Origin of the sequence: Streptomyces sp. NPDC088910, from assembly GCF_044749865.1 — a bacterium.
Lineage (GTDB): Bacteria > Actinomycetota > Actinomycetes > Streptomycetales > Streptomycetaceae > Actinacidiphila.
Window position 1 is genome coordinate 284967 of the sequence record NZ_JBIVIV010000008.1, and the last position, 56700, is coordinate 341666.

The following is a 56700-nucleotide window of genomic DNA, read 5'->3' on the forward strand; positions in this document are numbered from 1 at the left end:
CGCGTCCGGATCGGCGGCGTACGCGGTCAGTTCGGTGGCGTGGTCCAGGACCGCCTGGAGATGGTCCAGCGTGTGGTAACGCCGCTGCGGTTCGGCCCAGCGGCCGAGCAGATCGGCGCCGTACGGCGCGGGGTCGGGGGCGGGCGCGTCGTCCGCTGTCGGCTCCTGGCAGCGGCGCAGCAGGTCGCACCACTCGGCGAGCAGGGCGTCGTAGCGGGGGTGAGGGGCGGCGGGCGTGAAGGACATGCCGGTAATTGTGCGCTACACGTCTCGCGCGGGAGTGACGCATGTGGCACCCTTGCTCATATGTCTAGACCAATCTTCGAGGTGATCGCCCTCGGCGCGGACGATGCCGTAGCGGCCCGGGACGGCGGCGCGGACCGCCTCGAACTGGTCACCGACATGGCCGCGGACGGGCTCACCCCCTCCCGCGCCACCTTCGGGGCGATCAGGGCGGCCGTCGACATCCCGCTGCGCGTCATGCTGCGGCTGTCCGACGGATTCAGCGCCGGTGACGCGCGCGACCTCGACGCCCTGTGCGCCGCCGCGCAGTCCCTGCGGTCCGAGGGCGCCGACGAGTTCGTCCTCGGCTTCCTCGACGACGGCGGGCGCGCCGACCTCGACGCCGTGCACGCGCTGGTCGACGTCATCGACGGCTGCCGCTGGACCTTCCACCGGGCCATCGACCGCGCCGCCGACCGCGACGCGCTCCGCCTCCAGCTCGCCGGGCTGCCGGGCCTCGACACGTACCTCACCGCGGGCGCCGCGGACGGCGTGCCCGCCGGGCTCCCGGTGCTCTGCGATGAGGCCGCGCGCACCGGCGAGCCGGGGTACGAACCCCAGCTCCTCGTCGGCGGCGGCCTGCTCCTGGAGCATGTGCCGCACCTGCGCGGCGCCGGGCTCGACGGCTTCCACGTCGGCGGCGCCGTGCGCCCCGCGGGCTGGGCCTCCCCGGTCGACGTCCGCGCCGTCGCCCGCTGGCGCGCCGCCCTGGACACCCCGGTCCCGGTCTCCTGAGGCCGGGCGGCACGGCCGTCGCGCCGCCCCGGACGGTCCCGCCGGGCCGGGGCGCGTACCGGCGGTTGTCGTACCCCCGCGCCACAATGGAGCCATGAGCGTCATGGACCTGGGCGAGCTGCGGCTTCTCCGGCGTGCCCGCGACCGTATGGACCGCGAGTACGCCCAGCCGCTCGACGTCCCGGCCCTGGCCCGGACCGCGCTGATGTCGACCGGCCACTTCAGCCGCCAGTTCCGCGCGGCGTACGGCGAGACCCCGTACTCCTACCTCATGACCCGCCGCATCGAGCGCGCCACCGCCCTCCTGCGGCGCGGCGACGTCAGCGTCACCGACGCCTGCTTCGCCGTCGGCTGCACCAGCCTCGGCTCCTTCTCCGCCCGCTTCACCCAGATCGTCGGCGAGACCCCCAGCGCCTACCGCGCCCGCGACCACAGCGACTTGGAGGTCGTCCCCGGCTGCCAGGTCATGCTGGTGACCCGCCCCCGCAAGACGGGCGGCGCCGCCGCGCGCTCGCCGCTCTGATGCCGCGCCCGTCGCCTCCGATATCGGCCGCACAGCCCCTAGCATCGGCCGTATGACCGTTTCCATCAGTGCCGTGCACGTCTTCGTCGACGACCCCGACGCCGCCCTCGTCTTCTACCGGGACACCCTCGGTCTCACCGTGCGCAATGAGGTCGAGCACGACGGCTTCCGGTGGATCACGCTGACGACCAAGAGCCAGCCGGAGATCCAGATCGTGCTGTCGCAGCCGCACGCGGGGCGGTCGAAGGAGGACGGGGACACGCTGGCGGCGCTGCTGGCCAAGGGGGAACTGCGGCCGCTGCACTTCCGCAGCGACGACCTCGACGCGACGTTCGAGGCCGTCGCGGGGGCGGCGGGGGCCGAGGTGCTCCAGGAGCCCGCCAGCCAGCCGTGGGGGGTACGGGACGGCGCCGTACGGGATCCGGCGGGCAACTTCTTCCGCATCGAGCAGGCGTAGCGCGCAGCGGCGCGCCCGCCAGACGAGACCTTGCGGACGCGGCCTAGGCCGGGGCCAGGGCCTCGGGGAGCGGCGCGGTGTGCAGCACCGCGAGGCCGGAGACGGCGCGGGTGAGGCAGACGTACAGGCGTCGCAGGCCGGTGCGGACGTCGGGCTCGGCGGCCACGATGTCCGCGGGCTCGTCGAGCACGACGTAGTCGTACTCCAGGCCCTTGGCCAGGGACGCGGGCACCAGCGTGACGCGGGCCTCGGCGGAGGTCTCCTCACCGGGCGAGACGTACTGGATTCCGGCGGCCTCAAGTGCCGTGGCCAGTACGGGAATCCGCGGGTCGGCGGCGATCAGGCCGACGGACCCCTCGTGCCGGAGCGCCGTGTCGCAGGCCGCGAGCACGGCCGCGTCCAGCGCGCCGGCGGCGACGGCCCGTACCGACATCGTGCCGGCCGCCTCACGGACGGACGTGGCGGGCGCGAGGCCCGGCGCGATCTGCGGCAGCAGCCGCGTGGCGTACGCGATCACCTCACGCGGCACACGGAAACCGGCCGTCAACTCCTCGACGCGGGCGTCCGGTTTGCCGAGATGGCCCAGCGCCTCGGCCCACGAGCCGGTGGCCCAGGGCGTGGTGCCCTGCGCGAGGTCGCCGAGCACGGTCGCGGACCCGGTCGAGCAGCGCCGCCCCACCGCGCGGTACTGCATCGGCGACAGGTCCTGCGCCTCGTCCAGCACCACATGCCCGAGCGACGACGTCCGCTGCACGAGGTCGTACGCCTCGTCGATCAACACCGCGTCGGCGGCTGACCACTTGGCCGACGCGAGCCCCCGCGCGGGCTTCGCCCACAGGATCGTCCGCTGCTCCTCGGCGTCCAGCACCCCGTCCGCCGCCTCGGCCAGGAACTCCGGGTCCGACAGCAGCCGCAGCACCGTCTTGGCCGGATCGACCGCGGGCCAGCACGCCTTGACGGCCGCCTTTACGGCGGGAGTTCGCGCCACCGCGTCCTGCACGCGGTCGTCCGGCGCCTCGCCCGAGCGCTCCATCTGTACGAGGACGACGTGCGCGATCCGCTGCGGCAGCGCGTCGTGCGCGGCGCCGTACCGGATGTCGCGGGCCGCCAACTCCTTGACGATCTCCTCCAGTTCGTACGCCGGGACCCGCCAGCGCCGCGAGCCGCGCACCACCATCACCGGCTCGGTGGGCATCCGGATGCCGGACCGCACCGCCCGTCGCAGCACCTCCGCCATCCGCGCGTCGCCCTTGACCGTGGCCGCCGCCGCCGAGTCGGTGCCGCGCACCTCGACATGGGCCACCAGGTCGTCCACGGTGGCCTGCTTGACCTGCAACTCGCCCAGCGCGGGCAGCACTTGCTCGATGTACTGGAGGAAGGACCGGTTCGGCCCGATCACCAGCGTGCCGGTCCGCGCCAGCCGCTCGCGGTGCGCGTAGAGCAGATACGCGACCCGGTGCAGGCCGACAGCGGTCTTCCCGGTGCCGGGCGCGCCCTGCACGCAGACGCTGCCGGTGATGTCGGCGCGGACGATCTCGTCCTGCTCGGGCTGGATGGTGGCGACGATGTCGCGCATGGGGCCGACGCGGGGCCGTTCGATCTCGCTCTGGAGCAGCTTGCTCGACGTCCCCGGATCCGCCGCGCCCTCCGGCGGGTCGGTGAGGTACTCGTCCTCGTACGCGGTCAGGTCCCCGCCGGTGTAGCCGAACCTGCGGCGCAGCCGTACGTCCATCGGCTTGCGGCGCGACGCCTGGTAGAAGGGCTGCGAGACCGGCGCGCGCCAGTCGATCACCATCGGGTCGCCGTCCGCGTCGTGCACATGGCGGCGGCCGATGTAGAACTGCTCGCCGGTCGCGCCCTCGGCCAGTTCCGTGCCGGGCGCGTGCAGGTAGTCCAGGCGGCCGAAGAAGAGCGGGGTGTCGGCGAGGTCGGAGAGCGCCTTGATGCGGTCGTCGATCTCGGCGGCGAGGATCTTGGCGTTGACCCAGTTTCCCGTCACGTCCGCGATGTCGAGCGACTCCACGTCGTGCCGCATGGCGCGCAGCGCGGTACGGGACGAGGCGAGGTGGGAGCGTTCCCTGCCGAGCGGGTCGGGGGAGTGGTCGGTGCGGTCCTGCGGGCTGGGGCTGCTGCCCTGGGTCGGGACGTGCGAGGGCACGGCTTTGCCTCCGGCTGATACGAGTGCGTACGCGAGGGGTCGTCGGCGAGGCGACGAGCCGACCGGTTTCCGTCCGGCCGGCGGCACTCCCGTGGGGAGGCGGCAAGACCGGCGATCATACGCGTCCGCGCGGGGAGCCGCGAATGAATTTCACCCCCCGTTCGACCTGCGGTCGGGCGGGGCGGGGACGCGGTGCGGGCGCGGCCTGGGCGAGGTGCGGGCGGGGCTTTGGCGGGGTGCGGCGGCGCGGCGGCGCGGGGGATCGGGGGCCCGGGGGAGCCGCAGGTCGTAGGGCCTCAGGGGTGACCCTGATACCCGGGTCAGGGTCCGGTGTCAGACCAGAGTCGGACACGGAGCGTGCGAGTTAAGCCCTGAGCCCGACGTAGGCCGTATGCCTGATTTCGTACGGTGGATTCATGACCACCACCACCGTTGCCCCAGGTCCCACCGTCCACGGCGGCACCGCTCTCGGTGCCCGCCCCGATCACCCCCGCCACCTGCTGGGAAGCACGCTGCGCGCGGTCCGTGTCTTCGCCGTCACGGCCGTCGAAGTGGTGCTGCTCGGCAACGAGGGCAAGCGCCACTGAGCGGCGGCCCCGCGCCGCGTTGACGATCACCGGCGGGCAGGTCCACTACTGTCGCCGCGGTGACCGCTCCCGCGCTCGGCCCGGCGCCCCCCGCCGACCGTCCCGCCGACCCTCGCCGTTCCCGTAGCGCCCGCTGTCCCGGCACCACCGCGCTGGCGCTCGCCGCGCTCGCGCTCTCCCTCGCCCTCTTCGCTGCCTGGTGGCTCCGCCGCCCGGTCCCGATGGCCGACCTTCAGGTCTACCGCGCCGAAGGCGCCGCCGTACTGGGCGGCCGGGACCTGTACGGATTCCGCGTCACACGCTGGCGGCTGCCCGCCACGTACCCGCCCTTCGCGGCCCTGCTCTTCACCCCGGTCGCCCGGCTCCCGCTGTCGGCCGCCCGCGCGGCCTGCGTCGCCGCCAATCTGGCCCTGCTGGCCGCCCTCGTCCGCCTCTCCCTGCGGCTGGCCGCGGACACCGGGACCACCGCCGCCGACGCCGTACGGTCCCGGCGGTACGCGGCGCCCGTCCTGCTCGGCACCGCGGGCGCGCTCTGGCTCGAACCCGTCTTCCAGACGGTGGTCTTCGGGCAGATCAACCTCGCCGTCGCCGTCCTCGTCCTGTGGGACCTCACCCGCCCCGAGGGCGCGCGCGGCAAGGGGTTCGCGCTGGGCCTCGCGGCGGGCGTCAAGATCACGCCCGCGCTGCTGGCCGTGCACCTCGCGCTCACCGGCCGCCGCCGGGAGGCGGCCCGCGCCGCCGCCGGATTCGCCGCGAGCGCGGCGCTCGGGCTCGCCGTCCTGCCCGGCGCCTCGCTGGACTTCTGGACCGCCCGGCTCTACGAGACCGACCGGGTCGGCGAGGTCTGGATCGTCGACAACCAGTCCCTCCAGGGTCTGCTCGCCCGCGTCCTGCACACCCCGGCCCCCGGCCTGCTCTGGGCCGCGTCCGCCCTGGTCACCGCCGCCGCGGGAATCGCCGTCGCCGCCCGCGCCCACCGCGGCGGCCGGCCCGCGCTCGGCCTGCTCTGCGCGGCCGTCACCGCGCTGCTGGTCTCGCCGGTGAGCTGGTCCCACCACTGGGTCTGGTGCGTGCCCCTCCTGGCGTTCCTGGCCACGCGCCTGTCCGCCGAAGGCCCAGGCCCAGGCCCGGACAGCGGCCCCGGCCCCGGCTCCCGTACGGCACGGTCGCGCGGCCCGCGCGCCGCCGACCTGCTCGCGCGCGGCCCGCGCGCCGCCGACCTGCTCGGCCGCCGCGCCGCGCTCCTCGGGTGCGCCGCCGTCTTCTACGGCCGCAGCATGTGGCTCGTACCGCACCAGGGCGACCGCGACCTGCACTTCTCCTGGTGGGAGCAGCCCCTCGCCGCCCCCTACCCCCTGCTCGGCCTCGCCCTGCTGGCCGGCACCGCCCTGAGTACCCGCCCACGCCGACCTGAGTACGACGCCGGATCCGGCCCGGCCGTCCGGTCCGTTGAATGGATGACATGACCAACAGCCGCCCGTACGTCCCGCAGGACCCGTACGGCCCGCCGCAGCCGCACGAGTGGCAGCACGGCGCGGGCGCCCGTCCGCAGGTCCGGCAGAGCCCCGCCTACGGCCCCGCCCCCGTCATGCCTCCCTTCGTGCCCCGCTTCAGGCCGCCGGACCACGACAGCCACGCCTACGTCGCCCCGCTGATCGCCACCGTCCTCGGCGGCCCGGTCATCGCCTTCTGCGGCCTGATCGCGATGTTCTCCCCGATGGCGACGGACTCCTGCACGCCGAACGGCTGCCAGGCGCTGACCACCATGCTCCTGGCCGCCCCCGCCGTCCTCCTGCTCGCCGTCGTCGCGCTCGTCGTGTCCTGGGCCCTCCCCTGGCGCCTGCGCCACCGCACGACCCGCGCCGTCGCCTCCCTCGCCGCCCCGCTCCTCGCCGTCACCACCCTCCTGATCTACTTCCACCTCCCCGCCGCCGGCTGAGCCCCGTCGTCATGACGCCGGGCCCGCACGGCAGCGGTCGCAGTCGCCTCCGCGGACTTCCGCCCGCCGCCTGGATCTACGGCGGCGGCCACCGGACTCCGCTTGCCGCCAAGCGGTTCCGATGCCGCGCGAGTCTGAGCCGCGCGATGCCGAGCCCGATCAGGTACACGGCGAAGAAAGCCAGCCATACGCCCGCGCCGACGAGGACGTGACGCACGGTGTATCCGGGAAAGAAGAGGACGACCGCTATGACGACGAGCAGCACCAGGATGTTCTTCCGCACCCGTCGGCCGTAGCGCAGGCACGCGTCGACGACCATCCGCGAATGGATCAGGCGCACGTCACACGCCGCCGACTTCGCGGGCCGCAGTCCGCGTCCCTCGACCATCCCCGGCAGCGGACCGCCCCCGGCCCGGTCGGGATACCGGGCCGCGGTCCGCGCGGCCAGATCCCCCGACTCCGGGCTCCGCCGGAAGGTCATCAGCGGCTGGTTCATCGAACGGCTGCCGGGCGCCGGGCCCGCGTACCGGTAGCCGAACTGCTCGGCCACATAGGCGTAGGCGGCGAGTTTCCTCAGGCCCGGAGAGGTGAGCCGCACCTCGTACTGGTCGCGTCCGGTGGCGACGGCGTCCCTCAGCGCGGTGAGCGCAGTCCCGTGTGGCATGAAGCGCTGCTCACCGCCCTCTCCCCGGTCGTCGGACGCCGTGCCCGCGTATACGGAGATCCCCTTCGTGGCCTTGGAGATCGGAAACGGCCAGGAGATCGGAAACGGTCTAGGCCGTCTCGCCTTCCAGGAGGCCGTCGGCGTCGATGATGCGATAGGCGTAGCCCTGTTCGGCGAGGAAGCGCTGGCGGTGGGCGGCGAAGTCCTGGTCGATGGTGTCGCGGGCGACGACGGAGTAGAAGCGGGCCTCGTGGCCGTCGGCCTTGGGGCGCAGGACGCGGCCGAGGCGCTGGGCCTCCTCCTGGCGGGAGCCGAAGGTGCCGGAGACCTGGATGGCGACGGTGGCCTCGGGGAGGTCGATGGAGAAGTTGGCGACCTTGGAGACGACCAGGACGGAGATCTCGCCGTTGCGGAAGGCGCCGAAGAGCTTCTCGCGCTGGGCGTTGGTGGTCTCGCCCTTGATGACGGGGGCGTTGAGGTGCTCGCCCAACTCGTCGAGCTGGTCGATGTACTGGCCGATGACGAGGGTCTGCTGCCCCTTGTGCTGGGCGACCAGGGCCTCGGTGACGCGCCGCTTGGTGGCGGTCGTGGCGCAGTAGCGGTACTTCTCCTCGGGCTCGGCGGTCGCGTAGGCGAGCCGCTCGGAGTCGGTGAGGTTGACGCGGACCTCGACGCAGTCGGCGGGCGCGATGTAGCCCTGCGCCTCGATCTCCTTCCAGGGCGCGTCGAACCGCTTCGGGCCGATGAGGGAGAAGACGTCGGACTCGCGGCCGTCCTCGCGCACCAGCGTCGCGGTCAGGCCGAGCCGCCGCCGCGCCTGGAGGTCGGCGGTGAACTTGAAGACCGGCGCGGGCAGCAGGTGCACCTCGTCGTAGAGGATCAGGCCCCAGTCGCGGGAGTCGAACAGCTCCAGGTGCGCGTAGACGCCCTTCCGCTTGGTCGTCAGCACCTGGTACGTGGCGATGGTGACCGGCCGGATCTCCTTGCGGGTGCCGCTGTACTCGCCGATCTCCTCCTCGGTCAGCGACGTCCGCTTGATCAGCTCGCTCTTCCACTGCCGCGCCGAGACGGTGTTCGTCACCAGGATCAGCGTGGTCGCCTTGGCCTCGGCCATCGCGCCCGCGCCGACCAGCGTCTTGCCCGCGCCGCAGGGCAGCACGACGACACCGGAGCCGCCGTGCCAGAAGTTCTCCACGGCCTGCCGCTGGTACGGCCGCAGCGCCCAGCCGGTCTCGTCCAGCTCGATCGGGTGCGCCTCGCCGTCCACGTAACCGGCGAAGTCCTCGGCGGGCCAGCCGAGCTTGAGCAGCACCTGCTTGATCTGGCCGCGCTCGGAGGGGTGCACCAGCACCGTGTCCGGGTCGATCCGGGCGCCCACCAGCGGCTGGATCTTCTTCGAGCGCAGGATCTCCTCGAGGACCGGGCGGTCGGTGCTGGTCAGCACCAGGCCGTGGGTGGGGTGCTTGCTCAGCCGCAGCCGCCCGTAGCGGTCCATCGTCTCGGCCACGTCGACCAGCAGCGCGTGCGGCACCGGATAGCGCGAGTACTCGACCAGCGCGTCCACCACCTGCTCGGCGTCGTGGCCCGCCGCCCGCGCGTTCCACAGGCCGAGCGGGGTCAGCCGGTAGGTGTGGATGTGCTCGGGGGCGCGCTCCAGCTCCGCGAAGGGCGCGATGGCGCGGCGGCAGGCGTCCGCCTGCTCGTGATCGACCTCCAGGAGGAGCGTTTTGTCGCTCTGCACGATGAGACAGGACACGCATTACCTCCGCTGACGGGACCGAACAGAGAATTGTACTGCGAATGGCGGTCAAGACCGCGTGTCGCGGTTCACCCCGATGGCGGCCAACCCTGCGCGCAACCGTTCGCCATCCGAGCGAAGCTGCGCCGATCGCGTACGTGGCGACCGGCGCGTCGCACCCGACCTGCTGTTATCTGCCCGCTATGGACAACCCACTGTCTCCTCCCCCCGCGCTTCCCCCCGCAGACCCGCGTGAGCGGGGGAAGCTGCGGGCCGTAGCGGCCTCCACAGCCGTCGTCGGCGCCGCGGTCATGGCCGCGGCCGGGCTGCTGCTCCCCGGTTCGGCGGCCGGCGCGGCCCCGAGCCCGGCGGACGGGCCCTCGTACAGCGATACGGGATGGTCGTCCGCCCCCGACACCGGGTGGCCGTCGCCCGGCGAGAGCACGTCGTGCCCGCCGACGACCCCGCCGTACTCGTCACCGCCCACGACGCCTCCGACCTCGCCTCCCACGTCCCCGCCCACCACGCCGCCGACGACGGGCTGGACGACGCCTCCGACGACCCCGCCGACCACGCCGCCCACCTCGCCTCCGACCACGCCCCCCACGACCCCGCCCACGACGGGCTGGACGACGCCGCCCACCTCGCCTCCGACCACGCCTCCCACAACGCCCCCGACCTCCCCGCCGACCACGCCCCCCACCTCACCTCCGACGACACCCCCTACGACGCCCCCCACCACGCCGCCGACGACGGGCTGGACGACGCCCCCGACCTCCCCGCCCACGTCACCTCCGACCTCCCCGCCCACGTCACCTCCGACCTCGCCCCCCGGACACCTCCCGCACACCGGTGCGGAGACCGAGTGGCTGGCCGTCGCGGCGGCCGGAGCGCTGGGAGCGGGCGGGCTGCTCGTCGCGGCGACGCGCCGCAGGGGCCGCCACGGCTGAAGTCCCCTGCCGCCCAAGGAGATCGGCCGTCCGAGTCGTCGTGTGCGGACGGCGTACGGCGGCCGGTCGCGGGTATGCGCCGCCATGACGGTGCCTATCCGAGGGGGGCAAGGGTTCATGGCGGTGAGGATGGCGCTGTTCCGCACGGCGCCGAAGGAACCGAAGGACGGGCCGAAGGCGAAGGCGCCGAAGGCCACGGCGGACCCGGCCACCACGGCGAAGTCCGCGGCCAAGCCCGCACGCACCCCCGTACGCAAGGCGGCGCAGCCGCGTACCAGCGCCCAGGCCAGGACCCGTCAGAAGGCACCGGCGAAAGCACCCGCGAAGACGGCAGCGACGGCGCGGACGACGGCTCGGGACACGGCGCCCGCCCGGACCTGGCCCTGGACGAAGGCCGCGCCCCCGGCCGCCGAGGCCGGTCCGAAGGCGACCCCGCAGCCCGAGCCGAGGCCCACGCTGAAGTCCAGGTTCGGGCCGAAGCCCAAGGCCGCGCCCGTCGTCGAGCCCGAGCCGGTCGAGGAGCCGTACGTCCCCCTGCTGCAACGCCGTTCGTGGGGCGCGACGCTCGCCCGCGTGGTGGTGCTCGCGGCGGCGATCGTCGGGATGGTGGCCTTCGCGGTGGCGCTGGCGAAGGTCACGCTGGTGCCGTCACCGGCGTCCGTCTCGCTGATCCACTCCAATCTGCATCCGGGCCACTCAATCAGGGCCTACCTCAACGGGCCGAGCACGCGCGACGCGGTGAAGCAGATCGGCGGGAACATCCTGCTCGGCGTGCCCTTCGGAATCCTGCTGCCGATGCTGTTCCCGAAGGCGCGCGGCCTGCTCAGGGTGGGCGTGCTGACCGGTCTGGTGATGCTGACGGTGGAGACCACCCAGGGCGTCATCATCGTGGGCCGGTCCTTCGACATCGACGACGTCATCCTCAACACCGCGGGCGCCCTCATCGGCTACCTGCTGCTGGGCCTGCGCCTCGGCCGCGCCCTCTACCCGCGCCGCCACCACTGGTGGCAGCGCAGGCGCCCGGACAGCGGACCGCGCCAGGACGGGCGCCGCGACGTCCGGGGGGGCCTACGGCAGGAAGGGATCGCGCGGCAGGAAGGGACCGCGCGGCCGGAAGGGACCGTGCGGGCGCGCGTCAGGCCGGGTCGTCGGCCAGCTCCGAAACGCCCGTGACCCGGTGCAGCGCGAAGGTGCGCACCTCGTCCACGGTGTGGTCGTACGCCGTCACATAGCCGCCCTCGACCCGTACCGGCGCGATCACCCGCTGACTCGCCGCGCCGTCCGCGTTGACGTAGCCGATCCACAGCGACTCGCCGCTCAGCACCGCCGCCTGCATGGTGGCGAGCGTGTCGGCCGCTGGCGTACGGGGCAGGCCGCCGTCCGCGCTCCCGGCGGCGGTCGAGGACACCGCGGAGTCCGGCGAGCGGCGCACGGCGGTCGAGGCGCGGTCGCCCGCGCGGACCGCCTTCACCGCGGCCCCCAGCAGCGCCCCCGCGGGCACCGGCGGCCCGTCCGTGACGGGCGTGGGCGGCGTACGCGGCGGGGTGCGGCGGGCGTCGGCGCGGGTGATCAGCACATCGCCGTCCGCGGACTCGGCGGCCGGCGCCAGGCCCATCGCGCGCAATTTGTCGAGCAGCACGGCCGGTTCGGACTGGGCCGCGAGCACCGTCGGCGCCAGGCGGCGCAGCCCGAGGCCCGACGCGCGCCGGTCGGCGAGCAGTTCGGTCAGCAGCGCGTCGTCGTCGCAGCGCAGATACGCCGACGCGGCCCCCACCCGCAGCGTGCCGTGCCTGCGCGCCACGTCGTCGATCAGGTAACTCAGCGGCTGCGGCACCGGCGTGCGCGAGTGCGAGGTCAGGAAGTCCTGGAGCTCCGCCGCCGTGCGCCCGGCGTCCAGGGCGCGCCGTACCGACTCCGGGGTGAAGCGGTAGACCGTCGCGCCGCCCTTGGACTCGATGTCGGCCAGCACCCCGAGCGTCTCGGCGAGCGGCGCCATCAGCGGCCCCGGCGCGACCGCCGTCAGGTCGGCCTGGAGCAGTACGTGGTCCAGCGGCTCGGGCAGCAGCGGCGCGAGCAGCCCGGCCGCGGCACCGGCCGCCGCTGCGGACTCCGCCGCCGTGCGGGTCCCCGCGCCGCCCAGCAGCGGCCTGGCGTGCGCGGCGAGCGCCCCGCGCCCGGTCAGGCCCAGATTCTCGGCGTCCTGGAGCGTCCAGCGCAGCAGGTCGGCGCGGAGCGCGTCCGCGCCGGGCCGCAAGGGCCGTTCCCAGCGCAGCCGGGCCAGCAATTCGTCGGGGGCCGCCGCTGAGCCCGGCGGCAGATCGGCGAGGACGCGCAGCGCGCGGCGGCGCACCCGGGGCGCGAGCGACCGGTCGAGGTCCGGGCCGAGCGCCGACAGCGCGCGGCCCTTGGCGTCCTTGCTGCCGACCACGCCCGGCGTCCGCGTCGCCGTCAGCCAGGCGCTGGCCAGCGTCGCCCACCGCTCCTGCGCGGGCAGCAGCAGCCACTCGTCGGCCGCGGGCGTCGGCGCGTACGCCTCGTCCAGCTCGCCGTCCGTCGCGATCAGCCCGGCCGCGTAGGCCAGCTCCAGCCAGAAGGCGGCCTGCGCCTCGGTCAGGTCGAGCGCGGTCGCGGTCCGCTTGAGGTCGCGGACGCTGATGCCGCCCGCGCGCAGGACCGAAGGACCGCCGGTCTGCCACTCCTTCAGCAGCTCGCCGACCGTGCTGACGGCCGTGAACGCCTGCCCCGCCGCCGTCATGTCCACGGTCCGCTCGGTACGCGGCACCGGCGCGACGGCGGGCGGCAGCGGCTCCGGCGTACGGTGCGCCCGGCCGCCGCGCAGGCTCAGCGCGGCCTCGCGCGGCAGCAGCACATTGTGCTGGCCCGCGGGCAGCAGCAGGCCGCGGGCCAGCAGCCACTGCACGGGCGTCACCGCGTCCGCGGCCCGCACCGGCACGGTCGCGTCCCGTACCTCGCCGTACGGCGGCCCCCACACCAGCCGGTCGAGCACCTTGCGCGCGTCCCCGTCCGGCGCGGTGTCCAGCAGCGCCGCCGTGCGGTCGCGGTCCGCGAAGAGTCCGGCCAGCGCGGTGACCGCGCTCATCGGGTCGTGCGTCGGATCGAGCCCGGCGTCCGCCAGGATCTCCTGGAGCCGGGAGGGCGACATGCCCGAGGTCGCCTCGCTCACCGAGGGCCCGAGGCCGGTCGCGGACGGCACGGTGGCGGCGGGCGCCAGCACGTCCCGCGCGGTGCGCACCAGCCGCAGCCGGTCGTCGGGACCCCACAGCAGCGCCCGCGCCCGCAGGACGTCCACGGCGCGCGGCAGCGCGGCGGTCACCGCGGCCACCAGCTCCGCGTCCAGCGGCTCCGCGTGGCCGGTGCCCTCGGGGCCGCCCGTCATCAGCGTGAGCAGCGTCCCGTACGAGCACGGGTCCCGCGTCACCGACAGGGCCTCGGCGACCTGCTGCGTGAAGCGGTCCAGGTGCTCCAGCGCGCGGACCACCGACGTACGGGTGGAGGCGCGGGTCGCGAGCTGCGTCAGGTCGTTCGGTACGGGGCTCAGCAGGTCCGGCCGGGCGCGCAGCAGCCGCCCCAGCGCCTCGTCGTCACGTGCGCGCAGGTCCTCCGCGAGCGTGCGCGGGACAGATCCTTGCCCTCCGGTCGTCATCCGTTCCACATTAGCCCCCCTCGTCGCGGCGGCCATGGATGGCGGCCGCGGATGAGGACAGCGGTGACGGCGGGCGGGTACGGTCGGTGCAGGGTCGGACACGGGCGCGGACAAAGGGGCTTGGCGGTGGGTGTCGAGAGCGACCAGATGGTGTTCGACTACCTCAGCCGGATCGGCGACCTCGCGCAGACCGCGCTGCCCGCCTCCCAGCGCATGCGGCTGGTCGCGCAGCTCCGCACCGACATCGACCGGGAGCGCAAGGACAGCGACAACCCGGCGACCGTCCGCCGCATCCTGGGCCGGATCGGCAGCCCGGACGCCGTCGTGGAGGCCGCGGCAGGCGGCTCCGGCGACGCCTCGTCCGGCGCCGCCGCCCCCGAGGTCCCGGCCCCGCCCTCGTCCCCGTCCGCGCCCGCCGGGGGCCCCTACGGCCCGTACGGCGTGCCGTCGATGCGGAAGACGGCGGGCAGGGACGGTACGGAGAAGGCCGACGGCGGCAAGGGCGGCGGCGGCGGGGGCGCGGGGAAGAAGGACGACTGGTGGGACCGGGACGAGCGCCGCGACGGTCACCTCAGGGCCGGTGACGAACTCACGGGCCTGCCCGGTATGACCGGCGGCGTCTTCATCCCCTTCGACGACGAGGATCTGGATGACGACGGTGACACCCGGGCCAGGGTCAGGCCCGGGGCGCCGCGTGCGCCGGTCGAGGAAGAGGCCGAGGAGGAGGCCGAGTACGAGGAGGAGGTCGCCGCCCGTCCGCGCCGCCGCTGGCTGCCGCGCCGCCGCGCCGCCCGTACCGTCACCTGGGGCAGCCCGCTGCTCCTGCTCGCCGCCGCCCTTCTCGTCGCGGGCGCCGTCATCGGCTCCTGGATTCCCCTCGGCCTCGGCTGGCTCGCCGGTTATCTCTCCCGCCAACTCACCCGCCGCCAGGCCAAATTCGGCATCCTCGGGATTCCCGGGGCCGCCGCCCTCGGGCTCGTCGTCTGGGTCTGGGGGCGCGACACCGGCAAATGGGGCGATCCCATCGCCCAGGGGCAGATGGGCCACGCCTTCCAGGACGCCTATCCCTTCGCGGTCCGCGTCGCCGCCGTTGGCTCCGCCCTCTACCTGATCCTCCGCGCCCGCCGCCGCGCCTAGGGCTCCGCCCCGGTACGCCCCCCTCGCGAAGGCGGGTCCTCCCCGGGGCGCGGCCCCGATCGGCCCCTTTGCGCCGGGCGGCGGCCCGATCTTTCAGGGGCGCGGCCCCAGGCGGTCCCTTTCCGCTGGGCGGCGGGCCGATCTTTTAGGGGCGCGGGGAACTGCGCGCTCAGCCACGATGCTCCCGCAGGTCACCACCGGCCCCAGAGGGGCAATTCGATGGAGTCCCGACCACCGGCCGGTGGGGGCTGGTCGCGCAGTTCCTCCCCCAGCTACCGCTGGGAGGTGCCCCCAGCGCCCCTTCGGGGCACGAACCCGCCGTGCGGACAGCGCGCCGCCGCGACGGCTGGTCGCGCAGTTCCCCGCGCCCCCTACGGGGACGAAAATCGGGTTGACCCGGCAGGGGAGAATGGAGGGCGTGACCAGCGACCTCAGCCCCGTACCGCCCCGGCCCACCCTCACGGTGGGCTTCGACCTCGACATGACCCTCATCGACTCCCGCCCGGGGATCAAGGCCGTGTACGACCGGCTCTCGGCGGAAACCGGCGTGTGGATCGACTCGGAGCTGGCGGTCACGCGGCTGGGCCCGCCGCTGGACGACGAGCTGGCGAACTGGTTCCCCGCGGAGCGCGTGGCCGAGATCGGCGATCTGTACCGGGCGCTGTATCCGGACCACGCCATCGCGCCGACGCCCGCGATGCGCGGTGCGGCGGAGGCGGTCGCGGCGGTGCGGGCGGGCGGCGGGCGGCCCGTGGTGGTGACGGCGAAGTACGGGCCCAACGCGGAACTGCACCTGGCGCACGTCGGGATCGAGGCCGAGGTGCGCGGCTGGCTGTGGGCGGAGCAGAAGGCGCAGGCGCTGATCGAGTACGGCGCGAGCGTGTACGTCGGCGACCACGTCGGGGACGTGCGCGGCGCGCGGAAGGCGGGCGCGCTGTCGGTGGCGGTGGCCACGGGCCCGTGCGACGCGACGGAACTGCGGGCGGCCGGAGCCGATGTCGTCCTGGACGATCTCACCGAATTTCCGGCCTGGTTCGCGGCCCACACGTCCGCGGCTGCCTGAGCGCACCGGGGACGGCGCAAGCCGCCGCCGGCTTCGGCGGGAGAGCCCGGCGGCCGGTTCAGGAACCGGCCGCGCCCCGCTCCCGTGAGGTCTGCCGCTGCGCGAGGGCGGACCGCAGCAGCCCGCACAGCGCCACCGCCATACCCACGCCCATCAGCATGGACACGAAATACGCGGGCGTCGGCAGCGTATGCGTGCCCAGCAACAGCGGCGCGACGGTGACGAGAGTGCCGACCGCGCCCACGAGGAAGACGATCGCGCCGACACGGACCAGGAGGTCACCGGCGCCCATGGTTTGTTTGCTCACCGGACAAGGGTAGATCCGTTCAGGGGGCGGTCGAACGGCCGGGGAACGGGACCTTGGCGTCTTGTCACACAGCACCAGGCCATTAGCCTTGGTGCCAGCGGGTCTCCGATGGACCCGCTGAAGTCTTATTCAGAGTCGTTTCGAGCAATGAGGACGAGGTCGGACGTGCCTACCGGCAAAGTCAAGTGGTTCAACAGCGAGAAGGGCTTCGGCTTTCTCTCCCGCGATGACGGCGGCGACGTCTTCGTGCACTCGTCGGTGCTGCCTGACGGAGTCGCTGCGCTCAAGCCCGGCCAGCGCGTGGAATTCGGCGTCGTCGCAGGACAGCGCGGTGATCAGGCGCTTTCGGTGACACTTCTGGATCCCGCTCCTTCGGTGGCGGCGGCACAGCGCCGTAAACCCGATGAGCTGCTGCCGATCGTCCAGGACCTCACCACGCTGCTCGAAGACGTCGCGCGTTCCCTCCAGCGCGGCCGGTATCCCGACAAGGCGCACGGACACAAGATCGCTTCCGTACTGCGCGTTGTCGCCGATCAGCTCGACGTATGAGTCCGCTATGACGTAGGGAAGTCGACCGTTTTTAGCGCCGCTTTGCCGGAAGCCCGCCTTCCGGTAAAGCGGCGAAGTGCCGAAGTACGCAAGTGCCGAAGTGCGCAAGTGCGCAACGGGCACGGTGAATTCCGGCCACCCGACGAAAATCTCGGTCAGAATGCGAGCGCGTCGGGGGCGAGCGGCGGCACCAGTCCCTCGGCGGCGGCCCGCGTCAACAGTCCGCGTACGGCGGCGTATCCGTCCTCGCCGAGATCGGCGGTGAACTCGTTGACGTACAGCCCGATGTGCTGGTCCGCGACCGCCGGGTCCATCTCCTGCGAGTTCTCCAGCACGTAGTCGCGCGACGGCTCCGGGTCGTCCCACGCCATCCGCACCGACGTACGGGCCGACTCGGCGAGCGCGTGCAGCCGCTCCTTGCCGAGCGAGCGCTTGGCGATGATCGCGCCCAGCGGGATCGGCAGCCCGGTCGTCGCCTCCCAGTGCTCACCCATGTCCGCGAGCTTGTGCAGGCCGTAGTTCCGGTACGTGAAGCGCGCCTCGTGGATCACCAGACCGGCGTCCACCCGGCCGTCCCGTACCGCGGGCATGATCTCGTGGAACGGCAGCACCACGATCGCCCCGACCCCGCCCGGCACCTCGGTCGCCGCCCAGAGCCGGAACAGCAGATACGCCGTCGACCGCTCGCTGGGCACCGCGACCGTCTTGCCCGCCAGGTCCGCGCCAGGCTCCCGGGTCAGCACCAGCGGCCCGCAGCCGCGCCCCAGCGCCCCGCCGCACGGCAGCAGCGCGTACTCGTCCAGCACCCACGGCAGCACCGCGTACGACACCTTCAGCACGTCGAACTCGCCGCGCTCGGCCATCCCGTTGGTGATGTCGATGTCCGCGAAGGTCACGTCGAGCGGCGGCGCCTGCGGCACCAGGCCGTGCGCCCACGCGTGGAAGACGAAGGTGTCGTTGGGACAGGGGGAGTACGCGATCCGCAGCGCGGCGTCGTGCGGCGCCCCGGCCGGGCCCGTGTTCGCGGTGTCAGTCGTCATGTGTGGCTTCAACCTCCAAGGCGGCCGGGAGCTTCCCGAACGCCACCGTCAGGGCCGCCAGCGCGTCGCCGATCCGCCACGCCGCGCGGTCACGGGGGCCGACGGCGTTCGACACCGCGCGGATCTCCAGCATCGGCACGTCGTGCGCCGCGGCGGCCTCCGCCACCCCGAAGCCCTCCATCGCCTCCGCGACGGCGCCCGGGTGACGGCCGCTCAGCTCCGCGGCCCGCTCCCCGCTGCCGGTGACCGTGCTCACGGTCAGCAGCGGGCCGTACGCCGCGCCCAGCGCCCGCGCCACGCCCCGGCTCAGCCGCGCGGGCGGCCGGTGCTCAGAGGTGCCGAAACCCAGCTCCACGACCGGTACGAAGCCCTCGTCGGTCTGCGCGCCCAGGTCCGCCGCCACGACCGTCTCCGCGACCGTCACATGGCCCACGGGCGCGACCGGCGCGAAACCGCCCGCGATCCCGGCGCAGACCACCAGGCCGTACGGAGCGCCCGCCGCCTCGGCCAGCGCCAGCGCGGTCGCGGTGCCCGCCGCCGCTGCCGCCGGACCCACACCGGCGGCGATCACGTCCGCCGTCACGGCGGTGGGCGGTGGCGCCGCGCTCAGCCCGGCCTCGACGGCCGCGCGTTCGGCGTCCACCGCGGTCACGACGAGGAGCCTGCCGTAAGGCGCGGGCGCGGGACCGGGTTCCGGGCCGGGCGCGGGACCGGCGGCGCGGTCGGGTGTCACTTGCCGCGGACGAGCTTGATCTTCCAGATGCCGTACGTCTTGCGGCCCGTCAGGTCGCCGGACTCCACGATGTTCAAGGTGACTTCCTTGACCTGCGTGGACTGGCCGGTCTGCTGGTCCTGCACGGTGAACAGGGTGCCGCTGTCGAGCGTCCAGTACGTCTGGTTCTTGAGCAGTTCCTGCGTGACGAGCTGGGTGCCGTTGGCGAGCAGCCAGCCCTTCTTCGCCAGCTTCGGGTCGACGCCGATGCGTACCTGGTCGCCCAGGCCGACCGTGAGGTGGTGCTTGGGGGCGGCCGTCAGACACGCCTCGAAGATCGCCTGGGGGAGCAGCTTGCCGTGGGCGTAGCACTTGTCCACGGCTTCCGCGGTCACGGACCGGGTGCCCACGGTCACGGTTGCCAGGGGGGTCGGCTTGTCGCAGGCGGTCAGGGCGACGAGCCCGAGGGAGACGGCACCGATGGTGGTGGCAGCGCGGCGAATGCTCATGGCAGGAGGCTACCGGGCTGTTGCCCCCAGGCTGCGCGGGGGTGGGACGTGTCCCGCGACGGCCCGGCGATCACCGCCGCCGTACACCCGTACCGGTTACGGCCGGACCCCCGCCGCGTACGCCAGGGCCCCTACCGCGTACGGCCGGTGTCCTTACGCCACCCGTGCCGACGCCGTGTTGCCGCCGCGCCGCGCCGAGCCGAACAGGCCGCGTACCGACACCACGAACGCCACCAGCACCAGACAGGCCGCGACCGACATGCCGAGCTGGCCGTTGAGCGGGAGCACTATGCCCAGGCCGCCGCCGACCACCCAGGAGAGCTGGAGGGCGGTCTCGGAGCGGGCGAAGGCGGAGGTGCGCACCAACTCCGGCACGTCGCGCTGGATCAGCGCGTCCAGGGACAGCTTCGCCAGGGCCTGCGAGATGCCCGCGACGGCCGCCGCGGCGGCGACGGTGACCAGCCCGTACCAGGTGGCCGCGGCGATCGTCGCCGTCAGCGAGCAGATCAGGACGCTGCCGATGATGATCTCGGGGCCGCGCGCCTTCAGCCACGCGCCGAGCGCCGTGCCCAGCGCGTTGCCCGCGCCGGCGGAGACGACCACGACGCCCAGGGAGGTCGCCGCGGTGAGGCCGCCCAGCGGATGCTCGCGCAGCATGAACGCCAGGAACATCGTCAGGAAGCCGGACAGCGAGCGCAGCCCCGCGTTGCCCTGGAGGGCGTGCAGCACCGAGGAGCCGACGCCCAGCAGGCTCGGCCGCTTGCCCGGAATCCCCGACGGCTCCGGCGGCGCCTCCTCGTCGGCCGACAGCCGGACCTTGCCCTCGCCGCGCGAGGAGTCGACCTTCGAGGGCAGCGACATCGACAGCAGCGCGCCGACGATGAAGATCACGAAGGCGCCGTAGAGCGGCCACTGCGGGCCGAAGGCGTGCAGCCCCGCGCCGACCGGCGCGGCGATGGCCGTCGCGAGCAGACCCGCCAGCGTCACCCGTGAATTGGCCTTCACGAGTGTCGTTCTGTCCGGCAGAAGCCGTGGCACCACCGCGCTTCGCACCACGCCGTACGCCTTCGACGCCACCAGGACGCCCAGCGCCATCGGATACAGGCCGAGGCCCGCGGTGCTGATCACCCCGGCCATCGTCCAGGCCAGCACGCCGCGCGCCATCATCGCCATCGCTATGGCCGCCCGGCGGCCGTGCTGGAGCCGGTCGAGCAGCGGACCGATCACCGGGGCCAGGAGCGCGAACGGCGCCATCGTCACGAGCAGGTAGAGCGCGACCCGGCCGCGGGCCTGTCCGGTCGGGACCGAGAAGAACACCGAACTCGCGAGCGCGATCGTGATCAACATGTCGCCCGCCGAGTTCACGGCGTGCAGCTCGATCAGCTTCGCCAGCCCCGACTCGCCCGCGCCGCCCGCGTGTGTCGTACGCCTGATACGACGGCGCAAGGCACCGCCGGACCGCCCCACGCCGTTAGCGAGGGCGCGTCCGGCCCTGCGCACGGGCCCTGGGCCCGCAGTCACCGTTCGTGCCACGACAGCAATCCTGCCCCAATCGGAAGACCACGCACCCCCTCCTTTGCGCACGTGGTGCGCACAGGTAGCGTGCGATCGCGCAGAATGGGTGACAACAGGTGCGCCCGAAGACGCTCGGGCAGGGCCACGAAGGCAGAAAACCAAGGCGTCGAAGCGGTCCGCAGGTCCGCTCCGCCCCGGTTTTCCGCGTCGGGTCCGTCGCGTCGCGGCGCACACGTGAGACGGCGTAGAGAGAGAAACGATTTCTGTGAGTGCTGCGATGCGAAGCCGTACCCCTGACCGCCTGTGCGCCGAGGCGGTCGATGTCGCGCTGGCTGTGACGGAGGAGGCGGCGGGGCCGCAGTCCGTCGGCGAGCACCTCGGCGTCGTCGCCGAGGGGGACCGCGTCGTCACCCACTACTTCGCCTGTAAAGAGCCCGCCTACCGCGGCTGGCGCTGGGCCACCACCCTCACGCGGGCCTCCCGCGCCAAGGTCGTGACCATCGACGAGACGGTGCTGCTGCCGGGCGACGACGCGATTCTCGCGCCCGAATGGGTGCCGTGGAGCGAGCGGCTGCGGCCGGGCGACATGGGCCCCGGCGACCTGCTGCCCACCGAGGCCGACGACCTGCGCCTGGAGCCGGGGTGGACCGGCGAGGACGACGAGCGCTTCCCGGGCTTCCCCGACGGGTCGGCCGACGCCCCGGACGGCTCCGCGGGTCCCGAGAGCGCCGCGGACTCCTCCGACGCCGACTTCGTGGTGCCCACGCCCGCGACGATCACCGCGGTCGCCGCCGAGATCGGCATGGGACGGCCGCGGGTGCTCTCCCGCTACGGTCTGCACGCCGCCGCCGACCGCTGGGAGGAGCAGTTCGGCGCCAAGACGCCCATGGCCCAGGCCGCGCCCGCCAACTGCGTGAGCTGCGGCTTCCTCGTCGCGATCAAGGGCTCCCTCAGCCAGGCGTTCGGGATCTGCGCCAACGAGTTCTCGCCCGCCGACGGCCGCCTGGTCTCCCTGTCCTACGGCTGCGGCGGCCACTCCGAGGCCGCCGTGATGCCCAAGACCCCCACCCCGCCGCCGATGGTCCTGGACGACATGGAGGAGACCGAGCAGGTCTCCCTGCACCCCGGCCGCGTGTCCCCGGCGGACGACGACGCCGCCGCGGCGGACGGGCCGCGCGGCTCGTAGCCGCGGTACCCCCGGCCGGTGGGCCGGGGGCGGCGGTGAACCCCGTGCGGGCGACCGCGCCGCGCGGGCGCGGCGCCATTGGCGGTACGGTCGCCCCGACAGGGGCCCGGCCGCGGGCCGCAGCAACAACCGGAGGGCCACGTGAGCCGCGCAGGGACCCGACCGACGGTCGTCACGGAAGCCACCAGCGACCCCTTCGGCACCGCCGCGCTCCGCGCGGGCGTGACCACCGCCTGGTCCGCGTCGGCCGCCCGCTTCCGTGAGGACGCGAACGCCGAGGAGGACCTGGCCCTCGGCGGCTACCGCGACCGCCTCGTCGTGGAACTGGCCCAGAACGCCGCCGACGCGGCGGTACGGGCCGGCGTCCCCGGCCGCCTGCGGCTGACCCTCCACGGGGCCGGTGAGGGCGATGACGACCCCGCCCTGCTGGCCGCCGCCAACACCGGCGCGCCGCTCGACGCCGCCGCCGTCGAGTCGCTGTCCACGCTCCGCGCCTCCGCCAAGCGCGACGACGGCCCGGCCGCCGTCGGCCGCTTCGGCGTCGGCTTCGCGGCGGTGCTGGCCGTCAGCGACGAACCGGCCGTGGTGGGCCGCACCGGCGGCGTCCGCTGGTCGCTGGCCGAGGCCCGCGCGCTGGCCGCCGAAGTCCCCGGCCTGACCGATGAGTTGCGACGCCGCGACGGCCATGTCCCGCTGCTGCGCCTGCCGTTCCCCGCGGAGGGCCGCGCGCCCGACACGTACGACACCGTCGTGCTGCTGCCGCTGCGCGACGGCGCCGCGGGCGACCTCGCGGCCCGGCTGCTGGCGGCCGTGGACGACGCGCTGCTGCTCGCGCTGCCGGGCCTGTCCGAGGTCGTGGTGGAAACCCCGGACGGGGTACGGACCCTGACCCGCCGTCAGACCGACGACGGCGACGTGGTCATCGAGGACAGCGACCGCGACGGCGCCGCCCGCTGGCGGGTGTCGTCCGCCTCCGGCGCCCTCACCCCCGACCTGCTGGCCGACCGCCCCGTCGAGGAACGGCTGCGCCCCGTCTGGTCGGTGACCTGGGCGGTCCCCGTGGACGAGGAGGGCGCCCCGGCCGCGCCCCGCACCGCGCCCGTCGTCCACGCGCCCACGCCCACCGACGAACCGCACGGCCTGCCCGCGCTGCTGCTCGCCTCCTTCCCGCTCGACCCGACCCGCCGCCACGCCGCCCTCGGCCCGCTCACCGACTTCCTGCTGGCCCGCGCCGCCGAGTCGTACGTGGCGCTGCTGGCCGGCTGGCGGCCGGTCGGCACTGGCGTGGTCGACCTGGTGCCGGGACCGCTGGGCAAGGGCGAACTCGACGCCGAGCTGCGCCGCAGAATCCTCGCCGAGCTGCCCCGTACCGCCTTCCTGCCGCGCGCCGCCGAGCCGCGCCCCGACGACGGCCCCGACGGCCCCGAGGCGGCGGAGAAGGCCGCGGACGACGGCTCTTGGGACGGCGGCGGCCCGCTGGCCGGTGAGGCGCCCGCGCTGCGCCCGGTCGAGGCCGAGGTCGTGGAGGGCGCCACCGCGCAGGCCGTACGCGTCCTGGCCGAGGTGCTGCCGACGCTGGTCCCCTCCACGCTCGAACGGCGGCCCGCGCTGCGCCAGTTGGGCGTCGCCCGGCTGACCCTCGCCGACGCCGTGGACCGCCTCGCGGGCACCGAACGCCCCGCGGGCTGGTGGTGGCGCCTGTACGACGCGCTGGCCGGAACCGACGCCGACGTCCTCAGCGGCCTCCCGGTGCCGCTCGCCGACGGCCGTACGGTCGTCGGCCCGCGCCAGGTGCTGCTGCCGGTGCCGGGGGAGGGGGACGACGGCGACACGGGCGCGGTGGACCCCGCCGCGCTGGCCCGCCTCGGCCTGCGCGTCGCCCACGCCGACGCCGTGCACCCGCTGCTCGAAAAGCTCGGCGCGTCCCCCGCCACCCCGCGCGCCGTCCTGACCACCCCTCAGGTCAGGGCCGCCGTGGCCGCCTCGCTGGACGACGAGGGCGCCGCCTGGGACGACGAGAACGCCCTGGACACCGAGGAGTTGGCCGACACCGTCCTCGCTCTGGCCCGCGCCGCGGGGCTCGCGCCCGGCGAGGAGCCGTGGCTCGCCGCCCTCGCGCTGCCCGACGAGGAGGGCGAACTCGCCCCGGCCGGCGAGCTGGTCTTCCCCGGCAGCGCCCTGGAATCCGTCCTGCGCGAGGGTGAACTGGCCGCCGTGGACGCCGAGTTGGCCGAGCGCTGGGGCGAACAGCCGCTCGCCGCGGTCGGGGTGCTCGCCACCTTCGCGCTGGTCCGCGCCGCCGACGTCGTCCTCGACCCCGACGACCTCGAACCGCGCGACAGCGACTGGGCCGAGCCCGACGACATCGGCCTGCTCGACGCCGTCGACGTGTGGTGCGAGGACGTCCTGGACCGCCTCCCCGAGACCGACGTGCCGCCGGTCGCCACCGAGGTGATCGGCGTCCGCGACCTCGACCTGGTGGACGACGACGCCTGGCCGCAGGCGCTGGCGCTGCTCTCCCGCCCCCCGCTGCGCGACGCGATCACCGCGCCCGTACGCGTCCTGCTCCCCGACGGCACCACCGACTCCGTACGCCCCTACGCCGCCTGGTGGCTCCGCGACCACCCCGTGCTCGACGGCCGCCGCCCGGTCGGCCTGCGCGCGGCGGGCGGCGACCCGCTGCTGGCCGGGCTCTACGACGAGGCCGCCACCGGCACGGCCGTGGACGAGCAGGTGCTGCGGGCGCTGGGCGTCCGCACCTCCGTACGCGCGCTGCTGGACGAACCGGGCGGGGCCGCCGAACTCCTCGCGCGGCTGGCCGACCCCGAGCGGCGGGTCGCCCCCGCCCAGCTCCACCACCTCTACGCGGCGCTGGCCGAACTCGACCCCGAGCAGGTCACGCTCCCCGACGACCTGCGGGCCGTCGTGGACGGCGTGCCCCGCGTGGTCGACGCCGCCGACGCGTTGGTCGCCGACGCCCCCGACCTGCTGCCGCTCGCCGCGGGCCGCGCCCTGCTGCCCGTGCCGCCGCGGCTGGCCGCGGACCTCGCCGACCTCTTCCAGGTCCGCCGCCTCAGCGACGCCGTCGAGGCCCGTGTCGTCTCCGAGGGCGAGATCCACGACGTGCTGCCCGCCGTCCACGACCTGCTCCCCGGCGCCCCCGCCACGTACATCGAGCACGAGGAACTGCTCGTCACCGGGGACGTCGAACTCTCCTGGCGCTACATCGACGGCACCCTGCACGCCTCCACGGTCGAGGGCGTGGCCGCGGGCCTGGCGTGGGCCACGGCCCACTGGCACCGCCGCTTCGAACTGGCCGCGCTCCTCGAAGACCCCACCCGTACCGAGGAGTTGGCCATGAACCGCTGGTTCGACTGACGGACCCTCAGGCGTGGGGGCTCACGCCGTGTCGCGCCTGCGCACCCACCCCCACACCACTTCGAGCACCAGTCCGCCCGCCACCGCGATACCGACGGCCGTCCACGGCATCTGCGCGCCCACCAGCTTCAGCGCGAAGAAGGACTGGAGCCACGGGACGACCAGCACGATCAGGAAGCCGACGCCCATCGCCAGCACCAGCGCGATCCGCCACCAGGTGTAGGGCCTGGCCACGATCGCCAGCACCCACACCTCCAGCAGGAACAGCGTGAGCGTGGCCGCGCTGGTCTCGGCGTCCAGCGCCCCGCTGCCGGAGTAGTGGTGCCGGGCCAGCAGGTACGACAGCATCGCCGCGAGCCCGCAGATGATCCCCGCGGGGGTCGAGTACCGCATGACCCGCCGGACGAAATGCGGCTTGGCCCGCTCCTTGTTGGGTGCGAGCGCCAGGAAGAAGGCGGGCACGCCGATGGTGAGCGTGGACAGCAGCGTGAGGTGCCGCGGCAGGAAGGGGTACGGCACCTGCCAGCACACCACGAGCACCGCGAGCAGCACGGAGTAGACCGTCTTGGTGAGGAACAGCGTGGCGACCCGGGTGATGTTGCCGATCACCCGCCGGCCCTCGGCGACCACCGAAGGCAGCGTCGCGAAGCTGTTGTTGAGCAGCACGATCTGCGCGACCGCGCGGGTGGCCTCGGAACCCGACCCCATGGACACGCCGATGTCGGCGTCCTTGAGGGCGAGTACGTCGTTGACGCCGTCGCCGGTCATCGCCACGTTGTGCCCGCGGGACTGGAGGGCGCCGACCATGTCCCGCTTCTGCTGCGGCGTGACCCGCCCGAAGACGGCGCCGTCCTCCAGCACTTGCGCCATCTCGTCCTGGTCGGTGGGCAGTTGGCGGGCGTCCACCGGGGCGTCCGCGCCCGGCAGCCCGAGCTTGCCGGCGACCGCGCCGACCGACACCGCGTTGTCGCCGGAGATGACCTTGGTCTGCACATTCTGCTCGGCGAAGTACCGCAGCGTGTCCCCGGCGTCGGGCCGCAGCCGCTGTTCGAGGACGACCAGCGCGTACGGGGTGACGGTCTCGGCCACCCGCGGGTCGTCGAGCGGGCGGTCGGTGCGGGCCAGCAGCAGCACCCGCAGGCCCTCGTTGTTGAGCTGGTCGATCTCGGCGAGCGAGCCGTGCCCGGTGGGCAGCAGCACGTCGGGCGCGCCGAGCAGCCACGTACTGCTGGTGCCGTCGGGCTCGTTGAAGGCGGCGCCGCTGTACTTGCGGGCCGAGCTGAAGGGCAGCGCCTCGGTGCAGCGCCAACCGCCGTCCGCGGCGGTGTCCTTGGCGGCGCTGTCGTCCCGGTCGCCGACTTGGTCGCTGTCCTGGGCGCTGTCCTGGTCGCTGTCCTCGGAGCCTGCCTTGGAGCCGTCCTTCGAAGCGCTGCCGCCCGGCCGGGGGTAGGCGTCGATGATGGCCTGGAGGCTGGCGTTGGGGCGCGGGTCGGAGGCGCCGAGCGCGGACAGGACGCGGGCGACGTAGTCGCGGTCAGCGCCGTCCAGCGGGCGCAGGTCCGAGACGTCCATGCCGCCCTCGGTGAGGGTGCCGGTCTTGTCCAGGCAGACGATGTCCACCCGTGCCAGGCCCTCGATCGCGGGCAGTTCCTGGACCAGGCACTGCTTGCGGCCCAGCCGGATCACGCCGATCGCGAAGGCCACCGAGGTCAGCAGCACCAGGCCCTCCGGCACCATCGGCACGATGCCGCCGACCGTACGGCGGACGGCCTCGCTGCCGTCGTGGCTCTCCACCGTGAACTGGCTGATGATCAGGCCGACCGCGGTCGGCACCATCATCCACATCACGTACTTGAGGATCTGGCTGATGCCGTTGCGCAGCTCGGAGTTGACCAGCGTGAAGCGGGACGCCTCGTCGGCGAGCTGCGCCGCGTACGCCTCCCGGCCGACCTTGGTGGCGGTGAAGGCACCGCCGCCCGCCACCACGAAGCTGCCCGACATCGCCTGGTCCCCGGCGTGCTTGAGCACGGGGTCGGCCTCACCGGTCAGCAGCGACTCGTCGATCTCCAGGCCGTCGGCCTCCTCGATGACGCCGTCCACGACGACCTTGTCACCGGGGCCCAACTCGATGAGGTCGCCGAGGACGATCTCCGAGGTGTGGATCTCGGCCGACGCACCGTCACGGCGCACCGAGGGCTTGGACTCGCCGATCACGGCGAGGCTGTCCAGGGTCCGCTTGGCGCGCAGCTCCTGGATGATGCCGATCGCGGTGTTGGCGACGATCACGAAACCGAAGAGGCCGTCCTGGATCGGACCGACCACCAAAATGATCAGAAAAAGGAAGCCGATGATCGCGTTGAACCGGGTGAAGACATTCGCCCGGACGATCTCGGAAGTTGAGCGGGAGGAGCGTACCGGTACGTCATTGACCTCGCCGCGCGCGACGCGTTCCGCGACCTCGCCGCCGGTCAGTCCCGGTTTCCGGGTGACGACCTCCGTGTCCGTGCGTTCCGTCATGGGTCCGACGGTACGTGGCGCCCGGCGCTTCTACCCGGCGGAGGTCCCTTCCTGACCGCGCGCCGCGGCGGCGCGACGGATCGCGGCCCGCCGCGCGGTGACGTATTTCAGGCCGATCAGCCCGAGCCCCGCACCCGCCAGACAGGTCCAGATCAGCCACGTATGGCCGTGATCCGCGTACCAGCCGTAGAAGGGGAGCTGCACGACGAACAGCACGGCCCAGATGATCGTGCCGACTGTGACAGTGGCCACATCGTTGGCCTCCAGCGGCTCTGGGGCCTCGCGCAGGGGGGTCCGGTTGCTGCTCATGCGCCCATCGTAAGGGGGCCGGTCGCGGTGCCCGCGAGGTGGTGGCGGCCGTGCGGTTCAAGGATCTACGCGCGCAGATGGCGTTTGACAAGTTGTTTATTCATACTGAAGCAGCCACGCGCTGGCCGAATTTGTTCGTATGATCATCCAAGCTGAGCACCTTGAGGACCCGTATGCCGCCCGCCGCCCCCGGCCTTGACCGCTATTTCCGGATCTCCGAGCGCGGGTCCAGCATCCCGAGGGAGATTCGCGGCGGTCTCGCCACGTTCTTCGCGATGGCGTACATCATCGTGCTCAACCCGATCATCCTCGGCTCCGCCGTGGACAAGTACGGCCACCACCTGGTCGGCGGCCAGCTCGTCACCGCGACCGTGATCACCGCCGCCTTCACCACCCTGCTGATGGGCGTGGTCGGCAATGTGCCGATCGCGCTCGCCGCCGGGCTCGGTGTGAACACCGTCGTCGCCCTCCAGCTCGCGCCCAAGATGAGCTGGCCGGACGCGATGGGCATGGTCGTGCTCGCCGGTTTCGCGATCATGATCATGGTCGCCACCGGGCTGCGGGAGCGTGTGATGAGCGCGGTGCCGCTCGGCCTGCGCAAGGGCATCGCGATCGGCATCGGCCTGTTCATCATGCTGATCGGCCTGGTCGACTCCGGCTTCGTCACCCGTATCCCGGACGCCGCTCACACCACCGTGCCGCTCCAGCTCGGCTCCGACGGCCACCTCAACGGCTGGCCCGTGCTGATCTTCATCCTCGGCACGCTGCTCACCCTGGCGCTGATCATCCGCAAGGTCGCGGGCGCGATCCTGATCTCCATCGTCGCCATGACGGTCCTCGCGGTGATCGTGGACGCCGTCGCCGACATCCCCGCGGCCAACTGGGGCCTCACCGTTCCCAAGTGGCCCGGCAACCCGGTCGCCAGCCCCGACTTCGGCCTCGTCGGCAAGGTCAGCCTCTTCGGCGGCTTCCACCAGGTCGGCATCCTGACCGGCGTGCTCTTCGTCTTCACCGTGCTGCTGTCCTGCTTCTTCGACGCGATGGGCACCATCCTCGGCGTCAGCGACGAGGCGGATCTGCTCGACGAGAAGGGCGACCTGCCCGGCATCAACAAGGTGCTGATGATCGACGGCATCGCCACCGCCGTCGGCGGCGCCTCCTCCTCGTCCGCCAACACCTGCTTCGTGGAGTCCACGGCGGGCGTCGGCGAGGGCGCCAGGACCGGTCTCGCCAGCATCGTGACCGGCCTGATGTTCGTGCTCGCGCTGTTCTTCACACCGCTGGCCACCATGGTCCCCGCCCAGGCGGCCACGCCCGCCCTGGTCGCGGTCGGCTTCCTGATCCTGGCGGGCTCGGTCCGGGAGATCGACTGGAGCGACTTCACCATCGCGGTGCCGGCGTTCCTGACCATGGTGATGATGCCGTTCACGTACTCGATCACCAACGGCATCGGCATCGGCTTCCTGAGCTTCTGCCTGCTGCGGCTGGCCGCCGGCCGCTGGCGCGAGGTGCCGGTCGCGCTCTACGCCGTGGCCGCGGTCTTCGCCTTCTACTACCTGATGCCCGCGCTCGGCCTGCTCTGAGCCGGTGCCTGAGGGGTGGGGGCGGGTCCGCTCAGCGGCCCGTCCTGCCCGTAGAACCGCTCCGTCTCGTCGACGGCCGTCTTGAACCGTTCGTCGAAGTCGTCACGGATGAGCGCCTGGACCACATAGTCCTGGGCGCTCATTCCGCGTTTGGCGGCATGGTCGCGGATCCGGTCCCACAGGTCTGCGTCTATGCGGAGGCTGAGCACTCTCGATGCCATACGCCCAAAGGTCCCCGGACGGGGGGCCGCCGCGGGGGACTTTCGGCGGCCATCTCACCCGTATGGGTGAGATAAGGGCACATGAGGGTTGAGTGGGGTCCCGCTTGGCCAAGTTTTACTTAGATTAGCTAATGAGCTAACCTAATGAACGTGACCGAACTGTCCGAGGACGACCGCGCCGCGGTGAATTCGCTGCGCTCCGCCGTGATGCGCCTGTCCCGCCGACTGCGCCACCAGCGTGTCGACGAGACGCTCAGCCCGACCGAGATGGCGGTGCTGGGCACCCTGGCCCGCTGCGGGTCCGCCACCCCTGGCGAACTGGCCCGCAGGGAACACGTGCAGCCGCCGTCGATGACCCGCATCGTGGCGATGCTCGAGGCCAAGGGGCTGGTCCGCCGGGAACCGCACCCCGACGACCGGCGCCAGGTCGTGGTGAGCCAGACCGAGCAGGCCGAGGCGATCCTCGCCGACGCCCGCGATACGCGGAACGCCTGGCTGGCCCGGCTCACCGAGGGGCTGACCGACGAGGAGCGCGCGGTGCTCCGCGAGGCGGCTCCCGTCCTGGAGAAGCTCGCTCACCTGTGACCGGTAGGACGTCGTACGAGGCGCGTGAACCGTATGACCGCATGACCAGCACGAAGCGTGTGACCTGCACGAACCGTATGACCGTATGACCTGCACGAACCGTATGACCAGCACGACCAGCACGACCAGCACGACCCGCACGACCGTATGCACCGCACGAGCTGTATGACCCGTACGACACCTGTGCCGCGCGAGCCATCGGACAGCATGACCGACCACCTGTTGAAGGGGAGGCGAGACCCGATTGAGTTCGGCAGCCGGACCAGGCACCGCAACCGAACCTGACCGACCCGCGGACGGCAGGACGAGCACCTTCAGCTCGCTCAAGGTCCGCAACTACCGGCTTTTCGCGACCGGCGCCGTGGTGTCCAACACCGGCACCTGGATGTCGCGGATCGCCCAGGACTGGCTGGTGCTCAGCATCACCGGCTCGTCCTTCGCGGTGGGCATCACCACCGCGCTGCAATTCCTGCCGATGCTGCTCTTCGGCCTCTGGGGCGGCGTCATCGCCGACCGCTACCCCAAGCGGCAGATCCTGATCCTCACCCAGGCCGTACTCGGCCTCCTGGGACTCCTGCTGGCCGCCCTCACCCTCAGCGGTGTCGTCCAGGTCTGGCACGTCTACACGATCGCCTTCCTGCTCGGCATGGTCACCGTGATCGACAACCCCGCGCGGCAGACCTTCGTCATGGAGATGGTCGGCCCGAGCCATGTGCGCAACGCGGTCTCGCTCAACTCCGCGAACTTCCAGTCCGCGCGCCTGATCGGCCCCGCCGTCGCCGGTGTGATGATCACGGCCGTCGGCAGCGGCTGGGCCTTCCTCTTCAACGGCCTGTCCTTCATGGCCCCGCTCGTCGGCCTGCTGCTGATGCGCACCTCCGAGCTGCACCGGGTCGACCGCGTGCCCCGCGGCAAGGGCCAGCTCCGCGAGGGCCTGCGCTACGTGGCGGGCAAGCCGGACCTCATCTGGCCGATCGTCCTGGTCGGCTTCATCGGCACCTTCGGCTTCAACTTCCCGATCTGGCTCTCCGCCTTCGTCAACCAGGTCTTCCACAGCGGCGCCAGCACCTACGGCCTGCTCAACACCCTGATGGCGGCCGGTTCCCTGCTCGGCGCGCTGCTCGCCGCCCGCCGCACCCGTACCCGGCTGCGCATGCTGGTCGCCGCGGCCTGCGTCTTCGGGCTGCTGGAGGCCGCCGCGGCCGTGGCGCCCGCCTTCTGGATCTTCGCCGTCCTGCTGGTCCCGATCGGCATCTTCGGCCTGACCTTCAACACAACGGCCAACGCCACCGTCCAGCTCGCCACCGAACCCGTCATGCGCGGCCGGGTGATGAGCCTGTACATGATGGTCTTCGTCGGCGGCACCCCGATCGGCGGTCCGGTGATGGGCTGGGTGACCGACACCTACGGCGCCCGCGTCGGCTTCCTGTCCGGCGGCCTGATCTCCGCGGCGGCCGCGGTGGCCGTCGCCGTCGTCCTGGCGCGGATCGGGGGCCTCCGGCCCCGTCTGAACCTGCGCCGCGGCAGGACCAAGGGCCGGCCCCTGCTCTCCTTCGTGCCCCGCGAGCCGGTCACCGGCGACGTGGACGCCGAGGACGCGCCGGAGGCGGCGGGGGAGGGCGCTCCGGCGCCCGGCCCGGACGCGAAGACGCCGGCGCCTCAGGGCCAGGCGCGGGCCACGTCCCAGGCGCGGGACCGGTCCCAGGCCCAGGCGCGGCCTCAGACCCAGCCTCAGGACGACGAGTCGGCGCCCCGGCTCACCCCGGCCGTATGAGCCCGCGCGGGCTCACGGGACTGGTGCGGGCGGCGGCCCCCGCCGGGTCGGTTCCGGCACGGCCGGTTCCGTCCCGGTCGGTTCGGGCACGCCTGTTTATGGCATGCCTCGCTCCGGCCCGGCGGGTTCCGGGCCGCCCGGTCACGGCTCGCTGGGCCACGGCTCGCCCGGTCCCGGTACGGCCGGTGCCGTGAGGCTCTTCGTCGCGCTGCTGCCGCCACCGTCCGTCGCCGACGAACTGGCCGACGCGGTCGGCCCGTTGAGGCGTCTGCCCGACGCCTCGGCGCTGCGCTGGACCGCCCGGGAGAGCTGGCACTTCACCCTCGCCTTCCTCGGCGAGGTGGCCGACCCCGTCAGACCCGAGCTGGCGGAACGCCTCGGCCGGGCCGCCGCCCGTCACGAACCCTGCGCACTGCGGCTGTCCGGCGGCGGCCGGTTCGGCGACCGCGCGCTGTGGGCGGGCGCCGACGGCGACCTGACCGGTCTCGCCGCGCTGGCCGGCTCCGTACGGGCCGCGGCCCGGCGGGCGGGCGCGCCACCCGACGCGGAGCACGCCTTCCGGCCCCACCTCACCCTGGCCCGCACCCAGCGCGGCCACGCGGTGAGCCTGCGGCCCTTCGCCGACGCCCTCGCCGCCCTCCACGGGGCGGCCTGGAACGCCGACACCCTCCACCTGGTCAGCAGCGCCCTGCCGCGCTCCGGGGCCCCCGGCGAGCAGCCCCGCTACACGACGGAGGAGTCCTGGCCGCTGGGGCGCCCGGCGGCCCACCGGCCGGAGGGGTGACCGGGGCCGGTTAACCTCGGGGTGTGGACCCCAAGACCCGTACTCGTGTGATGACCGCCGCCTTCGTCCTGATGCTCGTGGTGGTGGTCGTCGCCGCCGCGCTGGGCTGACCCGCGGCGGCACCCCGGACTGTCCGTCCACACCACCCGGCTGCGCGGGCCGCCCGGCCGTCTGGCCGTCCGGGCCGGATCACGGCTCGGCGGGCACGGCCGCCGCGGCTGTTCCGCCCGCCGCGCCCGCCGTACCCGCCGTGTTCCTCAGGGCTCCGCCGTGTTCCTCTGGGCTCCTCCGGGTTCCCTCGGTGCCGGGACCTACCAGGCGAAGGCTTCCGGGGACGGCCCAGGACCGGGGAAGATCTCGTCGAGCGCCGCCAGGAACTCCTCCGACAGCTCCAGCTCCAGCGCGCGCAGCGCCGAGTCGAGCTGGTCCTGGGTGCGCGGGCCGACGATCGGACCGGTCACACCCGGACGGGTGAGGAGCCAGGCGAGACCGACGTCACCGGGCTGGAGGCCGTGCTTGTCGCACAGGTCCTCGTACGCCTGGACCTGGTCGCGCAGCTTGCCGTCCTGGAGCGCCTTCGCGGTGTGCCCGCTGGTGGAACGCGCGCCGCCGCCCTCGCGCTGCTTGCGCAGCGCGCCGCCGAGCAGACCGCCGTTCAGCGGCGACCAGGGGATCACGCCGAGGCCGTAGTGCCGCGCCGCCGGGATGACCTCCATCTCCGCCCGCCGCTCCGCCAGGTTGTACAGGCACTGCTCGGTGATCAGACCGAGCGAACCGCGCCGCGCCGCCGCCTCGTTGGCCTGCGCGATGTGCCAGCCCGCGAAGTTGCTCGACCCGGCGTAGAGGATCTTGCCCTGCTGGATCAGGACGTCGATCGCCTGCCAGATCTCCTCCCACGGAGTGTCCCGGTCGACGTGGTGGAACTGGTAGACGTCGATGTAGTCGGTGTTCAGCCGCTTGAGGCTGGCCTCGACGGCGCGCCGGATGTTGAGCGCGCTGAGCTTGTCGTGGTTCGGCCAGGGCTCGTCGGCGGTGCCCATGTAGCCGTTCACCTTGGTGGCCAGCACCGTCTTGTCGCGGCGGTCGCCGCCCTTGGCGAACCAGGTGCCGATGATCTTCTCGGTGCGGCCCTTGTTCTCACCCCAGCCGTAGACGTTGGCGGTGTCAAAGTAGTTGACGCCCGCCGCGAGGGCCGCGTCCATGATCGAGTGGCTGTCCGCCTCATCCGTCTCCGGGCCGAAGTTCATCGTGCCGAGAACCAGACGGCTGACCTTGAGGCCGGTACGTCCGAGCTGTGTGTACTCCATGGCGTTCAGCCAAGCTCTTGGAGTGCGCTCGAATCAAGGGGCAATCCGGGGGGCACCCGCGGCGTCGTCCGCCGTTCGGCCCGCGGTCCTGGCGCCGTTCGGCTCAGTACTCGTTGTAGGGCGCCCCGATGTCCCACGCCTGGTACATCGCGTCCGCGAAAGCCGCCGCCAATTTGTGCTCGCCCGCCGCGTTGGGATGGGTGCCGTCATAGGTGTGGAGCAGGATGTCGTACCCCTCGGGGCGGGAGGCCAGCAGCAGCGGCGAGGCGGGCGAGTCGTGCTCGGCGACCGCCTTCGCCATGCGGGTGTTCAGCTCCGCGCACTGGTCCGCGAAGCCCGGATCCAGATCGGCCCTGGTGTTGGGGATGACCGGCAGCAGCACCATCCGCAGCGCGGGGCCCGCCACGCGGGCCGCCGCGATGAACCGCTCCACATTGCGCGCGGTCTGCTCGGCGTCGGTGTAGAAGCCGAGGTCGATCAGGCCGAGCGATATCAGCAGCACGTCCGGGCGGTGCTCCCGTACGACGTCGCCGATCATCGGCACCATGTGGTGCCAGCCCTCGCCCCAGCCCGCCAGATGCCGCCTGGCCCGCTCCGGGAACAACGGGTCGGCGTAGTCGGAGGAGACGGCCGCGCCGGCCGCCGTGTCGTACAGCGTGGTGCGCGGCCCCACCACCGTGAACGGCTCGCCCAGCTCGTTCAGGTGCTGCCACATGCGGTAGCGCCACGTGTAGTCGCCCGCGGCGCCCACGGTCATGGAGTCGCCGACGAATAGGTAACGCATGCCGGGCATCATCCCCGACCGCCCGCCGACCAGGGACACTGGGGTGCATGCGTGCGTATCTCCTGACGGCCGCCGCGTGCGCCGCCGTGGCCCTGGCCTGCGGCACCGCCGTACCCGCCGTCGCCGACAGCGGCCTCTCGGTCGCCTTCTCCCTCAGCGACCCGCGGATCACCGAGTCCAGCGGCCTGGCCGCCAGCCGCCTCCACCCCGGCGTGTACTGGACGCACAACGACAGCGACGACGGCCCGTACGTCTACGCCGTCGACTCGGCCACCGGCAAGACCGTGGCCAGGGTGACCATGCGCGGCATCCACGCGCGGGACGTGGAGGCGATCTCCCTGGGCCCCGACGGCGACCTCTACGTGGGCGACATCGGCGACAACCTGGGCGGCACCTGGCCCGAGGTCTGGATCTACCGCTTCCCCGAGCCGAAGCAGCTCGGCGACCGCACCGTCGACGTCACCCGCTACACCGTCCGTTACGACGCGGGACCCCGTAACGCCGAGGCCCTGATGGTGCATCCGAAGACGGGCCGGGTGTACATCGCCAGCAAGAATCAGGACGGCGGGGCGCTTTACGCCGGTCCGGCCGAGCTCAGCGCGGGCGGCGTCAACACCTTCCACCGCATAGCCGACGTCCCCTGGGTGACCGACGGCGCCTTCTCGCCCGACGGCACCCGCCTGGTGCTGCGCGGCTACCTCGGGGCGACCGGCTACCGCTGGGCCGACGGGGCCCCGCACAAGATCGGCAGCCTCGACGTCCCCATGCAACGGCAGGGCGAGTCCGTCACCTTCACCACCGACGGCCGGAATCTGATGTTCGGCAGCGAGGGCAAGAACAGCGACGTGTGGCGCGCGCCGCTCAGCGGCGACGAGCTGCCCGACAGCGTGGCCGCCTCGGCGAGCGCGTCGGCGGACGACCACAAGGGCGCCCAGACCTCTTCCGCGGCCTCTCCCGGGGCCTCACCGGGCACGGCCAAGGACACCGGCACCACGAGCACCGGCAGCAGGGTCGTGGGCATCGGGGTGCTCGCCGTGATCGGCGCCATCGGCGTGGGCGCCCGCAAGTTGCTGCGCCGCAATCGGGAACGCCACCGCGACTGACGCCGACTGGGCGCGGCGGTATGGGCGTAGGGGCGGTACGGGCGCACGGGCGTAGGGGCGGTACGAGCGGGCCGACAATACGACGGTATGCCGCGACCCCGGCCGTCCTGCCTGGCCGGGGTCGCGGTTGCCGTATGTGTGGCAGCGGTCAGAGCTGCCCGATGACGTAGTCGATGCAGGCGGTCAGCGCCTCGACGTCGGCCGGGTCGACGGCCGTGAACATCGCGACCCGGAGCTGGTTGCGGCCCAGCTTGCGGTACGGCTCGGTGTCCACGATCCCGTTGGCCCGCAGCACCTTCGCGACGGCCGCCGCGTCGACGCCGTCCTCGAAGTCGATGGTGCCGATGACCTGCGAGCGCTGCGCGGGGTCCGCCACGAACGGCGTCGCGAAGGAGGACTTCTCCGCCCAGCCGTACAGCCGCGACGCGGAGTCGGCGGTGCGCTTGACCGCCCACTCCAGACCGCCCTGGCCGTTGATCCACTCGAGCTGCTCCTTGAGCAGGAAGAGCGTCGACAGCGCCGGGGTGTTGTACGTCTGGTTCTTCACCGAGTTGTCGATCGCCGTCGGCAGGTCGAAGAACGCCGGGATGTGCCGCCCGGACGCGGCGACCGAGGCCGCCCGCTCCAGCGCGGCGGGGGAGAAGGCGGCGACCCACAGGCCGCCGTCTGCCGCGAAGTTCTTCTGCGGCGCGAAGTAGTAGACGTCCGTCTCAGTGATGTCGACGGGCAGACCGCCCGCGCCCGAGGTGGCGTCCACCAGGACCAGGGCCCCGGCGTCCGCGCCCGCGACCCGGCGCAGCGGCGCCGCGACACCCGTGGACGTCTCATTGTGCGTGAAGGCGTATACGTCGACGCCCGCCTCGGCGACCGGCTCCGGGTGCGTACCCGGCTCCGACTTCACGATCGTCGGCTCCTGGAGCCACGGCGCGAGCTGCGCCGCCTTCGCGAACTTCGACGAGAACTCGCCGAAGGACAGGTGCTGCGACTTGCTGTCGATCAGCCCGTGCGTGGCGATGTCCCAGAACGCGGTCGAGCCGCCGTTCCCGAGCACCACCTCGTAGCCGTCGGGCAGCGAGAAGAGCTCCTTGACTCCCTGGCGGACCTGGCCCACCAGGTTCTTCACCGGCGCCTGCCGGTGGGAGGTACCGAGCAGGGACGTCCCGGTCGCGGCCAGCGCTTCGAGCGCTTCCGTCCGCACCTTGGAGGGGCCCGCCCCGAATCGTCCGTCGGCGGGCTTGATGTCAGCGGGAATCTCGATATCGGCCACGGTCGCAGCGTAGTCCGTCACGGGCGTGTTTCCGGGAGCGTTCCATCGGGTGAGACGGTGTCACACAGGGTGTGCGCCCCGGCCGGCCGGGCACCTGGCCCCGCGTCGCGCACCGGCGCGCGAAACGGCGAAGGGGCGCGCGAGGACCGGCCCGACGGCCCTCCCGCGCCCTGCGCCGAAATGCGCCGCGGTTCAGTGCGCGATGCTCGCGAAACCCTCGATATCCTGCGGTCCGCGGACACCGGGCCCCACGTAGCGCGCCGAGGGCCTGACAAGGCGGCCGGTACGTTTCTGCTCCAGGATGTGCGCGGACCAGCCGGCCGTACGGGCGCAGGTGAACATCGAGGTGAACATGTGCGCCGGGACCTCCGCGAAGTCCAGCATGATCGCCGCCCAGAACTCGACGTTCGTGGCGAGCACCCGGTCGGGGCGGCGGGCGTGCAGCTCGGCGAGCGCCGCCTTCTCCAGCGCCTCCGCGACCTCGTAGCGCGGCGCGCCCAGCTCCCGCGCCGTACGCCGCAGCACGCGCGCCCGCGGGTCCTCCGCGCGGTAGACGCGGTGGCCGAAGCCCATCAGGCGCTCACCCTTGTCGAGGGCGGCCTTCACGTACGCCTCCGCGTCCCCGGTCCGCTCGATCTCCTCGATCATGCCGAGGACGCGGGACGGCGCGCCGCCGTGCAGCGGGCCCGACATGGCGCCGACCGCGCCGGACAGCGCGGCGGCGACGTCCGCGCCGGTCGAGGCGATGACCCGGGCGGTGAAGGTGGAGGCGTTCATGCCGTGCTCGGCCGCCGACGTCCAGTACGCGTCCACCGCCGCGACGTGCTTGGGGTCGGGCTCGCCGCGCCAGCGGATCATGAACCGCTCGGCGATGGAGTGCGCCTTGTCGATCTCCTTCTGCGGCACCATGGGCAGCCCCTGGCCGCGCGCGGACTGGGCGACGTACGACAGCGCCATCACCGCGGCGCGCGCGAGGTCGTCGCGCGCCTCCGCCTCGTCGATGTCCAGCAGCGGCCTGAGACCCCACACCGGGGCGAGCATGGCGAGCGCGGACTGCACGTCCACCCGGATGTCGCCGGAGTGCACCGGGATGGGGAAGGGCTCGGCGGGCGGCAGACCGGGGTTGAACTTCCCGTCGACCAGCAGGCCCCACACGTTCCCGAAGGACACATGGCCGACCAGGTCCTCGATGTCGACACCGCGATAACGCAGCGAACCGCCTTCCTTGTCGGGCTCGGCGATCTCCGTTTCGAACGCGATGACTCCCTCGAGTCCGGGTACGAAGTCGGACATGAGGCGGCTCCTCTTGATGATCACGACAGTGCGGTGGTGCGGCAGTGCCTGATGAATGAGACGACGACGGTGCCCGGGGGTGTGCGGGCGGGAGTGTGCCGGACGGGCCGACCCCACGGTCATGCCCCGCCCGAGGGGCTGTCACCCTGCTCCATCCGGATCAGCCTGGACCGTCCCACGATCCGCCGGACAGGACCTGGCCCCGGCCGGCCATTCTCCTTGCTGCCGGTCGCGCCGGACAGCGTGAGTTCCGGCACATTCGCGGACGTCGGCGCCGGGACCCGCCGTCCTGCAAGATGTGCCCGTGCGACAACCACATGAAGAGCGCCAGGTGCAGCCCCTCCCGGCCGCGGACCCGGCGGCGATGCGCGAGCAGTACCGGGCCGCGGGACTGACCGAGCCGGAGCTGGCGGCCGACCCCTACGAGCAGTTCGCCCGCTGGTTCGCCGACGCCGTACGGGCACGTGACGACGGCGCGCTCGCCGAACCCAACGCCATGGTGGTGTCCACGGCCGACGCCGACGGCGTACCCAGCTCCCGTACGGTCCTGCTCAAGGGCTACGACCAGCGCGGATTCGTTTTCTTCAGCAATTACGCGTCGCGCAAGGGCCGCGAGCTGGCCGCCAACCCGCACCTGGCCCTGCTCTTCCCCTGGCATCCGATCGCCCGCCAGGTGATCGTCGGGGGCTCGGCGGCGCGCGTGCCGCAGGAGGAGACGGCGGCGTATTTCCGCAGCCGACCGTACGGTTCGCGGATCGGCGCCTGGGCGAGCGAGCAGTCGGCCGTGGTGGCCTCGCGCGAGGTGCTGGAGGCGCGCTACGCGGAGCTGTGCGCGCGCTGGCCGGAAGGGACGGACGTGCCCGTACCGCCGTTCTGGGGCGGCTTCAGGGTCGAGCCGCGCACCGTCGAATTCTGGCAGGGCCGGGAGAACCGGCTGCACGATCGGCTGCGCTATACGCGCGGTGCGGACGGCGGATGGGGAATCGAGCGCCTGGCGCCGTAAAACGCGGCTGCCGGAGCGCTGGTTCCGGAGCGCCGGTGCTGGAGCGTGGGTCCCGGAAGGCCGGTCCTTGAGGGCCGGTCCTGGAGCGCTGGTCCTGCTGGAACGCGAACGACCCGCGGGCTGCTCCCCGGAGCCAGGAGGCTCCGGGCACCGGCCGGACAAGTCCGACGAGCCCGCGGGTCGGGTGAACTGCGTGGGATTGGCGCGCTTCGCGCACGCCCAGTGCGCGGAGCTAGCCCGCAGCCACCTCACGTGTCCGAGTGCACTTCATGCGTCAGACCACCTCCCTTCGTGTGTCCCGCAACAGTAAGAAGCCGGCCGGAACCGCACAACCTATTTATGGAAATCTCGTGTGACGCAGCCCACACCAGAGTTCAATGTTGCGACGTGCAGCCTTTCGACGCGCAATCAAAGCCGCTCGATGACGGCGGCAGTGGCGACAACAGCGGTGGCGAAGTCCACGGGAGCCAGGGGGGTGGCGACGGCATTGCCCCGGACGGGGCCCATGACGGGCACGAGGGCGACGAGCACTTGCTCGCCGCGCTCCTCGACGGCATGGAAGCGGGCCTGTGCGCCTTCGACCGCCATGGCGTGATCACCCACTGGAACTCCGAAGCCGTCCGCATCCTGGGCTGGACCGCGCAGGACGCGATCGGGCGGCACGGATTCGCCGGCTGGGCGGCGCGTACGGCCGACGCCCGCGAGACCGAGGAACGCCTGCTCGGCGCCATGGACGGCCCCGGCCGCCAGGTGCACGAATTCGCGCTCGTCACCAAGGACGGCCGCCGGGTGCTCGTCCGTACCCAGTCGGCGGCCGTGCAGGGCGCCGACGGGCAGCCGAGCGGCGTCTATTGCGCCTTCTCCGAGGTGCACGCGCAGATCGACCTGGAACGGTCGATCGCTCTCAGCGAAGTGCTCTTCACCGACGCCTCATGGGGTGTGGTACTGATCGACGCCGATCTGCGCCCCGCCGTGGTCAACGCGCACGCCGCCCGCCTGCTGCGCACCGGCCGCGACTCGCTGCTCGGCAGGCCGCTGGGCGACCTGCTGGCCCAGGGCGTCGAGGAGCTGGAGAACGTACTCCAGCACGTGCTCTCCGAGGGCGCGCCGCCCGCCACCACCGACTTGTGGGTGACCGTGCGCGGCGACGAGACCGGCGGGCGCTACTGCTGGCGCAGCGGATTCGTCCGCCTCGGTTCGCCGCTGGGCGAGGAACCTGTACCGCTGGGCGTGGGCTGGCTCTTCCTGGACATCACCCGGCAGAAGGCGCTGGAGAAGGACGGGGCCCAGGTGCGGTTCCGCTACCAGCAGCTCCACCGCGCCGACCGCGCCGCCGCCGAGTGCGAGAGCGCCCTTGAGGCCGCGACCTTGCAGCTCGACTTCGCACTGGCCGGATTCGCCGACCACGCCCTGGTCGACATCACCGACGACGCGGGCCGCCTGATCCGGATCGCGGCGACCCCGGCGGGCGAGCCCGGTCCCGCCGACGCCACCGAGGACAACTCCATCCCGGTCGGCTACGACGTCGCCCACCCCGTCCTCCAGGCGCTGGAGCGGATCGGCACCGTACGCGCCAGCTTCGGCGCGCTGACGGCGGACGAACCGGCGACCGGTGAACGGATCGACGAGTGGGCGGCGGCCAGGCGCTGGCCCTCCGGGACCGTGCACGGGCTGGCCACGGTGCTGCGCAGCAGGGGCCGTACGGTCGGCGCGCTCACCTTCCTGCGCGGCTCGGGCCGCAGGCTCTTCGACCGGGCGGACGCGGCGTACGCGGAGGACGTCGCGGCGCGGGTCGCCATGGCGCTGGACCTGGCCGGGCTGACGGGGGACCGCTGAGCGCCGACGCCCTTCGCGGGGCGTCGGCGGGCAGCGGACGAAGGCCGGTGCGGGCGGGCCTGCTGCCGGTCAGTGCCGGAACGCCGGTGCGGGCGGCCTGCTGCCGGTCGGTGATGCGGGAAGGCCGGTGCAGGTGGCCCGTCGCCGGTCAGTGCCGGAAGAAGATCCGCTCCCGGTACTCCTCGAAGATCCGGCCGTTCCAGTCGTGGCCGCCGTCCACGTTGCCCGAGCGCAGCATGGGCGGGGTGACGCCGCGGGCGGCGAGCCCGGTGGCGGCGGTCGCGACGACGGCCTGCATCAGGGCGCTGATGACGACCGTGGAGGCGGGGGCGAAGGGCGCGGGGATGGCGTCGTCGGTCAGCTCCGCGTCGCCGACCGCGATCTTGGAGTCGAGGACGATGTCGCAGTGGTCCTTGAGGAAGGTGCCCGAGGCGTGCCGGGAACGCGTCTCCTTGGCGTACGCGACCGAGGTGACGCCGATCACGGTGAGGCCCAGGGCGCGGGCGTTCTGCGCCATCTCGACCGGCAGCGCGTTGCGCCCGGACAGGGAGATCACGAACAGGACGTCGCCCGGCCGTACGGGGCTGGTGTCCAGGACGGCGCCCGCGAGGCCGTCGACCCGCTCCAGGGCGCTGCCCAAGGTGGCGGGCATCACGTCCACGCCGACGACGCCGGGAACAGCCAGTAGATTGATGAGGGCGAGGCCGCCCGCCCGGTAGACCACGTCCTGGGCGGGCAGCGAGGAGTGGCCGGCACCGAAGACGAAGACCCGCCCGTCCGCGGCGATGGCGTCGGCGACGGCGTCCGCGGCGGCCTGGATCCCGGCGGCCTCCTCGTCCCTGATCCGGTGCAGAAGGGTGATCGCGGCGTCGAAGTATCGGTCGGCCAGGGACTCGCGAGGCTCACTCATGCGGATCACCGTGCGGCCCCCGCGAGCCGGTGTCAAGAAAGGGCGACGACCGGATCGGGGACCGTTGTCGGCGCTATGGGTCAGAATTGGTTGAGGGCCACGCACGAACAAACGAGGGGCGCGCATGTCCGGATTGATCGACACGACGGAGATGTATCTCCGCACCATCCTGGAGCTGGAGGAGGAGGGTGTGGTCCCCATGCGCGCCCGAATCGCCGAGCGGCTCGACCAGAGCGGCCCGACGGTCTCCCAGACGGTGGCGCGGATGGAGCGCGACGGGCTGCTGCACGTCGCCAACGACCGGCATCTGGAGTTGACCGACGAGGGGCGCCGCACCGCCACCCGCGTGATGCGCAAGCACCGCATCGCCGAGTGCCTGCTGGTCGATGTGATCGGCCTGGAGTGGGAGCAGGTGCACGCGGAGGCGTGCCGCTGGGAGCACGTGATGAGCGAGGCGGTGGAGCGGCGCGTGCTCGAACTGCTGCGCCACCCGACCGAGTCGCCGTACGGGAACCCGATTCCCGGACTCGAGGAGCTGGGCGAGAAGGGCGAGGCCGATCCGTTCCTGGAGGACGGCATGGTCAGTCTCAACGAGTTGCAGCCGGGCGCCGCCGGGGCGAGCGTCGTGGTGCGCAGGATCGGTGAGCCGATCCAGACCGACGCGCAGGTGATGTACACGCTGCGGCGGGCCGGTGTGCAGCCGGGCGCCGTGGTCAGCGTCACGTCGTCGGCGGGCGGAGTGCTCGTCGGCAGCGGCGGCGAGGCGGCCGAACTGGACGCCGAGATCGCCTCGCACGTCTTCGTGGCCAAGCGGTAGCCCCACGGCTTCGTGCCTTCCTGAAGGGTGAGGGCCCCGGCGCCGTCGAACGGCGTCGGGGCCCCTCCTCCCCTTGTCCCTCCCCTTGGGACCCCCTCGAAGGACCCGGGACCCCGAGCCTCCCGAGTGCCTCCCGCGGCCCGCTTCCCCTGCGCGCCGCGCCCCGCAGAAGTCCTCCCCTCGGCCTGAGCCGCCAATCCTTGAGCGTTGTCACTCGAAAGAGCGGTGTTGGGCGCGGGACGAGCTTGTTCGAATAAAAGTTCGATAGCGTGGGGGTCCTGGACGAGCCGGCCGCGAGCGTGCGGCCGGACGGACGAGATCGACGGAAGGGGGTGGGGCACATGGCCGGCCACGCGACGCGGCAGGCGGCTCGGCACACGACGCGGCATACGACCCGGCGCACCGAGGTGATCGGGGCCGACGGGGCCCGGCTCGCCGCCTGGGATTACGCGGCCGAGGTGGATTCCGGGGCCGGTTCCGCTTCCCGTTCCGGTGGCGCTACCCCTTCCCGTTCCGGAGCGGGTCCCGGGCCCGGTCCCGAATCCGGTGCCCGGCGTCCCGGCGTGCTCCTCCTGCACGGCCTGCTCGGCCGCGCCTCGCACTGGGCGCCGACCGCCCGCCGTCTCTCCTCGCGCTACCGGGCCGTCGCCCTCGACCAGCGCGGCCACGGACGCAGCGCGAAGCCGGAGGGCCCGTACACCCCGGAGGCGTACGTGGCGGACGCCGTCGCCGCCGTCGAACAGCTCGACCTCGGCCCGGTCACCCTGGTCGGCCACTCCATGGGGGCGCTCACCGCCTGGCAGGTCGCCGCGAGCCGTCCCGACCTCGTGGCCGCGGTGGTCATCTGCGACATGCGCGCGGCGGCGCTCGGCGAGGCCGGGCAGCGCGAGTGGGAGGACTGGACGCGGTCCTGGCCGCTGCCCTTCGACACGCTCGCCGACGCGCGCCGCTGGTTCGGCGTGGAGGACCCGTGGGCCGATCCGCCGAATCCGGCCAGGGGTGACTTCTTCGCCGAGGTCATGGAGGAGCGGGGCGACGGCTGGCGCCCGCTCTACGCGCCCCGCCATCTGCTGCGCTCCCGCGACCCCTGGATACGTGACGCCCACTGGGACGAGCTGGCGCGGGTCGGCTGCCCCGCCCTCGTCGTCCGCGGTCTCGACGGCGAGCTGGGCCGCGCGGAGGCCCAGGAGATGGTCCGGGTGCTGCCCCGGGGCAGTTACGCGGAGATCCCGGACGCCGGTCACCTCGTCCCGTGGGACCAGCCCGACGCGTGGTGCGAGGCGGTCGAGGGCTTTCTGCGGGGCGCGCTGGCGGAGCCGCAGACGGCGGAGAGCCGCTGAGACCGGGGCGTACGGGGGGCGTTCGTCCGGCGGCGGGTCGCGGGTGCCGGTCGGAAGGCGGTGGTGGCCGCGGTGCCGCCCGGCCTCCCAGCCGGTGGGGCAGGCGTCGGCGGTCGGTCAGGCGGAGGCGCGGGAGCCGTAGTCGGGGGAGGCCAGCCGGCGCGGGTAGTAGCCGGGGTTCGGGCCCTCGGCGGGGCTGGCGGCGCCGGTCAGCCGGTAGCGCTCACCGACGGCGGTGGCGCGCACGATCGTGAGGACGAGCAGGAGGAAGGCGCCGCCGACGAAGCCGGAGAGGACCGGTGAGCCGTCGGTGCGATCGCCGAACGCGGGGGCGGCGATGCCGGAGGGGTCCTGCGTCACGGTGACGTGCTTGCCGACCGACGCCCGGTCGCAGCGGATCTCCCGGTCCACCATGGCGCCGCTGTCCAGCCGGACCCGGCACGACTCCCAGGACGTACGCAGCGTGGTGCGGTTCGTGTACTCGGTGATCACACCGGTGGACACCTCACCGCGCGCCGCGAACAGCGCGCTGGAGACGGCGTAACCACCGACGAACATGCAGAAGAGCAGAAGGAGGAAACCGCACATGACCTGACCGATGGAGCCGTGCAGCCAGTACAGCGTCAGCACCATGGTGACCGAGGCGGTCACCACGATCAGGGCGACGCCCGCCACGGCGAAGGAGCCCGCGTAGGTGGCGTGCGACCAGCCGATCGCGACCGCGACGGTGGCGAGCACGGTGAACAGCAGGGTGACGGCGCAGCGTGCCCAGGCGGCGCCGCGGGTCGGGGAGCCGATCCGGCCCGCTTCCCACACGCGGGCGAATCCGGTGGGGGGTCCGGCCGCTTCCGGGTCCTGGGGCGTGCCGGGAAGCGGCGCCGTCATCGGTCGGCCTGCGGTGAGGTCGTGCCGGTGGCTGTGCCGGTGCCGGGGCCCGTGCCCGTGTCGGCGCCCGTGCTCGCGCCGGGGCCGGTCGGCGTCACGGTCTGGCCGTTCCCGTTCCCGCTTGCGGGTCCGTCCTCGGCCGCGGATGCCGTTGCGGTGCCGTCGCCGACGGTGCCGTCGTCGTCCGCGAAGCTGACACTGCGCAGGATGGCCATCGTCAGCTCGCTGAACTCGCCCCAGTAGTTGACGGCCGCGGTGTCCAGGGTGAAGACCGCGGTGTAGGGGCCGGTGGGGAAGGGCACGTACACCTGCACCTGGCCCATCTGGAGCTTGACCTCTTCGCCGCTGGCGGTGAGTTCGGCGCCGATGACGTATTCGCGCAGGGTCACGCAGGAGACGGCGGGGCCGCAGGGCAGGTCGAGCCAGCGGGCGTCGTTGGTCTCCTCGCGGACCAGGATCTCCCGGATGCCGAGCGCGGCGACCTCGGGGGAGGGGTGGTCGGAGGCGATCGCGGCGACCGTGAAGGAGCAGTGGGCTATGCCCTCGTCGATGGAGAACAGGCCCATCGCGGAGTACGCGAGTCCCCGGTCGCCCATCGCCTCGCCGAGCGCCGCGTAGTACGGGGCGGCGGGCGTCCACAGGTCGTCGTTGCCCTCCGGGTACATCTCCCGTACGAACTCCTCGGCGAGCGCGGCGCGCTCCTCGGGGGTGGCCGCGATCGGCAGTCCGTGGAAGGACTCGGGGACGACGAAGGACAGCGGGGGGACGTCCGACATCTCGACGGCCTGGAGTTCGAGGCCGGTGTCGTCCGCCGCGGCTGTCGGGCCCGCCGCGGCGGGGGTTTCCGGGGTGGTGGCGTCCGGAGGGGGAGTCGTCATGGTGGTCTCGCCTAGAGGTTCTGGACGGCAGAGGTCGTCAAGGGGAGTCGGGGCGTCGGGCGTCGGGGCCTTGGACAGCGGGGCGTTGGACGGCTGGGCGTCGGGCGGTGGGGCTTTCGGGCGGTGGGGCTTCGGACGGCGGCCGAGGACCGTCGGGGTCAGAGGTCGCCAGGCTGCGGGCGGGCCGGTTCGCCGGACTCGCCCATGATGACGGAGTGGGTCTCGAACAGCCCCTTGCCGACCTTCGCCGGGACCTGGGACTCGACGAGGACGGCACCGCTGGCCAGCCGGAAGGCGCGCGGCGGCTGCGCCGTGGCGGGCAGTTCGCCGACGAAACGGGCCAGCCGCTCGCGCTGTCCCGCGGTCAGTTCGGACTCGGGCAGCGGCTTGCGCCGCTCGGCCAGCACCCCGGCGAATTTGTCGGCCGCTCCGGTGGACAGCCGCACCCACGACCCGTCGGTGAAGGTGACGCGCACATCGTGCCCGCCCTCGCTGAACGCCAACTGCTCGGCGCCGCCCACCGACTCGCGGGGCGTCTCCCACAGGACGGTGGCGGACGCCGTGAGGTCGGGCCCGACGCCCAGCAGCAGGAAGCGGCGTTCGGTGACGACCGCGTCCACGCGGGTGCGCTCCGCGCTGCGCGCGGGGTCCAACTGCCACGGCACGGTACGCGCGACGGTCCCCGGCGCGGCCCACATCACCGGGAAGTCCTCGGACTCGTTCGCCGGGTCCTGCGGCGCCGACCGCGACGCCCCGCCGACCTGCACCGAGTTGCCGCCGGTCACCGCCTCGACGGCGACATGCAGCGCCGTCACGATGCCGCCGAGCAGCCCGCCGCCGACCCGGTCGACCTTCTGCGTCGTCTTGGAGTGCAGGGTGTACTCCGGCCCGGCGGGCCAGCCCGGCAGCTCCGCCTGGATGTCGCGCCGCTCGGTGTCCCGGAACCACCGCGAGCCCGCCACCGGATGCGCGTAACCGGTGGCGAAACGAATCGGCGCACGTACCAGCGTGGATTCGTCCTGATCCGGGAACCAGTCCATCGTCGTGCGCCTTTCGGTCGGCTCTGAGCGGAGTCGCTGTGCTGAGTCGCTGTGCGGAGTCACTGTGCGGGGTTCGCTGTCGACGTCGCCGTGGAGTCCTCGTACGGCGGCCGTGCGGATACGACCGTACGCGGTCGCCGGTCGGCGCCGGTCGTTAGTTGGCGGTGGCCGCCCGGTCGAAGCGGTCGCCGAGGTGGACGGCCTCGCCGATGTGCTGCGGGATCGAGTAGAGCTTCGGCGCGAGCTTGAGCCCCACGTCGATGGAGCGGCCCACGTTGCCCATCGCGTCGATCGCCACCCGGCCGCCGGTGACCATCTTGATGCCCTTCGTACCGATCAACTGGCCACCGTGGTATAGCTGCTCGGAAACCGTCTGCATACGATTGATGATCTTGCCGTCGGAGATGACCTGCCCGGCGGTCTTGAGGCCGCCGAACTCCAGCGTGACGTTCTTGAACAGCTTTATCTGCTTGCCGCCGGCGATGAAATCGCCCGCTTTGCCGACGAAGTTCCGGCTGATGGTGGTGACTCCGCGGAATCCCTCGCCGAGTTCGGCGGCGCGGGTGGCGGCGATGGCTCCGTCGGCGACCTTGGCGCCCTTGGCGAAGGCGCCGATTCCGGGTATCGCGCCCAGCGCGTCGAAGCCGATGCTGATCCAGCTCACGTCGGCGCCCGCGGCCATGGCGATCAGGTGGGTGATCAGCGCGGCGGCGCTGGTGACGACGGCCGCGGCGGCGAAGATCGCGCCCAGCGGCTCGAAGGGCGCGGTGATGATGGCCAGTACGCCGAGGAGGCCGCTGAGGTCGCTGAGCAGGTCGCCGATGAGTTTGATCATGTCGGCGTGGTCCTTGACCCACTGGATCGTGTCGTTCCAGGCGTCCTCGATGCCGTGCACCATGCGGCTGAACAGGCCCGGCTTGTCCGGGGCGATGTCACCGGCCTTGTCCAGGTCGTGGCTGATCGCGTTGGCGGCGCTGGTGAAACGGTTGTGCAGCTCTTCCGCGCGGTGGCGCACGCCGTCCAGCGCGTTGTTCGCGTCGGTGACGGCCTGCTGCTTCTTCTTCGCGTCGGCCGCGGCAGCCGGGTCCGGGTCGGGGGACGCCTGAGGCTGCGGGTGCGGAACGCTGTTGTCCGTGGGGATGCCCGCCGCGGTCTTCGCGTGGTCGAGCGTGCCCTGCTTGGTGGCGGCCTCCCGCTCCAGCGTGTCGGCCTCCGCCTGGAAGCCGTGGAGCTGCTCGGCCCAGCGGCCCAGCGCGCTGGACGCGCGGCCGAAGGAGTCGTGCGCCTTCTTGATCAACGGGGTGACATCGCTGTCGATGTGAGAAATGAAGGCCCTGGCGGCCTCGCCCTTCCAGTAACCGCAGTCGAGCCGACCCAGTTCGGAGACCGTGGTGCTCAACTCGGTGTGCACATCACCGATCTGCCGGGCCAGTGAGCGGGTGCGCTCGACGTCCCCGGGCGTGGGGTCGAAGCCCAGATGCGGAAAGCTGCGCGTCACGCCCGTCACTTCCCGCCGGTCTTGAGGGAGTTGGCGAGTTGCAGGTCGGCGTCGTCGAAGGTCTTGCCGATCTGGTCGATCATGTGGACCGCGGTGTCGGCGTGCTGGCCGATCTGCTTGATGCCGTAGTGCCAGTCGTCGGCGAAGTCGTGGACGTCGTCTATCAGCTTGGGCGCGCCGACCGACTCGCCGTTGGCATTGCCCATCGCCCGGCTCACCGTGTCCATTCGGTCCGCAATGGTGGAGAACGTCTTTCGCAAGTCCCCCATCACCGTCCCGTTGATCTGCAAGTCCCCCATGGAAAATCAACCCTTTCTCGGCATTACGTAAGATTCCGCGGGCCGCGTGCGGATCTCAGGGCCCCTACTCTATTAGGCGTATGCGGGCCATCGATGGCCCACTGGTCACGGTCCTGTGGCAGTCGCGTGTGTGCGCCGATTCACCCACGCCTGCTTCGGGGACCTGCTGGTAGCTTGCCGACGCCGGGTCCAGACAGCGACATGGGGGAGTTCAGGTGCTTCGTCGTACGTCCACGGGAGCGGGAATCGCCGCGGTGGCGGTCGTCACCGCACTCGCTGTGAGCGGGTGCGGCAGTGGCGGCGGGAACGAGGCGAAGAAGGCGCCGCCCGCGAGCGCGAGCGCGTCCGCGACCGGCACTCCGGGCACGGCGGCGAGCATGTCGGCCGAGCCGGGCGCGTCGGGCAGTCCCACCGCCTCCTCCGTCGTCGGCGGCGACTCGACGCAGGGCGTCGAGGGCGTCTGGCTGGCGACGCAGGGCTCGACGAAGGTCCAACTCGTCCTCGGCAAGGGCAAGGCCGGGCTGACCAGCAGCCACCTGTGCGGCGGCACCTACACCGACCGCGACGGCCTCGGCCTGACGCTGACCTGCATGGACGGCGACAAGGAACGCACCTCCGGCCGCGGCGAACTGACCGGTGACGGCAAGACCCTCACCGTGCGCTGGACCGGTGGCCCGACCGACACCTTCTCCCGCACGGGACTGCCGAGCAGCTGACCGGCGGCCCGTCAGGCCGCCGGTCCCCACGGCGGTCGCTCAGGTGGTCAGCGGCACCGTCACCGTCAGCGGCTCACCGTCGCCGAGGTGGAGCAGAGCCCGGCCCGGCGTGACCTGCCCGCCGACGCTGCTGCGGCTCAACCGAGTACCGATCAGTTCACCGCTCATGGTCTGCTGCGGCGAGAGCAGCACACCGCGCCGCGCCTTCTTGGCGTCGACCTGCCAGCCGGAGAAGCCCGAGCAGATGTCCTCCTCGCCGCCCGCGATGACCACGGCCCGGCCGCGGTCGGAACCGCGGGCGATGATCTCCTTCAGCACATCCTTGGCGTCGCAGTCGCGCAGCAGCTCCGCGTCGTCGGCCATGACGACCACCGGGCCGCCCTCGGCCTCCTCCAGCGCCTTGCCCAGGTCGTCGGCGGGTATGTCGCTGTCGGTGTACATCCGCAACACCCCTTCGGCGCCCGCCAGTTCACGCAGCGGCGACGGGCGGGGAGCCGCGACGACCAGCTTCACGCCCTGTTGCTGATAGCTGCGCGCGAGGGTGAGCAGCAGCGTCGAGCGGCCCGACTTGCCGGGGCCGCCGATGACGAACGCGGGCAGGCCGTCGGACAGGTTGGGCCCGTAGCCGGTGAGTTCGTCGCCGCCGACGCCGACGAGCGCCCACAGCGGATTGCGCGCCGCGTCGGTGTCGCGCATCTCCCACGCGTCGGCGAACGACAGCCGCGAGGGCAGCACGTCCACCCGGAACGGCCGCCGCGCCCTGGGCAGTGCCGCGTCCCGCTCGGTGGCGGCGGCGCCGATCGCGGCCAGCGCCGCGGCCTGGCCCTGACCGGTGGAGTCGTCGGTGAGCAGCGCGACCTGCGTCTCGATGCCGGACTCCGCCCGGTACGCGCGGCCCGGCTGGATCTCGTCCGGCACCTTGCGCGGATTGACCGAGATCAGCGAGAAGTCCGAGCGGTCCGCGAGCCGGAAGGCGATCTTGTCCTCGGTGAGCGTGGAGATCCGGCCCGCCATCAGCGTGCGGTCACCGGTGATGATCAGGTGGATGCCGACCGAGGCGCCCTCCCGCAGGAACATGAACAGCTCGTCGCTGAGCGCCCCGTGGTCCAGCTCGCCGAGCGAGGGCGTCCAGCCCTCCCAGCGGTCGAGCAGGATCACGATGTGCGGCAGCCGCTCCTCCTCGGTGGTCACCGCCGCGCGCTGCTCACCGATGTCCGCGAACCCGTCACCGGCCAGCAGCTCCTGACGGCGCGTCATCTCCGCCTTGAGCCGCCCGATCAGCCGGATCGCCCGCTCCGACTGCGCACGGCCCACGACCGCGCCGCAGTGCGGAAGCTTCGTCAGCGCGTTCAGCGCGCCGTTGCCGCAGTCGATGCCGTACAGGTGCAGATCCGCGGTGGAGTGCGTACGGGCCAGCGAGCCCGCGATCGTCCGCAGGAGCTGGGAGCGGCCGGAGCGCGGGGCGCCCGCCGCCAACAGGTGGCCGAAGGTGTGGAAGTCGATGGCCACCGGGCGCCGGGCCTGGAGCGCGGGCAGGTCCTCGATGCCGTACGCGGCGGGCGGCAGCGCCCCCGCGGCGACCGGCGTCGGCAGCTCGTCCAGCAGCAGACTGTCGGGCAGCGCCGGCAGCCACGGGCTGTGCTGCGGCGGGATCGCCATCCGCTCGTTGGCCTCGCAGATCGCCTCGACGAGCACCTTCAGGTCGGTGATCTCGTCCTCCTCGCCCTTGGCGCCCGCGGGGCGGCGGGGGGCCGAACGGCCGAGCTGCGACCAGTCGACGATGCCCACCCAGGGCGCCACCGTCACGTTCTCGACCGCGCCCGGCCGCCGTCCGCCGACCCGGCCGGACTGGAAGGGGACCAGCGAGGTCGCGCCGAGCCGCACATAGGCGCGGCCCGGAGTGGACTTGGAGATGTTTCCCGCGTCCGGGGCGTCGATGACGTCGGAGGACTCGCTGCCGTCGGTGACGCGCAGCGCTATCCGCAGGTTGGTGTTGGCCCGGATCTCCGGCGAGACGACACCGCTCGGCCGCTGCGTGGCGAGGATGAGGTGGATGCCCAGCGAACGGCCTCGCTGGGCGATGTTGACCAGACCGGTGACGAAGTCGGGCAGCTCACGGACCATCGAGGCGAACTCGTCGATCACGATCAGCAGCCGCGGCATCGGCTTCAGCTCGGGCTGGCGCCGCATCAGGTCGGTGTAGTCCTCGATGTCCTTGGCCCCGGCCTCGGCCAGGATGTGCTCGCGCCGCTTCAGCTCCGCGCCCAGCGACTCCAGCGCGCGCTCCACCAGGTGGGCGTCGAGGTCGGTCACCATGCCGACGGTGTGCGGGAGTTGCACACAGTCCTTGAACGCCGAGCCGCCCTTGTAGTCGATGAGCACGAACGTCATCGCCTCGGGGGTGTTCGCCACCGCGAGCGAGGCCACGATGGTCTGCAACAGCTCCGACTTACCCGAACCGGTCGTACCCGCGATCAGGCCGTGCGGCCCGTCCTTGCGGATGTCGATCGCGAACGGACCGTCGTAGGACTCGCCGACCACCGCCTGGGTGGAGATCGGACTCAGCCGCCAGCGCGAGGCGATGGCGTCGGCCGTCGGCGGCTCGATCTCCAGGACGTCCAACAGGCGGCTGGCGGACGGGATCGCGGAGTCCTCGGCGTCACCGCTGATGTCCCGGATCGGCGACAGGCAGCGGGCCAGCCGGGAGCACCAGGCGGGCGAGACGAGGTCGGGCCGCACCTTGCGGATGCGTGCCACCCCCGCCTGCTCGACGCGCAACCGGAAGGCGCCGGAGGCCGGTTCCGCCGCCACCGCCTGGGCCTGCTGCGCGCCCGCGTACCAGGCGTTCACCGAGGGAAAGCCGCCCTGCCGGGGCGCGGCCGCCGCGGCGGTCTCCGGAACGGAAGCGACGGTCGCGTCCACGGCGGGCGCCTCGAACTCCGCAATCACCACGGCCTGGCACTCGCCGGGCAGGAAGCGCTCCTCGGAGTCCAGACAGATGGCGAACATCCCGACACCGGGGCCCTCGCGCAGCAGCTGCACCACGCCGGGCAGCGACCGCATCCGCCGCGACCCGTCGAGGATCACCACGATGTCCGGGTCCTTGAAGAAGGCCGCGTGATTGGCCGCGCTGCCCGCCTTCTGCTTCGCCTTCTGCCGTCCGTCCAGAATGGAGGTCAGCTCCGCGACCCGCGCCGCGACCGTCTCGGCGTCCGTGCCCAGCAGCGCGCTGGCGTCCTGACCGTCGGTCGGCCGCGAGTGCGGCAGCCACCGCACCCAGTCCCAACTCTGCTGCCCCGACTGCTCGGTGAGCACATAGAACTGCACATCCATCGGGCTGCTCAGCGTCGCCATCTGCGCCACCGCCCAACGGCCCATCGCCCGCGCGTCGTCGCCGGGCGCCGCGAAACCGATCACGCCGAGCCTGCGCAACTCCACCGCGACCGGGGCGTCGTCGATCTCCCAGTTGACCTTGCGGCGGTGCTCCTCCTGCTCCGGGTCGTCCAGGATCACCTCGGACGGCAGCTTCGCCGTGCCGACCCTGATCAGCAGGTGGTCGGCGTCGCCGCGCCGCCGCTCCCACAGCCGGGTGCGCGGCCCCGTCGCGGTGTTGAGCACGGTCGCCGGGTCGGGCGAGGCCGCGGCCCGGTCCTTGCGTTCGAGGTCGAGCGCCTTGTTGGCGTCCTGCTCGATGCGTTCCTTGCGCTCGCGGAACTCGGTGACCGTCTTCGCGTACGACTTCCGGCCGTTCTTCTTGTCCATGAAGTGGTTGCCGACCATGACCATCGGGCTGACGACCGCCATGAACAGGTACATCATGCGGTGCATCATGAAGGCCATCATCACGGCCATGAGCAGCGGCATGACCGCCATCAGCCACGGCAGCGGCCGTCCGGCCGGCTCTTTCGGCGGGGTCGGCAGCCGGAAGACGGTGGTCCGCTCGGGCGGTGACAGCCGCGGCGGACGGTTGTAGTCGTAGGTCGCCCCGTCCTCGCCGGGATGCAGCGCCGCGTTCGGCGGGATATAGGGGCCAAGCTCCAGAAGGCTGTTGCCGAGGGAGAGCTGGTCGCCGAGCGGCCATTCCTTCGTGTCGCCGCCGACCGTGACCTGGCACGTCCCGCCCATGCCCACGGTCAGCACCGCGGCGCGCTCCGCCAACTCCGAGTCGTCGATGCGGATCCGGGACGAGGCACCGCGCCCGATCTCCACCTTGCCGATGCCCAGACGGTGGACCGCGCCCGCGTCCGGGCCGCCCGCGACCCGCAGCTCGACCACACCGGCGGGCTCGCCCGGCAGGCAGCCCGCCGGGTCGTAGAGGCTGACCACCGCGCCCTCGCGCAGCGGTGACTGGGCCACCGACCAACTCGGGTCCACCGCGTACCCGTCCACGTACACCGCGGGCGAGCCGGGCGCGCGCGAGGGGCCGCCGGAGATCGAGATGATCTCCGCGCCGCCTCCGCCGACTTTCCGTCCGAGCTCGCGCGCGACATCCGCGACGGTCGACGCGGACTCGGTCTCCACCACAACATCGGCGCGGTCCCCGCCGAGCGGGTCGACCACGGTCAACGACAGACGCACGACGTTCCTCGTTCCCCCGGATTCGACTTGGTTTCTCAGGACGATATCCGCTGGAGGCCGGTCGTGGGGCCTCAGGTGCCCGGCCTGTGGATAACCTGCACCGGTTTATCCACAGGCCGGGAACAGGGCTGGACACGGCCCCCGTCGCGGGTGGGACAGTGGTCCTCAGGCCGGAGGGAAGAGGGGTGGACGGGGCGGGTGGGGTAGCGTGCGGCCCGAGCGTGGGCATGTCACGGAAGCCGTTCCGTTCTGTTGCAAGGCTGTGAGTCGCTTGTCACGGGATGCGCCTTGAGGGTGTTTGTAAGGCGCTGATAGCGTGCGGTGACTTGACATCGGCCTGCGGGCTGTCGCCGGACAGGAGCGCGGCAGTCTCTCCCCACGCAACCGATTTCGAAGAAGCACGCCGGCTCGACGGGGGCAGTGACGTGAGGACCAGAGAACGTTCCGCTGCGGGCGGCGGCAGTAACAGCCGTCAGTCCGGATCCGCGCCCATGCATGGGGCGCCGATGGGCGGAGAGCGGCTGCCGACAGTGTCGCGGGAGCGCAAACCCGCGTTGGCCGCACTGGCCGTGCTGCTCATTCTCGTCGGCGCGCTCGGCGCCACCGTGATGGTCATGCGCGCGGGGAACAAGATCTCGGTCGTGAAGATCGACCAGGACATCCCGGTCGGGGACCGGATTCCCGCCTCCGCGCTCCGCGAGGTCATGGTCTCCGACGACTCCGGGGTCAACTTCGTGCTGTGGAAGCAGCGCGGCGACCTGGAGAAGAACTACCGGGCGTCCACGAACATCGTCAAAGGCTCCGTCCTGGTCAAGGAGATGGTGACGAACAGCAGCGCCCTCCCGGCCGGGAAGTCGCTGGTCGGACTCTCCCTCAAGCAGGGCGTGTTCCCCGACGGTCTCGCCAACGGCCACACCGTCGCCGCGTATCTGGTGGGGAACGACGCGGCCAAGGGGCAGAACGGCTCCTCGGGCGACAGCGGCGGAGCGAGCGCCAACACGCTGATCAGCGACAGCCTGATCATCAAGTCCGTGAAGTCCGACTCCTCCGGGCTCGGTGGCGGCGACACCCTGGTCACCGTGATCGCGGACTCCTCGGTCGCGGGCAAACTCACCCTCGCCGCCGCGGCGAACGAAGTGGCGCTCGTGCTCATGCCCGACAGCAAGAACTGAGCGAGCGGGCGAATACGTCATGGCACTGATCGCAATCGCCGCGGACAAGGGCTCACCAGGCGTCACCACCAGCGCCGTCGCGCTCGCCGCCGTATGGCCGCGCCGTGTCCTGCTGGCGGAGGCCGACCCGGCGGGCGGCGACCTCGTCTACCGCTCACCCGCCGCGCACGGCGGCATGCTCGACCCCAACACCGGCCTGCTCTCGCTGGCCGCCACCGCCCGACGCGGCCTGGCCGCCGAGCAATTGTGGGACCACGCCCAGCCGCTGGCCGGCGGACTCGACGTCCTCGTCGGCATCGGCAGCGCCGAACAGGCCGCCGGTCTGTCCGGACTGTGGCCGATGCTCGGCCAGGCGTTCGCCACGCTCGCCGAGTCGCCCAACGGCGCCGCCGACGTGATCGCCGACTGCGGCCGGATCGGCGCCGACTCGCCCACCCTCGACCTCTTCTCGCACGCCGCCCTCGTCCTCCTGGTGGCCCGCACCGAACCCGAACACCTCGCGCGGGTACGGGACAGGGCCGGTGCGCTGTCGGCCAAACTGCACGGCTCGCAGCGCGGCGCCGCCGCCGCGCTCGGCCACCCGCCGATCGGCATCGTGCTCATCACCGACCCCAGCCACAGCGCCCGACAGGCCAGCCAGGTCAACGAGATGCTGGTGGCCTCGCAGATCTCCGCACGGGTCGTCGGCACCCTCGCCCACGACACGGCGGGCGCCGACACCCTCAACGGCCGCCGCCGGGGCCGCCTGGACAAGTCCCTGCTGATCCGCTCGGCCCGGCAGATCACCGCCGACGTACCGCACCGGTACGGAGTGCTCCGATGAGCACCGTCGACCACCAGTTGGTCAAGCGGTTCCGACAGGAGGCGGGCGACCGCATCTCGGAACAGCGCCGACTGGACCAGGTGACCGGCGAACCCGCCATGTCACCCGAGGACGAGCGGCAGTTCGCGCGGGCGATCATCGCGCAGATCCTGGAGGACTACGCCCGCGCCGAGATCAACCTCGGCCGCACCCCGCCCGACGCGCAGGCCGAGGAGGCGTACGCGGCAGCCGTGCACGCCGCGCTCTTCGGCGTCGGCAGGCTCCAGCCGCTGCTCGACGACACCG

50 protein-coding genes and 1 pseudogene (2 of these 51 running past the window's edge) are annotated in these 56700 nt (G+C 72.8%); 26 read left to right on the forward strand and 25 right to left on the reverse strand.

Going from position 1 to position 56700, the window contains the following annotated elements; all coding sequences use genetic code 11:
* Positions 1-246: the 5' end (the start) of a hypothetical protein gene (locus tag ACIP4Z_RS20625; protein WP_401309983.1), read on the reverse strand. The gene continues 435 nt to the left of window position 1, outside the view; the window shows 246 of its 681 coding nt (coding positions 1-246); the start codon lies at positions 244-246; its stop codon lies off the left edge, out of view.
* Positions 247-306: 60 nt separating this feature from the next.
* Between ACIP4Z_RS20625 and ACIP4Z_RS20630 the strand changes: the two genes are divergently transcribed.
* The 3 genes from ACIP4Z_RS20630 (at position 307) to ACIP4Z_RS20640 (ending at position 1997) form a co-directional block, all read left to right on the forward strand.
* Entirely contained in the window at positions 307-1017 is a 711-nt protein-coding gene (locus tag ACIP4Z_RS20630) for a copper homeostasis protein CutC (RefSeq protein WP_391043066.1), read from the forward strand.
* Between the two features lie 103 nt (positions 1018-1120).
* Positions 1121-1540 carry a helix-turn-helix transcriptional regulator gene (locus ACIP4Z_RS20635; RefSeq protein WP_355338040.1) on the forward strand — a complete coding sequence of 140 codons (420 nt, stop codon included), beginning with the start codon at positions 1121-1123 and terminating at the stop codon, positions 1538-1540.
* A 52-nt stretch (positions 1541-1592) separates the two neighbouring features.
* On the forward strand, positions 1593-1997 hold the full coding sequence (locus ACIP4Z_RS20640; RefSeq protein WP_188285367.1) for a VOC family protein: 405 nt from the start codon (positions 1593-1595) through the stop codon (positions 1995-1997).
* Positions 1998-2040: 43 nt separating this feature from the next.
* Here the strand turns inward: ACIP4Z_RS20640 and ACIP4Z_RS20645 are convergent, their stop codons facing one another.
* The gene (locus ACIP4Z_RS20645) at positions 2041-4155 is read right to left on the reverse strand and encodes a HelD family protein (RefSeq protein WP_401309987.1); all 2115 of its coding nucleotides are present in this window, start codon (positions 4153-4155) and stop codon (positions 2041-2043) included.
* 416 nt (positions 4156-4571) lie between these two features.
* On the opposite strand from ACIP4Z_RS20645, the gene ACIP4Z_RS20650 reads away from it, so the two are divergent.
* From ACIP4Z_RS20650 to ACIP4Z_RS20660, 3 genes are read left to right on the forward strand one after another with little or no spacing between them, the layout of a single operon-like run.
* Positions 4572-4742, forward strand: coding sequence for a hypothetical protein (locus tag ACIP4Z_RS20650; RefSeq protein ID WP_391162493.1), 171 nt, complete (start codon positions 4572-4574; stop codon positions 4740-4742).
* A 59-nt stretch (positions 4743-4801) separates the two neighbouring features.
* Complete coding sequence (locus tag ACIP4Z_RS20655) at positions 4802-6208, forward strand: glycosyltransferase 87 family protein (protein WP_401309990.1); 1407 nt, start codon at positions 4802-4804, stop codon at positions 6206-6208.
* Positions 6205-6681 carry a hypothetical protein gene (locus ACIP4Z_RS20660; protein WP_401309993.1) on the forward strand — a complete coding sequence of 159 codons (477 nt, stop codon included), beginning with the start codon at positions 6205-6207 and terminating at the stop codon, positions 6679-6681. Before ACIP4Z_RS20655 ends, ACIP4Z_RS20660 begins: the two co-directional genes overlap by 4 nt.
* Before the next feature lie 76 nt (positions 6682-6757).
* Here the strand turns inward: ACIP4Z_RS20660 and ACIP4Z_RS20665 are convergent, their stop codons facing one another.
* The 3 genes from ACIP4Z_RS20665 to ACIP4Z_RS20675 all read right to left on the reverse strand — a co-directional run bounded on the left by ACIP4Z_RS20665 (position 6758) and on the right by ACIP4Z_RS20675 (position 9741).
* Complete coding sequence (locus ACIP4Z_RS20665; protein ID WP_401309996.1) at positions 6758-7345, reverse strand: hypothetical protein; 588 nt, start codon at positions 7343-7345, stop codon at positions 6758-6760.
* 109 nt (positions 7346-7454) lie between these two features.
* Positions 7455-9101 carry a DNA repair helicase XPB gene (locus tag ACIP4Z_RS20670; protein ID WP_355337392.1) on the reverse strand — a complete coding sequence of 549 codons (1647 nt, stop codon included), beginning with the start codon at positions 9099-9101 and terminating at the stop codon, positions 7455-7457.
* Positions 9102-9273: 172 nt separating this feature from the next.
* Positions 9274-9741, reverse strand: coding sequence for a hypothetical protein (locus tag ACIP4Z_RS20675; RefSeq protein WP_401310149.1), 468 nt, complete (start codon positions 9739-9741; stop codon positions 9274-9276).
* Positions 9742-9913: 172 nt separating this feature from the next.
* Between ACIP4Z_RS20675 and ACIP4Z_RS20680 the strand changes: the two are divergent.
* A pseudogene (locus tag ACIP4Z_RS20680) lies at positions 9914-10033 on the forward strand (LPXTG cell wall anchor domain-containing protein); the annotation flags it as partial.
* Between the two features lie 117 nt (positions 10034-10150).
* Positions 10151-11206 (forward strand): VanZ family protein, encoded by a 1056-nt coding sequence (locus tag ACIP4Z_RS20685; RefSeq protein WP_401309999.1) that lies wholly within the window; start codon positions 10151-10153, stop codon positions 11204-11206.
* Here ACIP4Z_RS20685 and ACIP4Z_RS20690 read toward each other — a convergent pair.
* On the reverse strand, positions 11169-13697 hold the full coding sequence (locus tag ACIP4Z_RS20690) for a helicase-associated domain-containing protein (RefSeq protein WP_401310002.1): 2529 nt from the start codon (positions 13695-13697) through the stop codon (positions 11169-11171). The two genes, ACIP4Z_RS20685 and ACIP4Z_RS20690, sit on opposite strands and share 38 nt — an antisense overlap.
* A gap of 126 nt (positions 13698-13823) precedes the next feature.
* On the opposite strand from ACIP4Z_RS20690, the gene ACIP4Z_RS20695 reads away from it, so the two are divergent.
* Together ACIP4Z_RS20695 and ACIP4Z_RS20700 are read left to right on the forward strand one after the other, a co-directional pair.
* Positions 13824-14834: a hypothetical protein gene (locus tag ACIP4Z_RS20695; RefSeq protein WP_401310005.1), complete on the forward strand. Its 1011-nt coding sequence runs from the start codon at positions 13824-13826 to the stop codon at positions 14832-14834.
* A 409-nt stretch (positions 14835-15243) separates the two neighbouring features.
* Complete coding sequence (locus ACIP4Z_RS20700; RefSeq protein WP_401310012.1) at positions 15244-15897, forward strand: HAD family hydrolase; 654 nt, start codon at positions 15244-15246, stop codon at positions 15895-15897.
* Positions 15898-15955: 58 nt separating this feature from the next.
* On the opposite strand, the gene ACIP4Z_RS20705 is transcribed toward ACIP4Z_RS20700, so the two are convergent.
* On the reverse strand, positions 15956-16204 hold the full coding sequence (locus ACIP4Z_RS20705) for a hypothetical protein (protein WP_355337403.1): 249 nt from the start codon (positions 16202-16204) through the stop codon (positions 15956-15958).
* A 165-nt stretch (positions 16205-16369) separates the two neighbouring features.
* Between ACIP4Z_RS20705 and ACIP4Z_RS20710 the strand changes: the two genes are divergently transcribed.
* Positions 16370-16753: a cold-shock protein gene (locus ACIP4Z_RS20710; RefSeq protein WP_033173507.1), complete on the forward strand. Its 384-nt coding sequence runs from the start codon at positions 16370-16372 to the stop codon at positions 16751-16753.
* 155 nt (positions 16754-16908) lie between these two features.
* Here ACIP4Z_RS20710 and ACIP4Z_RS20715 read toward each other — a convergent pair whose 3' ends face one another.
* The 4 genes from ACIP4Z_RS20715 to ACIP4Z_RS20730 form a co-directional block, all read right to left on the reverse strand.
* A complete protein-coding gene (locus ACIP4Z_RS20715) occupies positions 16909-17793 on the reverse strand; it encodes a 1,4-dihydroxy-6-naphthoate synthase (RefSeq protein WP_355337408.1) in 885 nt (294 codons plus the stop codon).
* Positions 17783-18445: a futalosine hydrolase gene (locus tag ACIP4Z_RS20720; RefSeq protein ID WP_401310017.1), complete on the reverse strand. Its 663-nt coding sequence runs from the start codon at positions 18443-18445 to the stop codon at positions 17783-17785. Before ACIP4Z_RS20720 ends, ACIP4Z_RS20715 begins: the two co-directional genes overlap by 11 nt.
* Before the next feature lie 77 nt (positions 18446-18522).
* The gene (locus ACIP4Z_RS20725) at positions 18523-19014 is read right to left on the reverse strand and encodes a hypothetical protein (protein WP_355337414.1); all 492 of its coding nucleotides are present in this window, start codon (positions 19012-19014) and stop codon (positions 18523-18525) included.
* Positions 19015-19167: 153 nt separating this feature from the next.
* Positions 19168-20547 (reverse strand): MFS transporter, encoded by a 1380-nt coding sequence (locus ACIP4Z_RS20730; RefSeq protein ID WP_391043088.1) that lies wholly within the window; start codon positions 20545-20547, stop codon positions 19168-19170.
* A gap of 259 nt (positions 20548-20806) precedes the next feature.
* On the opposite strand from ACIP4Z_RS20730, the gene ACIP4Z_RS20735 reads away from it, so the two are divergent.
* Both ACIP4Z_RS20735 and ACIP4Z_RS20740 read left to right on the forward strand, forming a co-directional pair.
* Positions 20807-21715 (forward strand): DUF3027 domain-containing protein, encoded by a 909-nt coding sequence (locus ACIP4Z_RS20735; RefSeq protein ID WP_401310021.1) that lies wholly within the window; start codon positions 20807-20809, stop codon positions 21713-21715.
* A gap of 141 nt (positions 21716-21856) precedes the next feature.
* On the forward strand, positions 21857-25093 hold the full coding sequence (locus tag ACIP4Z_RS20740; protein ID WP_401310024.1) for a sacsin N-terminal ATP-binding-like domain-containing protein: 3237 nt from the start codon (positions 21857-21859) through the stop codon (positions 25091-25093).
* A 21-nt stretch (positions 25094-25114) separates the two neighbouring features.
* On the opposite strand, the gene ACIP4Z_RS20745 is transcribed toward ACIP4Z_RS20740, so the two are convergent.
* Together ACIP4Z_RS20745 and ACIP4Z_RS20750 are read right to left on the reverse strand one after the other, a co-directional pair.
* A complete protein-coding gene (locus ACIP4Z_RS20745) occupies positions 25115-27610 on the reverse strand; it encodes an HAD-IC family P-type ATPase (protein WP_355337422.1) in 2496 nt (831 codons plus the stop codon).
* A 30-nt stretch (positions 27611-27640) separates the two neighbouring features.
* The gene (locus ACIP4Z_RS20750; protein ID WP_355337425.1) at positions 27641-27919 is read right to left on the reverse strand and encodes a DUF2530 domain-containing protein; all 279 of its coding nucleotides are present in this window, start codon (positions 27917-27919) and stop codon (positions 27641-27643) included.
* Between the two features lie 173 nt (positions 27920-28092).
* On the opposite strand from ACIP4Z_RS20750, the gene ACIP4Z_RS20755 reads away from it, so the two are divergent.
* The gene (locus ACIP4Z_RS20755) at positions 28093-29502 is read left to right on the forward strand and encodes an NCS2 family permease (protein ID WP_401310142.1); all 1410 of its coding nucleotides are present in this window, start codon (positions 28093-28095) and stop codon (positions 29500-29502) included.
* Here the strand turns inward: ACIP4Z_RS20755 and ACIP4Z_RS20760 are convergent.
* Entirely contained in the window at positions 29472-29723 is a 252-nt protein-coding gene (locus ACIP4Z_RS20760) for a ribbon-helix-helix protein, CopG family (protein ID WP_355337428.1), read from the reverse strand. The genes ACIP4Z_RS20755 and ACIP4Z_RS20760 overlap by 31 nt on opposite strands.
* 144 nt (positions 29724-29867) lie before the next feature.
* On the opposite strand from ACIP4Z_RS20760, the gene ACIP4Z_RS20765 reads away from it, so the two are divergent.
* From ACIP4Z_RS20765 to thpR, 3 genes are all read left to right on the forward strand, one after another.
* Positions 29868-30308, forward strand: coding sequence for a MarR family transcriptional regulator (locus tag ACIP4Z_RS20765; RefSeq protein ID WP_355337431.1), 441 nt, complete (start codon positions 29868-29870; stop codon positions 30306-30308).
* 244 nt (positions 30309-30552) lie between these two features.
* Complete coding sequence (locus tag ACIP4Z_RS20770) at positions 30553-32082, forward strand: MFS transporter (protein ID WP_401310029.1); 1530 nt, start codon at positions 30553-30555, stop codon at positions 32080-32082.
* Positions 32083-32272: 190 nt separating this feature from the next.
* Entirely contained in the window at positions 32273-32866 is a 594-nt protein-coding gene (gene thpR / locus ACIP4Z_RS20775; protein ID WP_401310032.1) for an RNA 2',3'-cyclic phosphodiesterase, read from the forward strand.
* 311 nt (positions 32867-33177) lie between these two features.
* On the opposite strand, the gene ACIP4Z_RS20780 is transcribed toward thpR, so the two are convergent.
* Complete coding sequence (locus tag ACIP4Z_RS20780; RefSeq protein ID WP_391043100.1) at positions 33178-34173, reverse strand: aldo/keto reductase; 996 nt, start codon at positions 34171-34173, stop codon at positions 33178-33180.
* 103 nt (positions 34174-34276) lie between these two features.
* A complete protein-coding gene (locus ACIP4Z_RS20785; RefSeq protein ID WP_401310035.1) occupies positions 34277-34957 on the reverse strand; it encodes a GDSL-type esterase/lipase family protein in 681 nt (226 codons plus the stop codon).
* Positions 34958-35004: 47 nt separating this feature from the next.
* On the opposite strand from ACIP4Z_RS20785, the gene ACIP4Z_RS20790 reads away from it, so the two are divergent.
* Positions 35005-36060: a hypothetical protein gene (locus tag ACIP4Z_RS20790; RefSeq protein WP_401310038.1), complete on the forward strand. Its 1056-nt coding sequence runs from the start codon at positions 35005-35007 to the stop codon at positions 36058-36060.
* A gap of 148 nt (positions 36061-36208) precedes the next feature.
* Here the strand turns inward: ACIP4Z_RS20790 and serC are convergent, their stop codons facing one another.
* Positions 36209-37327: a phosphoserine transaminase gene (gene serC, locus ACIP4Z_RS20795; protein WP_355337449.1), complete on the reverse strand. Its 1119-nt coding sequence runs from the start codon at positions 37325-37327 to the stop codon at positions 36209-36211.
* Between the two features lie 192 nt (positions 37328-37519).
* Positions 37520-38620 (reverse strand): citrate synthase 2, encoded by a 1101-nt coding sequence (locus ACIP4Z_RS20800; protein WP_401310041.1) that lies wholly within the window; start codon positions 38618-38620, stop codon positions 37520-37522.
* A gap of 364 nt (positions 38621-38984) precedes the next feature.
* On the opposite strand from ACIP4Z_RS20800, the gene pdxH reads away from it, so the two are divergent.
* Entirely contained in the window at positions 38985-39623 is a 639-nt protein-coding gene (gene pdxH / locus ACIP4Z_RS20805; RefSeq protein WP_401310145.1) for a pyridoxamine 5'-phosphate oxidase, read from the forward strand.
* A 339-nt stretch (positions 39624-39962) separates the two neighbouring features.
* Positions 39963-41459, forward strand: a complete 1497-nt coding sequence (locus ACIP4Z_RS20810) for a PAS domain-containing protein (RefSeq protein WP_391043110.1) — start codon at positions 39963-39965, stop codon at positions 41457-41459.
* Between the two features lie 148 nt (positions 41460-41607).
* Here the strand turns inward: ACIP4Z_RS20810 and ACIP4Z_RS20815 are convergent, their stop codons facing one another.
* Positions 41608-42369 carry an SIS domain-containing protein gene (locus ACIP4Z_RS20815; RefSeq protein WP_355337455.1) on the reverse strand — a complete coding sequence of 254 codons (762 nt, stop codon included), beginning with the start codon at positions 42367-42369 and terminating at the stop codon, positions 41608-41610.
* Between the two features lie 124 nt (positions 42370-42493).
* On the opposite strand from ACIP4Z_RS20815, the gene ACIP4Z_RS20820 reads away from it, so the two are divergent.
* Positions 42494-43186 (forward strand): metal-dependent transcriptional regulator, encoded by a 693-nt coding sequence (locus ACIP4Z_RS20820; RefSeq protein WP_188279958.1) that lies wholly within the window; start codon positions 42494-42496, stop codon positions 43184-43186.
* 341 nt (positions 43187-43527) lie between these two features.
* Positions 43528-44526, forward strand: coding sequence for an alpha/beta fold hydrolase (locus ACIP4Z_RS20825; protein WP_401310046.1), 999 nt, complete (start codon positions 43528-43530; stop codon positions 44524-44526).
* Positions 44527-44643: 117 nt separating this feature from the next.
* Here ACIP4Z_RS20825 and ACIP4Z_RS20830 read toward each other — a convergent pair whose 3' ends face one another.
* The 5 genes from ACIP4Z_RS20830 to ACIP4Z_RS20850 form a co-directional block, all read right to left on the reverse strand.
* Entirely contained in the window at positions 44644-45411 is a 768-nt protein-coding gene (locus ACIP4Z_RS20830; protein ID WP_401310049.1) for a hypothetical protein, read from the reverse strand.
* Positions 45408-46289 (reverse strand): hypothetical protein, encoded by an 882-nt coding sequence (locus tag ACIP4Z_RS20835; protein WP_391162472.1) that lies wholly within the window; start codon positions 46287-46289, stop codon positions 45408-45410. Before ACIP4Z_RS20835 ends, ACIP4Z_RS20830 begins: the two co-directional genes overlap by 4 nt.
* A 158-nt stretch (positions 46290-46447) precedes the next feature.
* Complete coding sequence (locus ACIP4Z_RS20840) at positions 46448-47329, reverse strand: hypothetical protein (protein ID WP_401310052.1); 882 nt, start codon at positions 47327-47329, stop codon at positions 46448-46450.
* A gap of 154 nt (positions 47330-47483) precedes the next feature.
* Positions 47484-48827 carry a putative T7SS-secreted protein gene (locus ACIP4Z_RS20845; RefSeq protein WP_355337470.1) on the reverse strand — a complete coding sequence of 448 codons (1344 nt, stop codon included), beginning with the start codon at positions 48825-48827 and terminating at the stop codon, positions 47484-47486.
* 5 nt (positions 48828-48832) lie between these two features.
* Entirely contained in the window at positions 48833-49054 is a 222-nt protein-coding gene (locus ACIP4Z_RS20850; RefSeq protein ID WP_317452509.1) for a hypothetical protein, read from the reverse strand.
* Positions 49055-49341: 287 nt separating this feature from the next.
* Between ACIP4Z_RS20850 and ACIP4Z_RS20855 the strand changes: the two genes are divergently transcribed.
* On the forward strand, positions 49342-49842 hold the full coding sequence (locus ACIP4Z_RS20855; protein ID WP_391043120.1) for a hypothetical protein: 501 nt from the start codon (positions 49342-49344) through the stop codon (positions 49840-49842).
* Between the two features lie 39 nt (positions 49843-49881).
* Here the strand turns inward: ACIP4Z_RS20855 and ACIP4Z_RS20860 are convergent, their stop codons facing one another.
* The gene (locus tag ACIP4Z_RS20860) at positions 49882-54420 is read right to left on the reverse strand and encodes an FtsK/SpoIIIE domain-containing protein (protein ID WP_401310057.1); all 4539 of its coding nucleotides are present in this window, start codon (positions 54418-54420) and stop codon (positions 49882-49884) included.
* 506 nt (positions 54421-54926) lie between these two features.
* Between ACIP4Z_RS20860 and ACIP4Z_RS20865 the strand changes: the two genes are divergently transcribed.
* The 3 genes in view from ACIP4Z_RS20865 to ACIP4Z_RS20875 are tightly spaced (at most 19 nt apart) and all read left to right on the forward strand, a layout consistent with a single transcriptional unit that may run on beyond the window.
* Positions 54927-55592 (forward strand): hypothetical protein, encoded by a 666-nt coding sequence (locus tag ACIP4Z_RS20865; protein WP_355337480.1) that lies wholly within the window; start codon positions 54927-54929, stop codon positions 55590-55592.
* A 19-nt stretch (positions 55593-55611) separates the two neighbouring features.
* The gene (locus ACIP4Z_RS20870; RefSeq protein ID WP_391162466.1) at positions 55612-56415 is read left to right on the forward strand and encodes a hypothetical protein; all 804 of its coding nucleotides are present in this window, start codon (positions 55612-55614) and stop codon (positions 56413-56415) included.
* Positions 56412-56700 carry the beginning of an ATPase, T2SS/T4P/T4SS family gene (locus ACIP4Z_RS20875; RefSeq protein ID WP_391162465.1) on the forward strand. 1019 nt of this gene lie beyond the right edge of the window, so only the first 289 of its 1308 coding nucleotides appear in the window; it begins with the start codon at positions 56412-56414; its stop codon lies off the right edge, out of view. The genes ACIP4Z_RS20870 and ACIP4Z_RS20875 overlap by 4 nt, the downstream gene beginning before the upstream one ends.

Excerpts from the sequence above, each read along its gene's own strand:
- ACIP4Z_RS20725 (WP_355337414.1), bottom strand. The coding sequence starts at position 19,014 with ATGAGCATTCGCCGCGCTGCCACCACCATCGGTGCCGTCTCCCTCGGG.
- ACIP4Z_RS20800 (WP_401310041.1), bottom strand. The coding sequence starts at position 38,620 with ATGTCCGACTTCGTACCCGGACTCGAGGGAGTCATCGCGTTCGAAACG.
- ACIP4Z_RS20665 (WP_401309996.1), bottom strand. The coding sequence starts at position 7,345 with ATGCCACACGGGACTGCGCTCACCGCGCTGAGGGACGCCGTCGCCACC.
- ACIP4Z_RS20780 (WP_391043100.1), bottom strand. The coding sequence starts at position 34,173 with ATGGAGTACACACAGCTCGGACGTACCGGCCTCAAGGTCAGCCGTCTG.
- ACIP4Z_RS20830 (WP_401310049.1), bottom strand. The coding sequence starts at position 45,411 with ATGACGGCGCCGCTTCCCGGCACGCCCCAGGACCCGGAAGCGGCCGGA.
- ACIP4Z_RS20690 (WP_401310002.1), bottom strand. The coding sequence starts at position 13,697 with ATGACGACCGGAGGGCAAGGATCTGTCCCGCGCACGCTCGCGGAGGAC.
- ACIP4Z_RS20750 (WP_355337425.1), bottom strand. The coding sequence starts at position 27,919 with ATGAGCAGCAACCGGACCCCCCTGCGCGAGGCCCCAGAGCCGCTGGAG.
- ACIP4Z_RS20870 (WP_391162466.1), top strand. The coding sequence starts at position 55,612 with ATGGCACTGATCGCAATCGCCGCGGACAAGGGCTCACCAGGCGTCACC.
- ACIP4Z_RS20640 (WP_188285367.1), top strand. The coding sequence starts at position 1,593 with ATGACCGTTTCCATCAGTGCCGTGCACGTCTTCGTCGACGACCCCGAC.
- ACIP4Z_RS20825 (WP_401310046.1), top strand. The coding sequence starts at position 43,528 with ATGGCCGGCCACGCGACGCGGCAGGCGGCTCGGCACACGACGCGGCAT.
- pdxH (WP_401310145.1), top strand. The coding sequence starts at position 38,985 with ATGCGCGAGCAGTACCGGGCCGCGGGACTGACCGAGCCGGAGCTGGCG.
- ACIP4Z_RS20685 (WP_401309999.1), top strand. The coding sequence starts at position 10,151 with ATGGCGGTGAGGATGGCGCTGTTCCGCACGGCGCCGAAGGAACCGAAG.
- ACIP4Z_RS20835 (WP_391162472.1), bottom strand. The coding sequence starts at position 46,289 with ATGACGACTCCCCCTCCGGACGCCACCACCCCGGAAACCCCCGCCGCG.
- ACIP4Z_RS20755 (WP_401310142.1), top strand. The coding sequence starts at position 28,093 with ATGCCGCCCGCCGCCCCCGGCCTTGACCGCTATTTCCGGATCTCCGAG.
- ACIP4Z_RS20700 (WP_401310012.1), top strand. The coding sequence starts at position 15,244 with ATGGAGGGCGTGACCAGCGACCTCAGCCCCGTACCGCCCCGGCCCACC.
- ACIP4Z_RS20820 (WP_188279958.1), top strand. The coding sequence starts at position 42,494 with ATGTCCGGATTGATCGACACGACGGAGATGTATCTCCGCACCATCCTG.
- ACIP4Z_RS20790 (WP_401310038.1), top strand. The coding sequence starts at position 35,005 with ATGCGTGCGTATCTCCTGACGGCCGCCGCGTGCGCCGCCGTGGCCCTG.
- ACIP4Z_RS20660 (WP_401309993.1), top strand. The coding sequence starts at position 6,205 with ATGACCAACAGCCGCCCGTACGTCCCGCAGGACCCGTACGGCCCGCCG.
- ACIP4Z_RS20715 (WP_355337408.1), bottom strand. The coding sequence starts at position 17,793 with ATGACGACTGACACCGCGAACACGGGCCCGGCCGGGGCGCCGCACGAC.
- ACIP4Z_RS20850 (WP_317452509.1), bottom strand. The coding sequence starts at position 49,054 with ATGGACACGGTGAGCCGGGCGATGGGCAATGCCAACGGCGAGTCGGTC.
- ACIP4Z_RS20810 (WP_391043110.1), top strand. The coding sequence starts at position 39,963 with ATGGAAATCTCGTGTGACGCAGCCCACACCAGAGTTCAATGTTGCGAC.
- ACIP4Z_RS20840 (WP_401310052.1), bottom strand. The coding sequence starts at position 47,329 with ATGGACTGGTTCCCGGATCAGGACGAATCCACGCTGGTACGTGCGCCG.
- ACIP4Z_RS20815 (WP_355337455.1), bottom strand. The coding sequence starts at position 42,369 with ATGAGTGAGCCTCGCGAGTCCCTGGCCGACCGATACTTCGACGCCGCG.
- ACIP4Z_RS20635 (WP_355338040.1), top strand. The coding sequence starts at position 1,121 with ATGGACCTGGGCGAGCTGCGGCTTCTCCGGCGTGCCCGCGACCGTATG.
- ACIP4Z_RS20745 (WP_355337422.1), bottom strand. The coding sequence starts at position 27,610 with ATGACGGAACGCACGGACACGGAGGTCGTCACCCGGAAACCGGGACTG.
- ACIP4Z_RS20760 (WP_355337428.1), bottom strand. The coding sequence starts at position 29,723 with ATGGCATCGAGAGTGCTCAGCCTCCGCATAGACGCAGACCTGTGGGAC.
- ACIP4Z_RS20630 (WP_391043066.1), top strand. The coding sequence starts at position 307 with ATGTCTAGACCAATCTTCGAGGTGATCGCCCTCGGCGCGGACGATGCC.
- ACIP4Z_RS20735 (WP_401310021.1), top strand. The coding sequence starts at position 20,807 with ATGCGAAGCCGTACCCCTGACCGCCTGTGCGCCGAGGCGGTCGATGTC.
- ACIP4Z_RS20650 (WP_391162493.1), top strand. The coding sequence starts at position 4,572 with ATGACCACCACCACCGTTGCCCCAGGTCCCACCGTCCACGGCGGCACC.
- ACIP4Z_RS20865 (WP_355337480.1), top strand. The coding sequence starts at position 54,927 with ATGGGCGGAGAGCGGCTGCCGACAGTGTCGCGGGAGCGCAAACCCGCG.
- ACIP4Z_RS20765 (WP_355337431.1), top strand. The coding sequence starts at position 29,868 with ATGAACGTGACCGAACTGTCCGAGGACGACCGCGCCGCGGTGAATTCG.
- ACIP4Z_RS20785 (WP_401310035.1), bottom strand. The coding sequence starts at position 34,957 with ATGCGTTACCTATTCGTCGGCGACTCCATGACCGTGGGCGCCGCGGGC.